Source organism: Dactylosporangium sp. NPDC000555 (genome assembly GCF_040300025.1).
Lineage (GTDB): Bacteria > Actinomycetota > Actinomycetes > Mycobacteriales > Micromonosporaceae > Dactylosporangium.
The window spans coordinates 85,166-128,806 of sequence record NZ_JBEPDB010000016.1; the positions used below are offsets into that span (position 1 = coordinate 85,166).

40 protein-coding genes, 2 tRNA genes and 2 pseudogenes are annotated in these 43,641 nt (G+C 72.2%); 27 read left to right on the plus strand and 17 right to left on the minus strand.

Annotated elements, in window-relative coordinates; translation table 11 throughout:
• Window positions 1–257: pseudogene (locus ABT297_RS13370) on the minus strand (hypothetical protein); the annotation flags it as partial.
• Window positions 258–447: 190 nt separating this feature from the next.
• On the minus strand, window positions 448–978 hold the full coding sequence (gene ahpD, locus ABT297_RS13375; protein WP_350548424.1) for an alkylhydroperoxidase, AhpD family: 531 nt from the start codon (window positions 976–978) through the stop codon (window positions 448–450).
• Window positions 979–1,324: 346 nt separating this feature from the next.
• Here ahpD and cimA point away from each other — a divergent pair, with 346 nt between their 5' ends.
• Window positions 1,325–2,926 (plus strand): citramalate synthase, encoded by a 1,602-nt coding sequence (gene cimA, locus ABT297_RS13380; RefSeq protein ID WP_350548426.1) that lies wholly within the window; start codon window positions 1,325–1,327, stop codon window positions 2,924–2,926.
• Window positions 2,927–2,984: 58 nt separating this feature from the next.
• On the opposite strand, the gene ABT297_RS13385 is transcribed toward cimA, so the two are convergent.
• Together ABT297_RS13385 and ABT297_RS13390 are read right to left on the minus strand one after the other, a co-directional pair.
• Complete coding sequence (locus tag ABT297_RS13385; RefSeq protein WP_350548428.1) at window positions 2,985–3,473, minus strand: hypothetical protein; 489 nt, start codon at window positions 3,471–3,473, stop codon at window positions 2,985–2,987.
• 127 nt (window positions 3,474–3,600) lie between these two features.
• Entirely contained in the window at window positions 3,601–4,617 is a 1,017-nt protein-coding gene (locus tag ABT297_RS13390) for an endonuclease/exonuclease/phosphatase family protein (RefSeq protein ID WP_350548430.1), read from the minus strand.
• Between the two features lie 140 nt (window positions 4,618–4,757).
• Here ABT297_RS13390 and ABT297_RS13395 point away from each other — a divergent pair, with 140 nt between their 5' ends.
• From ABT297_RS13395 to ABT297_RS13420, 6 genes are all read left to right on the plus strand, one after another.
• Window positions 4,758–5,816: a prolipoprotein diacylglyceryl transferase gene (locus ABT297_RS13395; protein WP_350548432.1), complete on the plus strand. Its 1,059-nt coding sequence runs from the start codon at window positions 4,758–4,760 to the stop codon at window positions 5,814–5,816.
• On the plus strand, window positions 5,813–6,199 hold the full coding sequence (locus ABT297_RS13400) for a hypothetical protein (protein WP_350548434.1): 387 nt from the start codon (window positions 5,813–5,815) through the stop codon (window positions 6,197–6,199). Before ABT297_RS13395 ends, ABT297_RS13400 begins: the two co-directional genes overlap by 4 nt.
• Window positions 6,196–7,800, plus strand: a complete 1,605-nt coding sequence (locus ABT297_RS13405; protein ID WP_350548436.1) for a radical SAM protein — start codon at window positions 6,196–6,198, stop codon at window positions 7,798–7,800. The genes ABT297_RS13400 and ABT297_RS13405 overlap by 4 nt, the downstream gene beginning before the upstream one ends.
• A gap of 413 nt (window positions 7,801–8,213) precedes the next feature.
• On the plus strand, window positions 8,214–8,387 hold the full coding sequence (locus ABT297_RS13410; protein ID WP_350548438.1) for a hypothetical protein: 174 nt from the start codon (window positions 8,214–8,216) through the stop codon (window positions 8,385–8,387).
• Between the two features lie 120 nt (window positions 8,388–8,507).
• A complete protein-coding gene (locus ABT297_RS13415; protein ID WP_350548440.1) occupies window positions 8,508–9,239 on the plus strand; it encodes a hypothetical protein in 732 nt (243 codons plus the stop codon).
• A gap of 39 nt (window positions 9,240–9,278) precedes the next feature.
• Window positions 9,279–11,477 (plus strand): glycogen debranching N-terminal domain-containing protein, encoded by a 2,199-nt coding sequence (locus ABT297_RS13420; RefSeq protein ID WP_350548442.1) that lies wholly within the window; start codon window positions 9,279–9,281, stop codon window positions 11,475–11,477.
• Here the strand turns inward: ABT297_RS13420 and ABT297_RS13425 are convergent.
• Window positions 11,474–12,820, minus strand: coding sequence for a PQQ-dependent sugar dehydrogenase (locus tag ABT297_RS13425; RefSeq protein ID WP_350548444.1), 1,347 nt, complete (start codon window positions 12,818–12,820; stop codon window positions 11,474–11,476). The genes ABT297_RS13420 and ABT297_RS13425 overlap by 4 nt on opposite strands.
• A gap of 33 nt (window positions 12,821–12,853) precedes the next feature.
• On the opposite strand from ABT297_RS13425, the gene ABT297_RS13430 reads away from it, so the two are divergent.
• From ABT297_RS13430 to ABT297_RS13445, 4 genes are all read left to right on the plus strand, one after another.
• Window positions 12,854–13,681 carry a 3-methyladenine DNA glycosylase gene (locus tag ABT297_RS13430; RefSeq protein WP_350548446.1) on the plus strand — a complete coding sequence of 276 codons (828 nt, stop codon included), beginning with the start codon at window positions 12,854–12,856 and terminating at the stop codon, window positions 13,679–13,681.
• An 83-nt stretch (window positions 13,682–13,764) separates the two neighbouring features.
• Entirely contained in the window at window positions 13,765–14,220 is a 456-nt protein-coding gene (locus ABT297_RS13435; RefSeq protein ID WP_350548448.1) for a hypothetical protein, read from the plus strand.
• 106 nt (window positions 14,221–14,326) lie between these two features.
• On the plus strand, window positions 14,327–15,247 hold the full coding sequence (locus ABT297_RS13440; protein ID WP_350548450.1) for an ABC transporter ATP-binding protein: 921 nt from the start codon (window positions 14,327–14,329) through the stop codon (window positions 15,245–15,247).
• Between the two features lie 35 nt (window positions 15,248–15,282).
• Window positions 15,283–16,050 (plus strand): ABC transporter permease, encoded by a 768-nt coding sequence (locus ABT297_RS13445; protein ID WP_350548452.1) that lies wholly within the window; start codon window positions 15,283–15,285, stop codon window positions 16,048–16,050.
• 186 nt (window positions 16,051–16,236) lie between these two features.
• On the opposite strand, the gene ABT297_RS13450 is transcribed toward ABT297_RS13445, so the two are convergent.
• Complete coding sequence (locus ABT297_RS13450; RefSeq protein WP_350548454.1) at window positions 16,237–17,163, minus strand: FAD-dependent oxidoreductase; 927 nt, start codon at window positions 17,161–17,163, stop codon at window positions 16,237–16,239.
• Between the two features lie 80 nt (window positions 17,164–17,243).
• On the opposite strand from ABT297_RS13450, the gene ABT297_RS13455 reads away from it, so the two are divergent.
• Window positions 17,244–18,119, plus strand: a complete 876-nt coding sequence (locus ABT297_RS13455; protein ID WP_350548456.1) for a LysR family transcriptional regulator — start codon at window positions 17,244–17,246, stop codon at window positions 18,117–18,119.
• Window positions 18,120–18,196: 77 nt separating this feature from the next.
• Here the strand turns inward: ABT297_RS13455 and ABT297_RS13460 are convergent, their stop codons facing one another.
• A complete protein-coding gene (locus ABT297_RS13460) occupies window positions 18,197–19,018 on the minus strand; it encodes an alpha/beta fold hydrolase (RefSeq protein WP_350548458.1) in 822 nt (273 codons plus the stop codon).
• 572 nt (window positions 19,019–19,590) lie between these two features.
• Here ABT297_RS13460 and ABT297_RS13465 point away from each other — a divergent pair.
• The 6 genes from ABT297_RS13465 (at window position 19,591) to ABT297_RS13490 (ending at window position 23,685) form a co-directional block, all read left to right on the plus strand.
• A complete protein-coding gene (locus ABT297_RS13465; RefSeq protein ID WP_350548460.1) occupies window positions 19,591–20,340 on the plus strand; it encodes a lytic polysaccharide monooxygenase in 750 nt (249 codons plus the stop codon).
• Between the two features lie 73 nt (window positions 20,341–20,413).
• Window positions 20,414–20,971: a DUF305 domain-containing protein gene (locus tag ABT297_RS13470; RefSeq protein ID WP_350548462.1), complete on the plus strand. Its 558-nt coding sequence runs from the start codon at window positions 20,414–20,416 to the stop codon at window positions 20,969–20,971.
• 401 nt (window positions 20,972–21,372) lie between these two features.
• Window positions 21,373–22,611 carry an FAD-binding protein gene (locus ABT297_RS13475; protein WP_350548464.1) on the plus strand — a complete coding sequence of 413 codons (1,239 nt, stop codon included), beginning with the start codon at window positions 21,373–21,375 and terminating at the stop codon, window positions 22,609–22,611.
• 10 nt (window positions 22,612–22,621) lie between these two features.
• On the plus strand, window positions 22,622–23,410 hold the full coding sequence (locus ABT297_RS13480; RefSeq protein ID WP_350548466.1) for a fumarylacetoacetate hydrolase family protein: 789 nt from the start codon (window positions 22,622–22,624) through the stop codon (window positions 23,408–23,410).
• Between the two features lie 74 nt (window positions 23,411–23,484).
• Window positions 23,485–23,556 (plus strand) — tRNA-Gln (locus ABT297_RS13485).
• A gap of 56 nt (window positions 23,557–23,612) precedes the next feature.
• A tRNA-Glu gene (locus tag ABT297_RS13490) sits at window positions 23,613–23,685 on the plus strand.
• Between the two features lie 1,190 nt (window positions 23,686–24,875).
• On the opposite strand, the gene ABT297_RS13495 is transcribed toward ABT297_RS13490, so the two are convergent.
• Entirely contained in the window at window positions 24,876–25,148 is a 273-nt protein-coding gene (locus tag ABT297_RS13495; RefSeq protein ID WP_350548468.1) for a hypothetical protein, read from the minus strand.
• A 466-nt stretch (window positions 25,149–25,614) separates the two neighbouring features.
• Window positions 25,615–26,301, minus strand: coding sequence for an IclR family transcriptional regulator (locus tag ABT297_RS13500; protein WP_350548470.1), 687 nt, complete (start codon window positions 26,299–26,301; stop codon window positions 25,615–25,617).
• A gap of 49 nt (window positions 26,302–26,350) precedes the next feature.
• Here ABT297_RS13500 and leuC point away from each other — a divergent pair, with 49 nt between their 5' ends.
• From leuC to ABT297_RS13515, 3 genes are all read left to right on the plus strand, one after another.
• The gene (leuC, locus tag ABT297_RS13505) at window positions 26,351–27,769 is read left to right on the plus strand and encodes a 3-isopropylmalate dehydratase large subunit (protein WP_350548472.1); all 1,419 of its coding nucleotides are present in this window, start codon (window positions 26,351–26,353) and stop codon (window positions 27,767–27,769) included.
• Between the two features lie 13 nt (window positions 27,770–27,782).
• Complete coding sequence (leuD, locus tag ABT297_RS13510; protein WP_350548474.1) at window positions 27,783–28,370, plus strand: 3-isopropylmalate dehydratase small subunit; 588 nt, start codon at window positions 27,783–27,785, stop codon at window positions 28,368–28,370.
• 137 nt (window positions 28,371–28,507) lie between these two features.
• On the plus strand, window positions 28,508–29,116 hold the full coding sequence (locus ABT297_RS13515) for an HU family DNA-binding protein (RefSeq protein ID WP_350548476.1): 609 nt from the start codon (window positions 28,508–28,510) through the stop codon (window positions 29,114–29,116).
• A gap of 68 nt (window positions 29,117–29,184) precedes the next feature.
• On the opposite strand, the gene ABT297_RS13520 is transcribed toward ABT297_RS13515, so the two are convergent.
• From ABT297_RS13520 to ABT297_RS13540, 5 genes and pseudogenes are all read right to left on the minus strand, one after another.
• Window positions 29,185–30,060, minus strand: a complete 876-nt coding sequence (locus tag ABT297_RS13520; RefSeq protein ID WP_350548478.1) for an NUDIX hydrolase — start codon at window positions 30,058–30,060, stop codon at window positions 29,185–29,187.
• The gene (locus ABT297_RS13525; RefSeq protein ID WP_350548480.1) at window positions 30,048–31,568 is read right to left on the minus strand and encodes a CYTH and CHAD domain-containing protein; all 1,521 of its coding nucleotides are present in this window, start codon (window positions 31,566–31,568) and stop codon (window positions 30,048–30,050) included. The genes ABT297_RS13520 and ABT297_RS13525 overlap by 13 nt, the downstream gene beginning before the upstream one ends.
• Window positions 31,569–31,594: 26 nt before the next feature.
• The gene (locus ABT297_RS13530) at window positions 31,595–33,796 is read right to left on the minus strand and encodes an RNA degradosome polyphosphate kinase (RefSeq protein WP_502885567.1); all 2,202 of its coding nucleotides are present in this window, start codon (window positions 33,794–33,796) and stop codon (window positions 31,595–31,597) included.
• A 1,210-nt stretch (window positions 33,797–35,006) separates the two neighbouring features.
• A complete protein-coding gene (locus ABT297_RS13535; protein ID WP_350548484.1) occupies window positions 35,007–35,204 on the minus strand; it encodes a cold-shock protein in 198 nt (65 codons plus the stop codon).
• Window positions 35,205–35,209: 5 nt separating this feature from the next.
• A pseudogene (locus tag ABT297_RS13540) lies at window positions 35,210–35,557 on the minus strand (2-phospho-L-lactate guanylyltransferase); the annotation flags it as partial.
• 826 nt (window positions 35,558–36,383) lie between these two features.
• On the opposite strand from ABT297_RS13540, the gene ABT297_RS13545 reads away from it, so the two are divergent.
• From ABT297_RS13545 to ABT297_RS13555, 3 genes are read left to right on the plus strand one after another with little or no spacing between them, the layout of a single operon-like run.
• A complete protein-coding gene (locus ABT297_RS13545) occupies window positions 36,384–37,112 on the plus strand; it encodes a lysophospholipid acyltransferase family protein (RefSeq protein ID WP_350548486.1) in 729 nt (242 codons plus the stop codon).
• Complete coding sequence (locus tag ABT297_RS13550; protein ID WP_350548488.1) at window positions 37,109–38,140, plus strand: NAD(P)H-dependent glycerol-3-phosphate dehydrogenase; 1,032 nt, start codon at window positions 37,109–37,111, stop codon at window positions 38,138–38,140. The genes ABT297_RS13545 and ABT297_RS13550 overlap by 4 nt, the downstream gene beginning before the upstream one ends.
• On the plus strand, window positions 38,137–39,267 hold the full coding sequence (locus tag ABT297_RS13555; protein WP_350548490.1) for a cystathionine gamma-lyase: 1,131 nt from the start codon (window positions 38,137–38,139) through the stop codon (window positions 39,265–39,267). Before ABT297_RS13550 ends, ABT297_RS13555 begins: the two co-directional genes overlap by 4 nt.
• A gap of 316 nt (window positions 39,268–39,583) precedes the next feature.
• Here ABT297_RS13555 and ABT297_RS13560 read toward each other — a convergent pair whose 3' ends face one another.
• Window positions 39,584–40,123: a DUF3515 domain-containing protein gene (locus tag ABT297_RS13560; protein WP_350548492.1), complete on the minus strand. Its 540-nt coding sequence runs from the start codon at window positions 40,121–40,123 to the stop codon at window positions 39,584–39,586.
• On the minus strand, window positions 40,120–40,356 hold the full coding sequence (locus ABT297_RS13565; protein ID WP_350548494.1) for an Lrp/AsnC ligand binding domain-containing protein: 237 nt from the start codon (window positions 40,354–40,356) through the stop codon (window positions 40,120–40,122). The genes ABT297_RS13560 and ABT297_RS13565 overlap by 4 nt, the downstream gene beginning before the upstream one ends.
• 96 nt (window positions 40,357–40,452) lie before the next feature.
• On the opposite strand from ABT297_RS13565, the gene ABT297_RS13570 reads away from it, so the two are divergent.
• Both ABT297_RS13570 and ABT297_RS13575 read left to right on the plus strand, forming a co-directional pair.
• Entirely contained in the window at window positions 40,453–41,463 is a 1,011-nt protein-coding gene (locus tag ABT297_RS13570; RefSeq protein WP_502885564.1) for a thiamine-phosphate kinase, read from the plus strand.
• Window positions 41,464–41,515: 52 nt separating this feature from the next.
• Window positions 41,516–41,983: a GNAT family N-acetyltransferase gene (locus ABT297_RS13575; protein ID WP_502885565.1), complete on the plus strand. Its 468-nt coding sequence runs from the start codon at window positions 41,516–41,518 to the stop codon at window positions 41,981–41,983.
• A gap of 78 nt (window positions 41,984–42,061) precedes the next feature.
• Here ABT297_RS13575 and rpmB read toward each other — a convergent pair whose 3' ends face one another.
• A complete protein-coding gene (gene rpmB, locus ABT297_RS13580; protein WP_190249618.1) occupies window positions 42,062–42,253 on the minus strand; it encodes a 50S ribosomal protein L28 in 192 nt (63 codons plus the stop codon).
• Between the two features lie 194 nt (window positions 42,254–42,447).
• Between rpmB and ABT297_RS13585 the strand changes: the two genes are divergently transcribed.
• Window positions 42,448–43,641 (plus strand): DAK2 domain-containing protein (locus tag ABT297_RS13585; RefSeq protein ID WP_350548497.1); only part of this gene is annotated, 1,194 nt, incomplete at its 3' end.

The following is a 43,641-nucleotide window of genomic DNA, read 5'->3' on the forward strand; positions in this document are numbered from 1 at the left end:
CGACCCAGGTTGGAGCCGCGGCCCGTCCCCGGCTTGACCGTCCGCGGCGCCGGCCGGTCGTATGCCAGCAGCAGCGCCTCCTCCGCCAGCCGCGCGTCCGGGCACGGCCAGAACGCCTTGCATTCGCAGAAGTTGTCCGTGCGCGGGCGGTGCGCGTCGTGCAGGGCCCGGGCCACGCGCCACAGCATCGGGTCGACGCAGCCCAGCGGCGGCTCGACCGGCGGCTCGATCGGCTCCAGCGGAAGTCCGTCGATCATCTTGCCCCCAAGGTGCGCGCGATGCTGCAGATCGCCAACGGTAGCCGCTGCGGCACCGCCTCACGGACACGCTGTGCGCAACTTGCACGACCGGATTACCGCATCCCGTACGAGCGGGTTGCCCGAAGGGTCCGAAAATGCGTACGGGTGCCGGAGCCGCCACTCCGACACCCGTACAAGAGGAAAGCTCCTAGTCGAGAGCCGCCTCTGCATCGAGGGTTACCGCCAACGCGTGAACCACCGCGGCGACACGCAACACCTCGTCGACCACTTCGTGGGACACCCCTGCACCGCGAAGTGATCTTTCGTGCGATTCCAGGCACACCCCGCACCCAGTGATCGCGGATACTGCCACTGACCACGCCTCGATGTCGGCGGCGCCGACGCCGGGCGTGGAGCTCACCTGGCGGCGCAGCCGCGCCGGCAGGTGCTGATACGCCTCGTCACCGATGAGGTGCTTGGCGCGGAAGTAGATGTTGTGGATCGCCATCCGCGACGCGACCGCCTTGGCCGCCTCGACGGCCTCCGGCTTCAAGCGCCCGCCGGCCTCGGCCGCGATGTTGCGGATCACGAAGGCGCTGCGGGTCGTCATCGCGCACGCCAGCACGGCGCCCCACAGTCGCTGCTCGTCCAGCAGATCCCCGGCGAGCACCGAGTCGAGGTTCAGCTCGAGATCCCGCGCATACGGCGGCAGGGCCGCCCGCAGCGTCGCGATGGACATCGAACCAACCTCCTCACTCGCCAACAGTACTCACCAACTGTGATCAAGCCCCGCCCGCGCGGCGCTCACCGGACCGGGTTCAACATTGCCGGGTCCTCGTTACGGGGACGTGACGAACAGGGTGAATCGTGAAGCAGATCACCCCAGATCTCAAAATCCGGAATCACGTGCAACTGGAGGCCGGTGCGTGGCAAGCTACCGAACGTGACTCGGCTCATTATTGGCCCTTAGCGCGTCCAGCATCCTCCAGCTGGCCGCGCAGACCTCTCGCATCCGCGAGGGGTCTTTTTGTTGGTCCCGACCCGAGTGGCGCACCAGGCCCCCTCTTCCCGCCAAAGGAGCAATCATGCAGGTGTACGACACGACGCTTCGCGACGGGGCCCAGCGTGAGGCGATCAGTTACTCCGTCGTCGACAAGCTCGCCGTCGCGCGGCTGCTCGACGAGTTCGGCGTCGGGTTCATCGAAGGCGGCTGGCCCGGGGCCATGCCGAAGGACACCGAGTTCTTCAGCAGAGCGCGCACCGAGCTCAACCTCAAACATGCCGTCTTCGTCGCGTTCGGCTCGACCCGCAAGGCCGGGGTGCGGGTCCAGGACGACCCGCAGGTGCGCGCCCTGCTCGACGCCGAGACCCCCGTCGTGACGCTCGTGGCCAAGTCGGACCTGCGCCACGTCGAGCGCGCCCTGCGTACCACCGCGGAGGAGAACCTCGCGATGGTCCGCGACACCGTCGCGTACTTCGTCTCCGAGGGTCGCCGGGTCTTCCTCGACTGCGAGCACTTCTTCGACGGCTACCGCTTCGACCCCGACTACACCGCCAGCGTCGCCGCCGCCGCCCTCGCCGCCGGCGCGGAGACCGCCGTCATGTGCGACACCAACGGCGGCATGCTGCCGTCGCTGATCACCCGCACGATCGACGAGGTACGGCAGCGGCTCGCCGCCGCGCTCGGCGTCACCCCCGAGCAGGCCGTCGCCCGCCTCGGCATCCACTGCCAGAACGACACCGCGTGCGCGGTCGCGAACACCGTCGCCGCCGTCGAGGCCGGCGTGCCGCACTTCCAGTGCACCGCCAACGGCTACGGCGAGCGGCCCGGCAACGCCGACCTCTTCGCCGTCGTCGGCAACCTGCAGCTCAAGCTCGGCATGCCCGTCCTACCGGACGGATGCATCGAGCAGATGGTGCGCGTCTCGCACTCCATCGCCGAGATCGCCAACATCGCACCCGACACCCACCAGGCCTACGTCGGGTCGTCAGCGTTCGCTCACAAGGCGGGCCTGCACGCGAGCGCGATCAAAGTGGATCCCGTGCTGTACAACCACATCGACCCCGTCGTCGTGGGCAACGACATGCGGATCCTGGTCACCGAGATGGCCGGCCGGGCCAGCATCGAGCTCAAGGCGCGTGAGCTCGGCGTCGACCTGGCCGGCAATCCGGAGGCCCTGTCCCGGGTGACCAACCGGGTCAAGGAGCTCGAGGCCCAGGGCTGGTCGTTCGAGGCCGCCGACGCCTCGTTCGAGCTGCTGGCCCGCGCGGAGCTGGCCGAGGGCGCCCTGCCGCGGCCGTTCGCCCTGGAGTCGTACCGTGTCCTGGTCGAGCACCGCGAGGACGGCTCCGTGGTCTCCGAGGCGACGGTCAAGGTCCGCGTCCGCGGCGAGCGGGTCATCGCCACCGCCGAGGGCAACGGCCCCGTCAACGCCCTTGACGAGGCGCTGCGTGTGGCCCTCACGAGGCACTACCCGGAGCTGGCCGGCTTCCAGCTCGCCGACTACAAGGTCCGCATCCTCGAGGGCAGCCACGGCACCGGCGCGGTTACCCGCGTCCTCGTGGAGACCCACGCGACCGGGGAGGACTGGACGACCGTCGGCGTTCACGAGAACGTCGTGGAGGCCAGCTGGCAGGCCCTCGTCGACGCGCTCAACTACGGCCTCACCCGCCAGGTGCGCGTCTAGACATGCGGCGGGGGCCGACATCAGCCGACCCCCGCCATACCGCTTCCTTTTGTCGCCCCTACGGGCATTTGTTCTGTTTATACGCGGCCAGCGCCGCCGGGTCGGGCTCGAACCTCCAGGCCCCGTTCTGGTACTTCACCGTGTTCGTCCCGGTCTGGTTCGCCGAGCCGGCGGCCGGGGCGTGCGCCCACTTGATCGTCGCCGTCGAGTCGTCGACCGGGGTCACACCCGTCACCTGGTATTTCCCCTGCTGCCCGGTGCACGTCGACACCAGGTCGATGTACGCATCCTTGCCGATCGCCGCCTTGGCGCTGTCGGTCCACAGGTCGTAGGCCCCGGCCCAGTCGCCCTCCGACAGGTTGTCGAACACCTGCTCGGCCGCCACCTGCGCCGACTGTGCGTCTTGCGGCTGCGCGGTCACCTCCACCGTGGGCCGGTCGGACGCCGACTCCGATTTGTCGCCCTGCTCGTCCGAGCAGGCAGCCGCCGCGCCCAGGAGAAGCGGCACGGCGCAGGCGAGCGCGAGGCCGCGGAACGTTCGTGTCACCCATCTGCTCCAACGTGGTTCCCGTTCGGGCGGGGGCCCGATTCGTAGGTGAAGGTACTCCCGGCCAACGACCCGTGTGTAGCCGGAGGTACGCCTTCGATCTCTGCGCCGGTCGCGCCCTGCCGGCTCAGGCCGCGCCCTTCGGGAGCACCAGCTCCGCGAACACCGCCTTGTGGTCGCTGTTCGGCATCCGGTGCACCGTTACCGTGCGCACGCCGACCCGCTTGTCGGCCACCACATGATCCAGCGTCACGCCCGGGACGAACCACCGCTCGTCGAACGGCCACGACGCCTCGAAGCCGGCCCCCACCACGTCCGCGGCGTCCCGGTAGCCCTTGGCGAGCATCGAGCGGAACCCCTCGTGGTCCAGCGTCGCGTTGAAGTCCCCGATCAGCAGGCTCACCGGCCCGTCCGGCGTGGCCGCCGGCTCCTGCGCGATGTCCCGCTCCCAGCACCCGCTCCGCGCCGCGTCCGACGGCGCGCACGTGTGCACCGACTCGACCCGCACATCCGCCGCGCCCGGCACCAGCACCCCCGCCCGCGCCTGACCGAACCCGGACTCGAAGCGCCGATACCCGAGGTCCGCCACCGGAAAGCGGCTGTACACCGCCGAGCCCGTCACACCCGGCCGCGGGTACGACACCGCGTTCGGCAGCATTTCCTCCAGCCCCGCGGAGCGCAGCGCGTCCCTCGCCTCGGGCGTGTACTCCTGCAACGCCACCAGATCCACGCCGTACTTTTTGATCAGCCCCACGATCGTCGCCGGGTCCGCCCCGCCGAACAGCATGTTCACGCTCAGCACCCGGATCGCCGGCCCCCCGTCCGGCTCCGGCGAGCTGTCGGCCACCCAGCGCGGCAGCACACAGGCCGCGAGCGCGATTGTGGCCAGCGCCGCGGCCAGCGCGGGCCAGAGCCGCTTGGTGAGCACCGCGACCAGCAACGGCAGCAGCGAGGCGGCCGCGACATATGGTGTGAAGGCGATGAGTTGTACGGCGGGAAACCCACTGTCCAGCCCGAGCGTCCGCGTCGCCGCCCAGATCGCGAAAGGCATCACCGTCAGCCAGACCACCACGGTCCACCAGCGCCGCCGCGGCTTGACCGGCTTCTCCGGCAGCAACGGCAGGGTGTCCTCCGTGGTGACCATCCCGCCAGGGTAAGCGAGCCGCGCAACCCGTCCGCGGCGCGCCTTGGTCTTCGCGCCCTGGTCTTCGTGGGGCGCGGTGGCCGTTCGGCCAGCATGGAAGAGCCGCACGACGCGTCGCTGTGGCAGTAGGCTCGGCATCCGTGTACCCGGTGATCGCGCGGATCGGCCCGGTGGCGATCCTGTCCCACGACGTGTTCGTAGCGCTCGGCATCGGGGTCGCCGCGCTCGTGCTGCTGTGGGAGATCCGCCGCCGCGGCGCCCAGGACGAGCGCCTCTGGTACGTGCTGGCCGGCGCCCTCGTCGGCGGGGCCCTCCTGGCCCGCCTGGGCACGTGGGCGCAGCACCTCGACCTGAGGGACAACGCGTCGCTGCTGGAGCAGTGGGCGCACGGCAATCGCAGCATCCTCTCCGGGCTCCTCGGCGCCTACCTGGGCGCCCTGCTCGGCAAGCGGATCGGCGGGTACCCGTACAAGACCGGCAACCTCTTCGCACCCGCCGTCGCCGCGGGCATGGCGGTCGGCCGCGTCGGTTGCCTGCTGGCCGAGCCGCCGGGCACCCCGACGCGCCTGCCGTGGGGCATCACCCTCGACGATGCGCACGCCGCGGCGATGCATGTGCCGACCGGCGTGCCGCTGCACCCGTCGTTCGCGTACGAGATCCTGTTCCACCTGGCGGCCCTCGCGGCCCTGCTCGCGCTGCGCGGCCGCATCACCGCGCCGGGGCGGCTCTTCACCCTGTACCTCGCCACCTACGCCGCGTTCCGCTTCGGCGTCGAGTTCGTGCGCGGCAACGAGGTCGTCTGGGCCGGCCTGACCCGCTCGCAACTGTTTCTGCTGGCCCTGCTGCCCCTGGCCACAGCGCGTTTCGCCTGGCGGCACGCGCGCGGACGCGCACACGGCCGCGAGGTCCGAACCGACGCGGAGGACACTGACGTGAGCCCCCCACCGCGCGGGCGCGCACATGGCCGTGAGGTCTCGACCAGAGCGGGGGACACTGACGTGAGTTCCCGACCGCGCGGACGCGGACACGGCCGTGAGGTTCCGGCCGGAGCGGGGGACACTGACGTGAGTTCCCGACCGCGCGGGCGCGGACACGGCCGTGAGGTTCCGGCCGGAGCGGGGGACACTGACGTGAGTTCCCGACCGCGCGGCCGCGCGCGCGGCCGTGAGGTCCCGACCGAATCGGAGGCACTGCCGTGAGTTTTCCGCCCCAGCACGGCTGGTCCGTGCCGCCGCCTCCGCCGCCGCCCGGTCCCGATCGCCCCATCCGCACGAGGCGCGTCTTCGGCGGCATCGGCCTGGCCTTCCTCGGCCAGGTCATCGCGATCCTGCTCGGCGTCGCCGCCATCGTCATCGGCGGCAACAGCGCCAACTCTGAGAACGCCCTCATCGGCGTCTACATCGAGATCCTGCTGCAGATCCTGCTGTTTGTCGCCTGCCTCGTCGTCGGCATCGTGTGGATCGCCCGCAAGGACCGCGGCATCGGCCTGGGCCTGCTCATCGGCTGGAGCATCAGCGTGGCCGTCTTCCCCATCGCCGGCATCGGCGTGTGCCTCGCCATCGTCAACCAGGGAACGTCATGAACTCCGGAATGCAACTGCGCGGCGACCGCATCCACCGCTACGTCAACGCGTTCTGCCCCGCCTGCGCGGCCGACGATCCGGACCGTCCACTGGAGACCGTCCAGCGGCTCTCCGGCCTCCTCGCCGAACGGGACGGGCGGATCTGGCTCGAGCGCGGCTGCCCGAGCCACGGCCTCGTCCGCACCCTCTACGACGAGTCGCCGGAGATCCTGCGGTACCTCGAGCAGTGGACCGCGCCCACGAAGGCTCACATCCCCGACGTGGCCGGCAACTTCGCCCCCGTCCCGTCCGCGTACCTGGCCGGCCTGCCGGAGATGCAGACCCAGCACACGTGCATCCTGCTCGCCGACCTCACCGACAGCTGCAACCTCCGCTGCCCCACGTGTTTCACGGACTCCTCGCCCGCCGTCGAGGGCGTGGTGCCCCTCGCCGACGTCCTCGCGAGCGTCGACACCCGGCTGTCGCGCGAGAACGGCCGCATCGACGTGCTGATGCTCTCCGGCGGCGAGCCCACCCTGTACCCGTGGCTCGAGGAACTGCTCGACGAGGTCTCCGCGCGCAACGTCGTTCGGATCCTCATCAACTCCAACGGCGTGCGCATCGCGCGCGACGACGCGTTGCTGGACCTCCTCACCCGCCACCGCGAGCGGGTCGAGGTCTACCTGCAGTACGACGGCGTTTCCGAGCGTGCCGCCCGCCACCACCGCGGCGCCGACCTGCGCCGCCTCAAGGACCAGGCGGTCGACCGCCTCTCCGCGCGTGGCGTCTTCACCACCCTCACCATGACGTGTGCCCTGGGCGTCAACGACGACGAGATCGGCGCCGTCGTCAAGCGCGCCCTGGACACCCCGTACGTCGGCGGCGTCTCCCTGCAGCCCCAGTTCGGCTCCGGCCGTTCGGGCCCGATCGACCCCATGAATCGTCTCACCCACACGGGCGTCCTGGCGCGCCTCGGCCCGCAGACCGGCGACCTGGTCACCTGGCGCGACCTCACGGCCCTGCCGTGCTCGCACCCGCACTGCTGCTCGGTCGGCTACATGCTGCGCGACGACGCGGGCCGCTGGCAGTCGATGACCACTCTCATCGGCCACGAGCGCCTCCTGTCGTTCCTGGACCTGGCCCCCGACATGGTCGCCAACCGCATCGCCGACGTACAGCTGCCCGCCGCCCTGCGTACCGCCGTCAAGGACTCCCTGCTGGGCCTGCTGTCCGAGCAGTCCTCCCTGTCCCACCCCGACGTAGGCTCCCTGTGGCGCGACATCTGCGAGAACTGCGACCTGGGCATCTCCACCCTGACAACCCTCGTGTCATCCTCGCTACCGGGCGGGCGCAACCGTCTGCGCAAAATGCTCGGCGAGCGCGTCAAGCGCATCACCGTCAAGCCCTTCATGGACCTGCACACCATGATCGAGGAGCGCCTCCTGCAGTGCTGCGTCCACGTGGCCACCCGCCGCACGGACGAGACCGGCACGCAGGACCAGTGCGCCCCGTTCTGCGCCGTACAGGCCTGGCCCGCCCTGTCGGCCCAGCGCCTCCCACGCGCGACAAGCCCACTGCTGCCGTTGTCTCCCCGCCCGGCCGCGACCGAGGCGGCCTCATGACAGGCCGGCTGCCGACCTCGCCGCCCCCACCCACGACCTCGGCCGCACCCGCGCCGTCGCTTCTCTCCTCGCCTTCGACGCCGCTCCCGACGTCGGCCTCACCCGTGACTTCGGCCGCGCCCGCGCAGTCGGTTTCCTCGTCGTCGTCGACACCGCCTCCGACGCCCGCCGCGTCCACAACATCGGCCGCGTCCACAACATCGGCCGCGTCCACAACATCGGCCTCGTCCGCGACGCCGGCTTCGTCCGCGTCCTCGGCTCTGCCCGCAAACTTGGCGAGGCCTTCGCGCTCGGGCGCGCAGCCGCCCTTATCGCCTTCCCCGGCGCCTGGCGGATCCGCGCCGTACGATCCGCTCCGTCTCTGCATCTACGCCACCATCGCGGCCCTGGCCTGGCTCCTGGGCCCGGTAGCGGTGGTCGGCTTCGCCCTGCTGGGCTTCGCCGGCTACGCCCGAGCCCGCCGCCGCGGCCTCACTCGCTCGAAGTGCATTCTGCGCGACACGCGGCTGGTCCTGACGTACCTGGCCGTCCTCGCCCTGGCCGGCCTCACGGCCATCGCCTGGCAGCTCTACCACCTGTTCACCTGAGCCGACGCCTGCGCTTCCGCGCGTGTCCAGGCCGCGCTTGTGCGCGTCCGCGCGCAGGTCGTTCAGCCGTGCGGAGGTTCTGCTGGCCCGGGAGCGACGGCAGGTCTACGGTTGGCTGCCGTGAGTGACCTGCCACCCGCGCTGGACCGCGGCCCCAACGGCTCGCCGAAGCCGGAGCGGCCAACGCCGCTGCCCGGCTGGCTGCGACGCACGGAGGCGGAGCAGCGCTGGCCCGCCGCGCTCGCCATCGCGGTCGCCATCGTCATCCACCTGGTCCTGCCGCCCGACCTGGCGCCGCGCCCGCGCTGGCTGCTCCCGGGCCTGGAGAGCGCCCTGCTGATCAGCATCGTCGCGGTCAACCCGCTGCGGATCAATCGCGAGACCCGCATCCTCCGGCCGCTGTCCATCGGCCTCACCGCCCTGCTGACGGTCGTCACCGCCTGGTCGGTCTGGCTGCTCGTACGCGCCCTCTTCGACCAGGCCCGTGCCGACCTGCCGCCGGCGCACCTGTTGCTGTGGGCCGCCGCGATCTGGCTGACCAACGTCATTGTGTTCGCCCTGTGGTACTGGGAGGCCGACCGCGGCGGGCCCGCGGCGCGCGCGGACGCGGACACCCCGCACCCCGACTTCCTCTTCCCCCAGATGCAGGTGCCCGAGCTGGTCCACCGCGACTGGGAGCCGGGCTTCTTCGACTACTTCTACCTGGCCTTCACCAACGCCACCGCGTTCAGCCCGACCGACACCATGCCCATGTCCAAATGGGCGAAGATGCTGATGGCCGCCGAGTCGGTGATCTCCCTGGTTACCGTGCTGCTGGTGGTGGCCCGCGCGGTCAACGTCATCGGCGGCTGAGAGCCGAGCAGGCCGAGCAGAAGGAACGAGATAGCCGAGATGGCACAGCCCTACCTGCACGACCACGTCACCTGCGTGGCCGCCCCGGCGACCTGGCTCTCGGGCCCCTCCGGGCGGCTCGCCGGCGGCGCCGACGGCCTCTACGTCGAGGACCGCCGCGTCCTGTCCCGACTCGTCGTCACCGTCGACGCCGCGGAGCCGGTTCCGATCGCCGTCCGCCGCACGGGCGCGGCCTCGGCCCATTTCTCGTCGGTACCGCAAGGGCCCACCCCCGCCGCCGACGCCCCCACGCTGACGCTGTCGCGTCGCCGGCTGGCCGAGCCGTCGGGCGGCACCGAGACCCTCACCCTGGCCAACGCCTCCCACGCGCCGATCACGGTCGACGTTGCGGTGCACGCGGCCACCGACTTCGCGGGGATGGGCGAGGTCCGGGCGGGGCGTGCCGCGAATGCCGGCCCCGCCGCCGGTCGGCCCCGGGCCGTGGCGGACTCTCAGGAGTACCTCGACTGGCACGCCGCCGACGGCATGTCTATTCGCATCCAAACAACCCCGCCCGCGCACATCGCCGCCGCGGACGCCCTCGACGACCCGCGCGCGGAGGCGCGCCCGTCCCTCGGGTCCGCGGCGACGCTGCGCTGGCACGCCACCGTGCCCGCGCGCGGAACCTGGTCCGCCGAGCTGCGCATCACCCGCACGGATGTGCCCCCGGTCGCCCGGCCCAAGCGGTTCAGCACCCTGCGCGTCGCCGCGGACGACCGGCGGCTCGACGCGCTCGTGCGGGCGAGCGTCCAGGACCTCGACGCGCTGCGCCGGACCGAGGGCGCGGACGCGTACTACGCCGCGGGCAGCCCCTGGTACCTGACCTTGTTCGGCCGCGACGCCCTCTGGGCCGCCCGCCTCGCGCTGCCGCTGGGCCACGACGCCGCCGCGGGCACGCTGCGCCTCCTCGCGGCCCGCCAGGGCGTCCGCCACCACCCGGAGACGGAGGAGGAACCGGGCCGGATCCTGCACGAGGTGCGTCGCGCCGGCACCGGCCACACACTGCCCCCGGTGTACTACGGCACAGTCGACGCGACGCCGCTGTTCGTGAGCGTCCTCGCCGACGCGTACCGGTGGGGCATGCCCCCGGCCGCCGTCCGCGCGCTCCTGCCCGCCGTACGCCGCGCCGTCGGCTGGCTGATGCGGCACGACGGCTTCGTGCGCTATGACACCGGCGGCACCGGCCTGACGAACCAGGGCTGGAAGGACTCCGCCGACGCCGTGCAGCACGCAGATGGCCGCCCGGCCCGCGGCCCGATCGCGCTGAGCGAGGTGCAGGCCTACGCCTACCGCGCCGCCCTGGATGGCGCCTGGCTCCTCGAGCAGTTCCCCGACGTCACCCCGGACGATGACGCGATCGGGGAGACCGGCGGCGACGCCCACGAGACAGCGGCGACCGGCAGTACCTTCCGCGACGCCACGGCGGCGTACGAGGCCGGCGACGGAGGCTACGACGCGGCGGGGGAGGCGAAGCGATGGCGCGATTGGGCACACGACCTCGCTGAGCGCTTCCGCGCGCGGTTCTGGTGCCCCGGCGGGCACCCCGCGACGGCCCTGGACGGCGCCGGTGAGCAGGTCGACCTCGTCGCCTCCAACATGGGCCACCTGCTAGGCACCGGCCTGCTCACCCCGCCGGAGAGCACCGCCGTGGCCGAGCGCCTCGCCACGCTGCGCTCGCCGTTCGGCATCCGCACGGCCGCGCCGGCGTCAGCGGGGTACAACTTCCTCTCCTATCACCTCGGCTCCGTCTGGCCGCACGACAACGCCGTGACGCTGCTGGGCCTGGCGCGTGACGGCCACCGCGCGGAGGCGTCGGCGGTCATCGCGGCCCTCCTGGACGCGGCCGAGCGCTTCGATTTCCGCTTCCCCGAGTTGTACGGCGGGGACGACCTGCCTACCCCGTACCCGACCGCGTGCCGCCCCCAGGCGTGGGCCGCGGCGGCCGGGCCGGCGATCCTGACCGCGCTGCTCGGGCTCGACGTCGACGTGCCGGCAGGGCGGATCACGTTCGCGCCGATCGCCCCGTCGCCGGTCGGCGCTTACCGCGTCCGCGGCCTGAAGGTGGCCGACGGGGAGCTCGACGTGAGCGTCACCGCCGCGGGCGAGCTCACGATCCACAATGGACCCATCGGCGTGACGTTCCACAACGCCGACGGCACGCCCGCCCGGATCGGCCGGCCGGGCCAGGCCGTTTTCTAGGCGCCCGCGCGCGGAGGCGTCAGCCGCAGCACCGTGCCGCTGCCGTCGTCGCTGATCAGCAGCGTCCCGTCGGTGTCGACCGCGGCGTCGACGGGACGGCCCCACCACTTGCCAGCGTCGTCGACGAACCCGGTCGCCAGGTCCACCGGTTCGCCGGGCCCGGCCGCGGTCCACGGGATGTACAGCACCTTGTACCCCGCGGGCTTCGTGCGGTTCCACGAGCCGTGCAGCGGCACGATCGCCGCCCCGTTGTAGAACGTCAGGCCCAGCGGGGCGCTGTGCGGCGGCAGGCCCAGGTCGATCGGGTCCGCCTTGGCGCAGTCGGCGTTCTGCCCGTCCCGGTTGAGCTCGTAGTCGCGCAGGAACGGCATATTGCGCAACCCGCGGTCGCTGTCAGGATTACAGAAGGGCCAGCCGTAGAAGCCGCCGTCGCGGACCTTGATGAACTCCTCGGGCGGGTAGTCGTCGACGAACTGCGCCATCCGCTTGCCCTTGTCCGACACACCGTCGCCGTCCACGTCGCGGTCGTCCGGCACCAGTGTGTTGTCGCGGTTGTTCACGACGATCCACAGCTCGTCGGTGCCCGGGCGGAACGCCAGCCCCTCGGCGTTGCGGATGCCGCGCGCCAGGAGGTGCCTGGACGCGTTGGTGCCGGCCGCGGCGTACGTGTAGATGGCAGCCCGCTGCGGGTCGCTCACGGTGTCCTGGACGCATGCGTTGCACGTGGAGGCGATCGACACGTACAGCGTCTCACCGTGCACCGCGATGTTCTTGAGCACGTGCGCGTACGCGCCGCGCAGCTCCGGGGTGCTGGTGTCGGGCAGCCCGTCGACCACGACCTGCCCGTCGTGCGCCTGGAGGTCGCCGTTGTCGTACGGGTAGCGCACGACGCGGTTCGACTCGGCGATGAACAGGTACATCTTTCCGTTCAGCGGCGCGAACACCATGTCGTGCGGCTGCCGCAGCCCCGAGGCGAACTCCGAGACCGCGCCCGCGCGTATGAGCTGCACCTTCCCGGCGCCCGGCTGCGACACCAGCAGGTCGCCGCTCGGCGTCAGCGCCATGAACCGTGCCTTGTCGACGCGCGCGTAGACCGACGCCGTCCAGCCGGCCGGCAACTGGAGGTACCGATCCCGATCGAACGGCGCGGTCGCGAGCGCGGGCGGCACCGCGACCTTGATCCGGGTCGGGCGTCCGAGCCCAGGGCCAGCGGGGGACGGCGAGCCGGCCGGGCCAGAACGATCCGGCCGCGCGGACGCGGACTCGGGCGAGTCCTTCGGCGCGTCCGAGCATGCGACAAGGGACAGCGAGCAGGCGAGTAGCAAGGTCCAGAGCTTGCGCATGGTGCCGACGCTACCGCTCCGTAAGCTTGAACGGTGCAGCTCATCGTTCTGGACCGGTCGACCTGGGAGGCCCGCCGCGCCGCCCACGAGGCGCGCGTGGACGCCTGGATCGAGCCGCATCTGGCCCGCCGCCGGCGCGGGCGGAAGCATCCGGTCGAGGACTTCCTCTTCACCTACTACTCGTACCGGCCCGCGCAGCTGCGCCGCTGGCACCCGGGCGCGGGCGTCGTCCTCGACGGGTCGGGCGAGGACGCGGCGACGGTGCCGGCCCGCCGTGCGGACGCGATCGCGTGGATCCGCGACCTGCTCGCCGCCACGGCCGCGCGGACGCCGTACCTGGCCTGCTTCGGCCTGCACGAGTGGGCGATGGTGTACCAGCAGACGCAGGACGAGCTGCGGCACAACGCGTGGCCCCTGCGCCTGGGCGCGCGGGGCACGGACACGGTCGTGGCGGCCGGGCGGATCCGGTGCAGCCACTTCGACGCGTTCCGCTTCTACACCGCGCCCGCGCGGCCGCTGAATCTGCTGCAGCCGACCCGGGAGACCCAGGCCGCCAACGAGCAGCCGGGCTGCCTGCACGCGAACATGGACCTCTACAAGCACGCGTACAAGCTCGCCCCGCTGGTGCCGGCCGAGCTCATCGCCGACTGTTTCGAGCTCGCCCGCGACGTCCGCACCCTCGACATGCGGGCCTCGCCGTACGACCTCGCCGACCTCGGCTACGAGCCGGTGCGGATCGAGACCGTGGAGGGAAGGACGCGGTACGTCGAGGAGCAGCGCTCCTTCGCCGAGCGCGCCGCCCCGCTGCGCGGCCGCCTCATCGCCGAGTGCGACAGGCTCCTGGAGGCCGTCGGTAACTGACCGCAGGGCGGAACCCGAACGCGCCCGCTTGGTGTATAAGTCGGATTCATGTTACGGCGGGAACTTGGGTCCGGGGAGTGGCGATGAGCGAGGTACGGCGGCGGCTAGGGCCCTTGCTGGGCATGTGGGACATGACCGCCACCGTGAACGGAAAGGTCACCATGCGCGGCTGGACGAGCTTCGCGTGGGCGGACGAGGGGGAGTTCCTCGTCCAACGCGCGGACGCGGACCCGCCGGGCGACGACGTGCCAAAGGAGTGGATCCTCAATTCGCCGTTCCCGACCACGTCGATCATCGGCTACGACGACGGCAGCAGGACCTTCACCATGCTGTACTCCGACGCCCGCGGCGTCCTGCGCGCCTACGGCATGGACCTCGACGGCGGCACCTGGCGGATCTGGCGCGCGGCCGAGGGCTTGAACCAGCGCTTCACCGGCGTCATCGACGCCGATGGCAAGCGCATCACGGCCCAGTGGGAGATGTCGAAGGACGGTCTCAGCTGGGCGAAGGACTTCGACATGACGTACACCCGTGGCTGAGGGCCATCACAGCATCTCTTAGCCTCGCCACAGCAACACACCCCTACCTTTCGTTGAGACGGCGCGCCCGCGCGGGGGCCGGCCGAGCCAGCGGAAGGAAGCCACCATGATCGAGGCTGTCGGCCTCACGAAACGTTACGGCGAGCGCGTCGCCGTCGACCGGCTGTCGTTCACGGTCCGCCCCGGCCAGGTCACCGGGTTTCTCGGTCCCAACGGGGCGGGCAAGTCGACCACGATGCGCATGATCCTGGGCCTGGACGCGCCCACGGACGGCACCGTCACGGTCAACGGGCGCCCATTCGCCACCCTGGACAACCCGATGCGCGAGGTCGGCGCGCTGCTGGACGCCAAGGCCATCCACGGCGGGCGTAGCGCGTACCACCACCTGCTGTGCCTCGCGCAGAGCAACAACCTGCCGCGCCGCCGCGTCGACGAGGTCCTCGACATCGTCGGCCTCACCAGCGTCGCGCGGAAGCACTCCAAGGGATTCTCGCTCGGCATGGGCCAGCGGCTCGGCATCGCGACCGCGCTGCTCGGCGATCCGAAGGTGCTCATGTTCGACGAGCCGGTCAACGGCCTCGATCCCGAGGGCATCCTGTGGATCCGCAACCTGATGCGCTCCCTGGCCGCCGAGGGCCGCACCGTGCTCGTCTCCAGCCACCTCATGTCGGAGATGGAGCACACCGCCGACCACCTGCTCGTGATCGGACGGGGCCGCATGATTGCGGACTGCACGGTGCGCGAGTTCATCGACCGCAACTCGGCGCTCGCCGTCCGCGCGCGGACGCCCGACGCCGCGCGCCTCGCCGGCCTCGTCACCGCCGCCGGCGGCAACGCCGCGCCCGAGCCCGATGGCGCGCTGCTCATCACGGAGCTGCCGCTCCCGCGCGTCGGCGACCTGGCGTTCGACAACGGTGTCCGGCTGCACGAACTCTCGCCGCTGCAGGCGTCCCTGGAGCAGGCGTTCATGGAACTGACCAAGGATAGCGTCGAGTACCACGCGGCAATTCCGGGAGAAAAGCAATGACCGATGTCGTACTTCCACGAGCAGGCCTATCCGGCATGCTGCGCTCCGAGTGGACGAAGCTGCGCACCGTGCGCTCCACGGTGTGGTCCATCGTCGCCATGGCCGGCATCGCGATCGGCCTGATGTCGATCATCTCCTGGGCGGTGATGCGCCAGTGGGAGGACACCGACCCGTCGAGCCAGAGCTACCTGCGCCAGCACCCGCTCGACATCGTCATCGCCCGCCCCGTGTTGATCGCCCAGCTCGTGATCGCGGTCCTCGGTGTGATGGTCATCTCGGCGGAGTACACCACCGGCATGATCCGCTCCACCCTCCAGGCGCAGCCGCGCCGCCTCACCGTCCTCGCCGCGAAGATCCTGGTATTCGCCGCCCTGATGCTCGTCGTCGGCGAATTGCTCTCCTTCGGCGCGTTCTTCCTGGGCCGCGCCATCATCGCCGACCACATCCCGGTCTCGCTGGGCGACCCGGGTGTGGCCCGCTCGGTCGTCGGCGCCGGCCTCTTCATGGCCATGCTGGGGCTGTTCTCGCTGGCATTCGGGGCCATCATCCGCCACACCGCGGGCGCCATGACCACCGTGCTGGGCCTGATCCTGATCGTGTCGCAGCTGACCGGTTTCCTGCCCGGCAGCTGGGGCGCGCACATCCACGCGTGGATGCCCACGAACGCCGGCGAGCGTATCTTCGAGCCCACCCTGCCCCCGGACGCGCTGCTGACCCAGTGGCAGGGCTTCGCGGTCTTCAGCGGCTGGACGGTGCTGCTACTGGCCGTGGCCGCGTACCTGTTCAAGACCCGCGACGCCTGATCCGCCCTTCTCGTCCGGCTGGTCTCGTCCTCCTCTCCTCGTTTCTCCCGTCTTGCCCCAGTGACCGCGCATCGTTCCCGCCGACGGCCCGGGAGCGACGCGCGGTCACGGTCTTCATGCCTCCGGGCTGGGTGGGCTGGGTGAACCTGGCCACCGCGCGGGCGCGGTGTGGTTGTGCCGGGCCGATCAGGACGACGCGAGCCGGACGACCTCATCGGCGCAGCCCCACGACAGCGTGACGCCCGCGCCGCCGTGCCCGTAGCTGTGGACGAGGCGGGTGCCGCCCGGCAGTGGCGTCGAATCCGGCTCCACCCGCGGGCCTCCATGCCGCGCCGGGCGCAGCCCCACCGCCTCCCACAGCGGCCGCGCCCCGGTCAGCTCCGGGACCAGGTCGGTGCACCGGCGCAGGATCGCCTCGGTCGTTGGCGGGTCGACGGTCTCGGACCAGTCGCCGGGCTGGAACGTCCCGCCGAGGACGACGTCACCTGAGCGCGGGTGGACATACGTCATGCCGTCCGGGTGGTCCTCGTCCCGGACCGACGTCACCAGGCCCGGGTTGGCCACGCCGACGATCTGCCCCCGGGCCGGGAACACGGCCGGGTCCTCCGCGAGGACGCGCGCCGCCAGGCCGGTCGCGTTGACCACGGTCCCCGCCTGCCCCGTGAGGTCGGCCAGCCGCTCGACGCGCCCGCGCGTGAGCGTGCCGCCGGACTGCCGCACCCGGTCGGCGAGCCATCCGAGGTACGGCTCCATCTCGACCGAGGGCACGGTGAAGCGCCATTCGCCCGGATGCGCCGCGAAGTCCGGCACCGCGGCCGACCACCATGGCGTGCCGGCCGGGCGGCGTAGCAGCATACGCGTCGGACGCGGGGCGACGCCGGGGACGCCGGCGGCGGCCTGGGCCATGAGCTCGTCGTACGTTCGGTGCGCCCACGCGAGGACGCGCGGGTCGCCTTCGGTGTGCGTCGGGTACCACACCGCCGCTGCCAGCCGGGAAACCGTCCGGGTGGGCTCGTCCGCCGTCACCACGCGCACCCGCGCGCCGCTCTCGAGCAGCCGCACCGCACAGGTCAGGCCGATCACGCCGGCGCCGAGCACGATCACATCTTCCATGTCTCCAGGCAAACAGCGTCCGGACGCGATGTCCAAGTCGCATACGGTACCGCGCGATAAGCCGCGCTTATGCTCTGGCGATGGAGCTGCGACGGCTGCGGTACTTCGTAGTGCTGGCCGAGGAACTGCACTTCACCCGCGCGGCCGCGCGCCTGCACATCGCGCAGCCGGCGCTGAGCCAGCAGGTTCGTGCGCTCGAGCGTGAGTTCGGCGCCCGGCTCATCGACCGCGGCGCGGGGGCGTGCACGCTGACCCAGGTGGGCGCCGTCGTTGCCGCCGAGGCGGCGGTGCTGCTCGCCCAGGCTGACGCCGCGCGGGAGCGCATCGCGGCGGCCGCGCGCGGGCAGGGTGGCCAGATCCGTCTCGCGTACACCCGATCGGCCCGCGGCGGACGCGTCGACGCCCTCGTGGAGCGCTTCCGCGCGCAGAATCCGCTCGTCGAGGTCCTCCCCGAGACCGGCTGGCACGCCCCGAACGTCGCGGGCCTGCTCGCCGGGCGGTACGACGCGGCCTTCGTCCGGCCGCCGTTGGACGACCCCGGCATCGGCTGGCGCCTGGTCGACATCGAGGAGCTGCGCCTCGCGCTGCCGGTGGGTCACCCGCTGGCCCGTCTTCGCCGCATCTCGCGGGAGGCGGTGGCCGGCGAACCGGCGGTCATGTGGCCGCGGGAGAACGGCCCCGGCATGTTCGATCGCATCGTCGCGCAGGTGTGGCCGTCCGGCGGCTTCAACCTGATCCGCTACGAGCCCGACGACGAGCAGCTCCTGCGCGCGGTCGCGGCGGGCGGCGTCCTCGCGGCGGTACCGGAGGGCCGCGCGAAGGCGTTGCGCCTGCGCGGCGTGGTGCTGCGCCGCTTCACGCCGCCGGTCCCGACCGTCGACATCGGCCTCGCGTGGAACGAGCGGACTGTCACCCCGGTGGTGCGCCGCCTCCTCGCGACCCTGGAGGAGCTCTGAGCCACCACGCGGGCGTGTCGTGTGATCGCAGTCGGTCGGGGCGGCGCGTCCGGGTACGCCGCCCCTGGCCGTGGCGGTCAGGCCCGGATGAACGCGAGCAGGTCGGCGTTGAGCGCAGCCTCGTAGGCGCCGACGATGCCGTGTGACGCGCCGGGGTACACCTTGAGCGTCGCGTCCTTCAGCAGTTGCACCGTCTTGGGCGCGGCCGCTTGGATGGGCACGATCTGGTCGTCGTCGCCGTGCGCGACGAAGACGGGGATGTCGATCCGCTTGAGGTCCTCGGTGAAGTCGGTCTCCGAGAACTCCTTGACGCAGTCGTACGCGGCCTTGAGTCCCACCTGCATGCTCAGCAGCCAGAACTGGTCACGCATGCCCTGCGACACGGTGCTGCCCGGACGGTTGGCGCCGTAGAACGGCGCGCTCAGGCCGCGGTAGAACTGCGAGCGGTCGGCCGCCAGCTCTGTCCGGATGGCGTCGAATGCCTCCAGCGGCGTGCCCTCCGGGTTGGCGTCGGTCTTGAGCATCAGCGGCGGCACCGCACCGACCAGGACGGCCTTCGCCACGCGCGACGTACCGTGGCGCCCGAGGTACCGTGTGACCTCGCCGCCGCCGGTGGAGTGACCGACCACGATCGCGTCGGTGAGGCCGAGCTGGTCGATGACTTCGGCGAGGTCGTCGGCGTACTGGTCCATGGTGTTGCCGTTCCATGTCTGCGTGGATCGGCCGTGGCCCCGGCGGTCGTGGGCGATCGCGCGGAAGCCGTTGGAGGCCAGCAGCATCAGCTGGTTGTCCCAGGCGTCGGCGTTGAGTGGCCAGCCGTGGCTCAACACGACGGGTCGGCCCGCACCCCAGTCCTTGTAGAAGATCTGAGCGCCGTCGGACGTGGCGATGTAGGGCATGGCATCTCCTCGCGACTGGGTGCGAGCCGGGTGTGGGCGGGCTCGTGCAGCCCTGCTGACCACGATGGAGCCGGATAAACCCGCACCAGCCGGCAACGTTCACGGCCACGTGACGGTCCGGCCGACCCCGATGACTCGAGGGGTGACCTCATGGGTGAGGCGCGGGTGCGTGGCGTGAGTCCGGCGGCGGCCGCGTCCGCGCACCGGGACGCCCGCGTCGGGCGTGTGCCGCGACCGCGCCTCGGAGGTGCCCGCGTCGGCGTTCGCGGGTGGCGCGGAGCACCACGAAGCGGTAGCAGTCGCTGCGGGTCGCGTCCGCGCGGGGGTGTGGTCCGGCTGGGAGCCGTGTCCACTCGCGTCCGCGCGGAGGCATCCAGGTCACTCGTGCGTGCGGGCGCCTGCGAAGGGCCGAGCGCCGTTGGGCGGATCGATCCTCGTGGGCACCTCAAAGGGTGATGAACCCTACCTTAAGAGTGGTGTTTCATTGAGCTACATTCATAAAGGTTATTTACTGTTAACAATCCTTCCATTACATTGACGGGACCACCCCCACCGCTGGAAGGAGCGATTGGATGCGTAAAGCGATCGCTGCGGTACTCATGACACTGGCCACCGCGGCCGCCGCACTGCTGGTGACGGTGTCCCCGGCATCGGCGCATGGGTACATCTCCTCACCGCCCAGCCGCCAGGCGATGTGCGCGCAAGGGCGCGTCGCCAACTGCGGCGCCATCGTGTACGAGCCGCAGAGCGTCGAGGGTCCGAAGGGCCTGACGAGCTGCAGCGGCGGCAATAGCCGTTTCGCCCAACTCGACAACCCGAACATGGGTTGGCCGGCGACGTCGGTCGGCAACACTGTCACCTTCAACTGGGTGTTCACCGCCCGCCACGCCACGGCGAACTTCGAGTACTTCGTCGGCGGCACCCGCATCGCGCTCATTGATGGCGGCGGCAGGCAGCCCGACGCGACCGCGTCGCACACGGTGAACCTCGGCGGGCGGACCGGCCGGATCCTCGTGCTGGCCCGCTGGAACGTCGCCGACACCGTCAACGCGTTCTACTCGTGCATCGACCTGCAGGTCGGTGGCGGCGGCAGCAACCCGACGCCGACGCCCACGCAGCCCACGACGTCCCCGTCGACCTCACCCACCTCCTCGCCGACCTCGCAGCCGCCGGCGGGCACGACCACCTGGGCCGCCGGCACCGCGTACAAGGTCGGCGACCGCGTCACGTACAACGGTGTGACCTACCAGTGCCTCCAGGCGCACACCGCGATCCCGGGCTGGGAGCCGCCCAACGTCCAGGCCCTGTGGAAGCGCGTCTGAACCTCGGTACCGCTCGAAAGCGGTGGCGTCCCGAGCATCGGGACGCCACCCCCGCGCAAGGAGACCCCGAAACATGAAACGCTTCGCGCTCCTTCTCGCGGCGTTCCTGCTGGCGGGCTGCGCCGCCGCCCCGGCGCAGCCCGCCCCCGCAGGCACCGAGCAACGCGTCTTCAACGACACCGACGTCATGTTCAGCCAGATGATGGTCGCGCATCACAGCCAGGCGCTGGAGATGGTCCGCCTGGCCCGGACGAACGCGGTGCGTGAGGACATACGCACCCTCGCGGCCGCGATCGAAGTCACCGAGACCGACGAGCTCAAGACCATGCAGGTGTGGCTCCGCACCTGGGGCCAGCCGCCGGCCGCGGACCCGTCCGCGCACGACGCCCACGGCGGGGCGCACGGCACCAACCCCGACGACATCAAGGCGCTCGGAGCCGCCAGCGGCGCAGAGTTCGAGACCAAGTTCCTCAACATGCTCATCGCGCACCAGCACAATGCGATCGAGATGGCCCGGATGGAGACCGGCACCGGCGTGAACCCCGGCGCCCTCGACCTGGCCCGGCGCATCGACGAGTCGAGGACCGCCGAAATTCAGCAGATGCTGCGGTACCTCAACCAGCCATCCTGACGCCACGCCCCGCACCCGGCGTCGTCGTAGCCGCCCGCGCCCGTATTTCGGCCGCTGTCGTTCGGCTCCGTCGGCGCCGGGTATAGGCGTCTTCGCGCCCGCGTCTTCGCGCCCGCGCGCAAACGTGGGCGCACCAGGCCCGCGTTGCGAGTCATGGCCAACGCGTTCGTGCCTGTGCGGCGTGGTTGGAAAGCCGTTCTGCCCGTCCGCGCGGGCGTGTCCGGATCACGCCGCGCACGGGCGTGCCCGGTTCATGCGGCGTCCGGGCGGGTTCGACATCGAGGCCCTCGCTGCCGTGGCGGGGCGCGGGGTCCATGATGGCGGCTGTATCCCGGGTGGCGGGCAGCATGGCTTTGGAAACGGGGCTTCGGGATTGGCCCCATCGTGGCGAGGAGGCGCGGATGGCCGGGCGGCTGAGGAACTGGGCCGGAAACATCGAGTTCGGGGCGGCTCGGGTGCACCGGCCCGAGACGGTCGAGCAGGTGCAGCACATCGTGGCCGGCGCCGAGCGGGTGCGCGTGCTCGGTACCGGGCACTCGTTCAATCCGATCGCGGACACGCCCGGGGACCTCATCAGCGTCGCCGGGCTGCCGGCCGACATCCGGATCGACGCGGAGCGGGGCACGGTCAGCGTCGCCGGCGGGGTGCGGTACGGCGAGCTGGCCGAGCGGCTGGACGCCGCCGGGTACGCGTTGCACAACCTCGGGTCGCTACCGCACATCTCGGTCGCGGGCGCGGTCGCGACCGGCACGCACGGGTCCGGGGTCGGGCTGGGCAACCTGGCGACCGCCGTCGCCGCGATCGAGCTCGTCACCGCGGACGGCGAGCTGGTGTCGCTGCGGCGCGGGGACGCCGACTTCCCGGGCAGTGTCGTCGCGCTCGGGGCGCTCGGCGTGGTCGTGCGGGTGACGCTGGACGTCGTTCCGGCGTACCAGGTGAGCCAGCACGTCTTCGAGCACCTGCCCCGCGCGCGGCTGGACGCGCACTGGGAGGAGATCGCGGCCGCGGGGTACAGCGTGAGCCTGTTCACCGGCTGGACCGGCGACACCGTCGACCAGGTGTGGGTCAAGCGGCGCGACGGTGACGCACCCGCGCCCGCGGAGTTGTTCGGGGCCAAAGCGGCCGGCGGGCCGCGGCATCCGATCGCGGCCATGTCGCCAGTGCACTGCACCGAGCAGGGCGGCGTGCCCGGGCCATGGCACACGCGGCTGCCGCACTTCAAGCTGGAGTTCACCCCGAGCAGCGGCGAGGAGCTGCAAACGGAGTACTTCGTGGCGCGCGCGGAAGCGGTCGCCGCGTTCGCGGCAGTGGACCGCGTGCGGCATCTGGTCGCGCCCGCGCTGCAGATCTCCGAGATCCGCACGGTCGCGGCGGACGACCTGTGGCTCAGCCCGCACTACGAGCGCGACAGCGTGGCGCTGCACTTCACCTGGGTACCGAATAATGATCTTGTGCTTCGGGCGGTTGAGGCGCTGGAGGAGCAACTCGCGCCGCTGGGGGCGCGGCCGCACTGGGGCAAGGTCTTCCGGCGCGCGCCGCGCTACCCGCGCTCGGCGGACTTCGCCGCCCTTGCCGCGCGGCTGGACCCGCGAGGCGCCTTCCGCAACGCGTTCGTGCGGCGCCACTTGCTCGGGGAGTAGATTTCCACCCGTGCGTATCGCTCGTTTCGCCCACAGCAGTGGCATGTCGTTCGGGGTCGTCGAGGGTGAGCCCGCGGCCGGCGTCTCCGGCCTGACCGTCGCCGAGATCGACGGTCACCCGTTCGGGGACGTCCGGTTCACCGGACAGCGCTGGGCCGTTGCCGACGTGCGGCTCCTCTCGCCCATTCTGCCCAGCAAGGTGGTGTGCGTCGGGCGCAACTACGCCGACCACGCGGCCGAGCTGGGCAATGACGTGCCGAAGGAGCCGCTGCTCTTCCTCAAGCCGTCCACCTCCATCATTGGCCCCAACGACGCGATCCGGCTGCCTCCGCAGTCGCAGCGGGTCGAGCACGAGGCCGAGCTCGCCGTCGTGATCGGCGTCACCGGCGCACGCCGCGTCGACCGCGCGGGCGCCGTCGCGGCGATCTTCGGGTACACCTGCGCGAACGACGTGACCGCGCGCGACCTGCAGCGCAAGGACGTGCAGTTCACGCGCGCGAAGGGCTTCGACTCGTTCTGCCCGATCGGCCCATGGATCGTCACCGGCACGGACGTCGGCGACGTCGAGGTGCGTTGCGAGGTCAACGAGGAGGTCCGCCAGCTCGGCCGCACCAAGGACATGATCTTCGACGTACCGACGCTTGTGTCATATGTGTCACACGTGATGACACTGCTGCCCGGCGACGTGATCCTCACCGGCACCCCGGCCGGCGTCTCCCCGATCGTGGCCGGCGACGAGGTCGTGGTCTCGATCGAGGGCATCGGCGCGCTCAGCAACAGGGTCCTGACCTTGGAATAAGCGCGTTGCAGATAACCGATTTGGCGTGGAAGGGGACCTCCGGTAAAGTTCTCTTCCGGCGCGGTAAGCGCCGATGGGGTATGGGGTAATTGGCAGCCCGACTGATTCTGGCTCAGTTAGTCTAGGTTCGAGTCCTGGTACCCCAGCGCCGCAGCAAGATCGCGGTGCTGGTAGTGTTTCACCGCACGTCAGCACGCACTGGGGCCCCGTCGTCTAGCGGCCCAGGACGCCGCCCTCTCAAGGCGGTAGCGCCGGTTCGAATCCGGTCGGGGCTACACGGAGATCCGCGTTTCCTTCGGGAGGCGCGGTTTTTCGTTTGGTACCCGCATTCGCGCCCGACGCCGCCCGAGCGCTCGACTAGGGCCGGGCTCGGCGTCGCCCGTGCTGTACGTCACTCCGCCACATTCGGACCTCCCTCCGCGTGTCCGCGCCCTGCACGCCTGGCCCTGCTGTCCCCTCGTGTGCGTGGCCGCACGGTCGGACGCTGGGCGCCTCGGACGCCAGGGCGCGCTGGCCCCGGGTCGGGCCCACACGCGCGGGCGCGGCCTGAGCGCGGCGGGTCAACCCCATGACGATCCGGACATGCGGCGCTGCGTCCCGGCCGTCTTGGCCAACGCCTTCACCCAATCGTCGGCGGAACCTCACCGTCCGCGATCGCCAATGCCGCGAGTCCGGGACGCCGAACGAGTGATCGGTGGGTAGCCGGCATCCGCCCAACGCCGCCGTCGGGTCGCCGATGGGCCGCGATGACCCTGGCGCCACCGGAGAGGGCGCCGAGCGCGCTCAGGATGCCCGATCCGGCGGCGGGGGTACGGGGGGAGAGTCCGCCTATCCCGACGAGTCGCACGCGGGCGTAGAGGCCGTTGTCGCCCGCCCGCCCGGCCCCGTGATGCCCTTGAGTTCGGCGCGGGCAGGTTCGGCAGCGTGCAACCCGGCTGCGCCGTCGTCGGCTGGCAGGTCGCCGCCCGGCGTCAGTCAGGCGAGGTATCCCGGAAACAGGGCTGGGGTGACCTTGCCAGCGGATCAGTCCAGCCGATCGCGGGCTGATCCGCTGACAAGGTCGCCATCTCAGCCGACCGGAACCAGGCACCTTCGGCCAGGGAAGCCCCGCGTTGCCTCCGTGCCTGAAGCGTCCCCGCCCAGAAGCCTCTGCGTTGCCTCCGCGCCCGGGGAAACCGTCTCGCCTCCGTGGGAGCGGCGTCCGTGGCCTGAGGGTCCCGTTCCGAGTGCCGGCAGCACGTGCTCGTCGGCGGCTACGAAGCCCACGCCGTCCGTCCCGCGCTTGCGCTGCACGGCGTCCGGCGCCGCTCGCACCGTGCCGCCGTCCGTCGCCGAGCACGCGCCCAGGCGACCGCCCGATCCGGATGCACGGGCGCGGCCCACGTCGCCACCCCGGCGAGCCCGGCCTGGAACCACGACGCCGCGCCCGCGCCCGTCAGCGGGCGTGGGCGCGGCGCCCATCCGTTCACAACTGGGTGGCGATCCCCAGGACGGCCGCGATGAACACGAACAGCCCGATCATCGCCGTCATACAGCCGCCCCGGCCGCTGCCGCCGTTGCCGTTCGGCTGCGCGGGCGGTGGCAGCTGCGGCTCCTGCGGTGCGGGAGGGGAGTCCGGTGCGTCGGGCCCGCTCGGGCCGTGGTCCGACGGGGAGGCCGGCGTCCCCGACGTCGGGGTGGAGTGGATGCCCGCCGAGCCGTCCGGCTCGGGGCTGGCAGGTGTGGTGGAGTCGGGCACTGGCGTTCCTTCCAGCTGATGCGCTCCGGGACCGCGCCCCGGATCCGCGGATGCAGGACGCGGCCACGCCCGGCGCTCCCGGACGCTCCGGACGGCACGTCTCGCCGATCGTAGGCGCGTCCGCGTGGCGCGCAACCCCGTGCGGCGCCATCGTGGCCGGGACCAGCGCATCGGCGCAGCGCCCGACCCGTCCGCGCGTGGTTCGCCGAGCCGGAGCTCCGTCTGGACACCCTCGGGTACCCGCACGGCCGCGGCGGCCATGCCCGAGGCGCCCATGGGGCGTCGAGACCCCAGACACTCAAGGCCGACCTCGAAGAGCCGCAGGCGAGCACCGAAGGACGCATGCCGCCAGGCATAGGAGTGGGACACGCAGGGAGCACAAACGCCCGGCCGGAAGCTGACCGGCCGGGCGGAGGACGTGCGAATCGCGCGCGTGCGGTAGCGAGGCAGGGGAGGAGCGAACCGGCTACAGGCCGGACAGACGCTGCCCGGCCCGAACGACGGCCATCGCGTGGCGATCGCCCGGGCGCCGGCCCAGGCGCTCGATCGGCCCGGAAATGCTGATCGCCGCGATGACCCGGCCCGTGCGGTCCCGGATCGGCGCGGAAACGCTCGCCACGCCGACCTCGCGCTCCGCCACGCTCTGGGCCCAGCCGCGCCGCCGCACCTCCGCGAGGGTGCGCCCGGTGAACTTGCAGCGCGGCAGCAGCGGCATCACGGCCTCGGGCGGCTCCCACGCCAGGAGGACCTGTGCGGCAGAGCCGGCAGTCATCGGCAGCACGGCGCCGATCGGCACCGTGTCACGCAGCCCGCTGGCCCGCTCGGCCGCGGCGACGCACAGGCGTTCGTCGGCGCGGCGCAGGTACAGCTGCGCGCTCTCGCCAGTCGCGTCGCGCAGCGCGGTCAGCATCGGCTCGGCGGCGGTGAGCAGGACGTCCGGTGCGGCGTTGGCCAGCTCGCCGAGCCGCGGGCCCGGGCGCCAGCGGCCCTGGGCGTCGCGCACGAGCAAGCGGTGGATCTCCAACGCCTGCGCCAGGCGATGCGCGGTGGCGCGCGGAAGCTTGGTCCGCTCCACCAATTCCGCCAGGCTGGCGCCGTCGACGCAGGCGGCAAGGATGACAACCGCCTTGTCGAGCACGCCCACACCGCTCATACTGTGTCCCACAGACCGAAACATACCTCCCAAATTTTAGGATGTCCAGATGGTGGGAGAAGCCCGACAGCAGCCGCGTACGCTGGCGGAGAAGGTGTGGGACGCGCACGTCGTACGCACCGCCGCCGGTGAGCCCGATCTGCTCTACATCGACCTGCACCTGCTGCACGAGGTCACCAGCCCGCAGGCATTCGACGGCCTGCGCATGTCCGGCCGCCCCGTGCGGCGCCGCGACCTGACGATCGCGACCGAAGACCACAACACGCCTACCGACAACCTGCTGACGATCAGCGATCCGGTGTCACGCACCCAGATCGAGACGCTGCGTCGCAACTGCGCCGAGTTCGGCATCCGGCTGCACTCGCTCGGCGACGAGCAGCAGGGCGTGGTCCACGTCATGGGACCGCAGCTCGGCCTCACCCAGCCCGGCATGACCATCGTGTGCGGCGACTCGCACACCTCCACGCACGGTGCATTCGGCGCCCTCGCGTTCGGCATCGGTACGTCCGAGGTGGAGCACGTCCTGGCGACGCAGACGCTGTCGCAGGCGCGCCCGCGCACCATGGCGGTCAACGTCGTCGGCGAACTCGGCCCCGACGTCACCGCCAAGGACCTGGTGCTGGCGCTCATCACCCAGGTGGGCACGGGCGGCGGCCGCGGGCACGTCGTGGAGTACCGCGGCCCGGCGATCGAGAAGCTGTCCATGGAGGGTCGGATGACCATCTCCAACATGTCGATCGAGTGGGGCGCCAAGGCCGGCATGATCGCGCCGGACGAGACGACCTTCGCCTACATCGAGGGCCGGCAGTACGCGCCGAAGGGCGAGGAGTGGGAGCGCGCCAAGGAGTACTGGCGCAGCCTTCGCACCGACGACGGCGCCAAGTTCGACACCGAGGTGACGCTGGACGTCTCGCAGCTCACCCCGTTCGTCACCTGGGGCACCAACCCGGGCCAGGGCGCGCCGCTGGGCGGCTTCGTCCCCAGCCCGGACGACTTCGCCGAGAGCGCGGAGCGCGTCGCCGCGCAGAAGGCGCTGGAGTACATGGCGCTCACCCCCGGCACGGCGATGCGCGAGATCCCGGTGGACGTGGTGTTCCTCGGCTCGTGCACCAACGGCCGGCTCGAGGACCTGCGCGCCGCCGCCGAGGTGCTGCGCGGGCGCAAGGTCGCCGACGGCGTTCGGATGCTCGTGGTGCCCGGCTCGGCCTCCGTGCGCGCGGCCGCGGAGCAGGAGGGCCTCGATCAGGTCTTCACCGCCTCCGGGGCCGAGTGGCGCTTCGCCGGCTGCTCCATGTGCCTGGGCATGAACCCGGACACGCTGAAGCCGGGCGAGCGCTCCGCCTCGACCTCCAACCGCAATTTCGAGGGGCGTCAGGGTCGCGGTGGTCGCACCCACCTGGTCTCGCCCCCGGTCGCCGCGGCGACCGCCGTTGCCGGTCGCCTCGCAGCCCCCGCCGACCTGAACTAAAAGGGACACGAACATGGAGAAGTTCACCGTCCACACCGGCACCGCGGTACCGCTGCGCCGGTCCAACGTGGACACCGACCAGATCATCCCCGCCGTCTACCTCAAGCGCGTCACCCGCACCGGGTTCGCCGACGGGCTGTTCAACGCCTGGCGTTCCGACCCGGAATTCGTGCTCAACAATCCGGCTTACGAGGGCGCCTCGATCCTCGTCGCCGGACCCGAGTTCGGCACCGGATCCTCGCGTGAGCATGCCGTTTGGGCGCTGCAGGACTACGGATTCCGGGCCGTCGTCGCCCCCCGTTTCGGTGACATCTTCCGCGGCAACGCGCTCAAGGCCGGGCTGCTGCCCGTCGAACTCGGCCTCGAAAACGTCGAGACCCTGTGGGCCGCGATCGAGGCCGACCCGAAGCTCGCGGTAACGGTCGACCTGGAGTCGCGCCAGTTGCGCGCGGGCGCCCACGAATGGGCCTTCCCACTGGACGATTTCAGTCGTTGGCGGCTGCTGGAAGGCCTCGACGACATCGGCCTCACCCTTCGCCACGAGGACGCTATCACCGCCTTCGAACAAGGCCGTCCGGAGTGGACACCCGTCGTTCACTAGCCCCCGCAGGGCGTCTCGATGAGCCACCGGTCAAAATCCGTTACTCCACAACGATTTCTTTTCCGTCATATGTTTGTATCCTGTGTGCGTTGGGATACCTTGCCCACAGGGACTTCAATTCTGGTACGGGAGGAAACGTGAACAAGGCCGAGCTCATCGAGGCGCTCAGCGCTCGCCTGGGCGACAAGAAGTCGGCGAACGCGGCGCTGGACGCGGTGCTGGCCGAGATCCAGGCCGCGGTGACCAAGGGCGACAAGGTCGCCATCACCGGTTTCGGCGTGTTCGAGAAGCGCATTCGTGGTGCGAGAACCGCCCGCAACCCGCGCACCGGTGAAGCGGTGAAGGTGAAGAAGACGTCGGTACCCGCGTTCCGCGCCGGCGCCAGCTTCCGCGAGATGGTCGCCAGCGGCAAGGTGCCGAAGGTCGCCGCGGCAAAGAAGGCCGTCGCGACCAAGGCCGCCGCGAAGGCGACGACCGCCAAAGCGACGACCGCCAAGGCCACCACGGCGAAGGCGACGACGGCCAAGGCCGCTCCGGCCAAGGCTGCCGCCACCAAGGCCGCCGCCAAGGCCGCTCCGGCCAAGGCTGCCGCCGCCAAGGCGGCGCCGGCGAAGAAGGCCGCCGCCAAGACGACCCGCGCCGCGGCGTCCACGGCGGCGCGTAAGACGACGACGGCCACCACGGCCGCCGCCAAGACCACCACGGCCGCCAAGAAGGCGCCGGCCAAGAAGGCCGCCGCCAAGTAAGGAAGCAAGCAACGGAAAAGGGCGGCGCCGCGAATCGCGGCGCCGCCCTTTCGCCTTTCCGCTTTCGACTACCGCAGCGTCACCGGCGTCAGCCTGTCCCGCCCGACGATGCGCCCGGCCGAGAAGCACAGCACCCATCCGGCGCCCTTGCGGGTGTGGAAATTGACGTCGCTGCGCTTCGTCAGCGCCGTGAGCAGCGGCGGCATCAGCTTGCCCTGGCTGCACACCACGGTCGTGCCGCCGCGTTCGGCCAACTCGGCCAGCGCCGCGGCGGCCGGCTCAGGCTCCCGCAGCTCGTCGAACGTCGCGTCGACCTCCACCGGCATCCCCAACGGCTCCAAGGTCTGGCGGCACCGCAGGGGGGTGGCCGACACCACCCGGTCCGGCCGTAGCAGCGCCAGCAGCCCGCTCAGGGCCCGGGCGTCGCGTTCCCCGACGGGCTCCAGGGGCCGCTCGGCGTCCGGGCCGGTCCATTCCTGCCGCCGACCGGCCTTCGCGTGACGTACCAGCGCTACCACCCCGGTGACCGGCGGCAGGCCAAGGAACGCGCGCACCACGCCCCGGTCGTGCGCGTAGCTCAGCGCCGACTGCGCGTCGGCGACCGACACCCACCGGGCCTCCTCGATCTCGTCGTCGGCCGGCCGCGGCGCCCACGCGGCCGCGCGCATCGACCAGAAGTCGACGAGCTTCTCCACGCCCGGCTCGCCGGTGAGGTACCTGATCGACGGCAGCCGCACCTGCGGTACCGCCTCCACCGACGTCTCCTCGAACACCTCGCGGACCGCGGCGGTCAGCTCATGCTCGCCCGGGTCGAGCTTGCCCTTGGGCAGCGACCAGTCGTTGTACCGGGGCCGGTGCACGAGCACGATCTCCGGCGCGCCGGCGCTGGTGTGCCGCCACACGACGCCGCCCGCGGCGCGAACCACCGAATTCACTTCAGCCATGCGATGTTCTTATCCTCCAGCACCGACTCCCACACGGACGGGAACTTCGCGCGGGCGCGCGTGACCGAGGCCCGCTCGCGTTCGAACAGCCGCCCCGCCGTGACCGCGAGGGCGTGGTCGCCGGGCGCGGCCGCGGCCGCGGCCAGCCACGCGTCCGCGGCGATCGCGGCGTCCTGATGCTCGCCGATCACTCCCTGCGCCCGCGCGATGGCCTTCGCCAGCAGTACCGCGTCGGGCCCGACGACCGCCGAGACCGCGTCGGCGGCATAGCGGGCCCGCTTCGCCCGCTTGCGGACCTCGTGCCAGTCGTCGTCGGGCAGGTCCGGGGTCAGCTCGCCGGCGCCGGGCACACCGCCCCCGCCGGACACCAGCCGCCGCCACGGCTTCCGCGCGATGCCCGGCAGCACCTCGTCGGCACGCTCCCGGGCCAGCTCCGACAGCCGCGGCGCCTGGACGGCCTCGACGAGCGCGTCGAGCAACCGCACGTACCGCCGCGAGTGCAGCGCCGCGTCCAGCACCGCCAGCGCCTGCTCCTGCCGTGCCGCCAGCGCCGCGTCGATGCTCTCCACCGCCTCCGGATCCGGCGGTACGAGCGGGTCGGCGGCGGCCGTGCGGTGCAGCCTCGCCCGCAGCACCTCGACGTCGCGCGCGCCCCCGAGCGCGGTGGCCAGCCATGCCAACTCCGCCCGCAGCGGCGCCGTCCACGACGGGTCCAGCAGCGCCTGGAACGTCTGCAGGTCGCTGCGCAGACGGCGGGTACCGACCCGCATCTGGTGCACCGGAGTATCGCCGTTGGGCATGATCGCGCGCAGCCGCGCGAACGGGTCGTGCTTGAAGATGCGCGCGATGTCGCGGCGGATCGCCTCGGTCACCACGTCGCCGGCGCGGGGCCGGCGTCGCAGCGGCGCGGGCACGACCAGCACCGGCGCCTCCAGCCGGCCCATCGCCCGCACGTGTTTGGGCACGAAGTCGCCCGCCTCCGCGCCCGCGCGCAGCAACAGCCGTTCGATCTTGTCCAGCAGCTTCGGCCCGCCGTCGACCCGCTCGACCTCGATCTCGCGGAACCGGTGCGCGACCTTACGCCCGTCGAGGACGCTCACGACGTCGTCGGCCACCTCGGCCAGGACCGCGCCGTCGCGGTCGGCGACCTCGTAGACGGTCCGTACCGTGCGCAGCACCGCCGCCGGCCGCAGGGTGCGCCCGCGCCGGTACGCCGTCACCAGGTCCAGCAGGTCCGGCGGTACCACGCCCGCGCCCGCGGCCGGGCGGGAGTGCTCATGGCGCACCCCCACCGTCGAGGACGGCAGCTTGACCGTCCAGACCTTCGCCGGGGCGTCGTTCTTGCGGTACCGCAGCGAAACCCCGTGCCGGGCGAGCAGCCGTTCGGCGGTGTCGTAGTAGGTTGCCCGCAGCGTCACCGGCTCCCGCGCGCTCACCCGTCCGGCGGCGCTGAGGTTCGGCATCCTGAACCCGTCGTCGACCTGGTACTTGCGCTCTTCCTCCAGCATCCAGTCACCCTAAAGGTTGAACCGGCTCACTCCACCCGGTCGACGATGCGGCGCAGCAGGGCCTCCTGCGGGTTCCTGCCCGGCCGCCGGTGCCACTCGCCGTTGCCCGACAGCTCGAAGGCCCCCGTCTCGTCGGTCATCATCAGGCTCAGCACCCGGTGCAGCTCCTCGGTCGATGCCGGGTCGGTCACCTGCACCAGGGCCTCCACGCGGCGGTCCAGGTTGCGGTGCATGAGATCCGCCGAGCCGATCCAGTACTCCGCGCGGGCACCGTGGCCGAACCGGAACACCCGCGAGTGCTCCAGGAACCGGCCCAGGACCGAACGGACCCGGATGTTCTCCGACAGGTCCGGCACGCCCGGGCGCAGCGCGCAGATGCCGCGCACGATCAGGTCGACCCGCGTCCCCGCGCGGCTGGCCCGATACAGCGAGTCGATGACCTCCTCGTCGACCAGCGAGTTCACCTTGATCTGCACGAGGCCGCCGGCGCCGAACGCGACCTCGCGCTCGACCCGCTCGATGATGCCGCGGCGCACACCGTGCGGCGCGACCAGCAGCCGGCGGTACGACGTCTGGCGGCTGTAGCCGGTGAGCACGTTGAACAGGTCGGTCAGGTCCGCGCCCACCTCCGGGTCGGCGGTCAGCAGCCCGTAGTCCTCGTAGAGCCGCGCCGTCTTCGGGTGGTAGTTGCCGGTACCGATGTGGCAGTAGCGGCGGATGTGGTTGCCCTCCTGCCGCACCACGAGGGCCGTCTTCGTGTGCGTCTTGAGCCCGACCAGGCCGTATACCACGTGGCAGCCCGCCCGCTCCAGCGTCCGCGCCCAGCCGATGTTGGCCTTCTCGTCGAAGCGCGCCTTCACCTCGACGAGCACCACCACCTGCTTGCCCGCCTCGGCCGCGTCGACGAGCGCGTCGACGATCGGCGAGTCGCCGCTGGTGCGGTACAGCGTCAGCTTGATCGCCAGCACGTTCGGGTCCGCGGCGGCCTGCTCGATGAAGCGCTGCACGCTCGTGGAGAACGAGTGATATGGGTGGTGCACCAGGATGTCGTGGTCGCGCAGCCGCGCGAAGACGCTGCGCGGCGTCTCACCTTCGGCGAAGTGCGGGTGCGTCGCCGGTACAAAAGGCGGGTCCTTCAGGCCCGGACGATCTACGCCGTTGTACACCTCCCACAGCGCCGTCAGGTCCAGCAGACCCGGCACCCGCAGCACGTCGTGCGAGTCCATGTCGAGCTCGCGCACGAGCAGTTCCAGCACGTGGTCGGAGATCGACGCGGCGACCTCCAGCCGAACCGGTGGCCCGAAGCGCCTCCGCGCGAGCTCCCGCTCCAGCGCCTGCAGCAGATCCTCGTCGCGGTCCTCGTCGAGCTCGACCTCGGCGTTGCGGGTCACCCGGAACAGGTGATGCTCGACGACCTGCATGCCGGAGAACAGCTGCCCGAGGTGCGCCGCGATCAGCTCCTCGACGGGCAGGAAGCGCATCACCCGGGCGCCGTCGCGCGCGGCGTGCAGCGCGAAGAACCGCGGCACGTTGTTGGGCACCTTGATCCGCGCGAACAGCTCCGGCCCGCCGTCCTTCTCCCGCACCACCACGGCCATGTTCAGCGACAGGCCCGAGATGTACGGGAACGGGTGCGCCGGGTCGACCGCCAGCGGGGTCAGCACCGGGAAGATCTGCTCGCGGAACGACGCGCGCATCCGCTCCCGCTCCGCCGGGTCCAGCTCCGTCCAGCGAACGATGTGGATGTTCTCCTCGGCCATCGCCGGCGCGATCTCCTCGGCGAAGACCCGCGACTGGCGCGACATCAGCGCGGACGTGCGCTCGGCGATCTGCTCCAGCTGCTCCGTCGGCGGCAGGAACCCGGGCCGCCGCACCGGCAGCCCGGTCTGCAGGCGCCGCTTCAGCCCCGCGACGCGCACCATGTAGAACTCGTCGAGGTTGCTGGCGAAGATCGCGAGGAACTTGGCCCGCTCCAGCAGCGGCGTGGCCGGGTCCTCGGCCAGCGTCAGGACACGCGCGTTGAAGTCGAGCCAGGACAGCTCACGGTTGAGATAGCGGTCCTCCGGCAGCGGCTTCTCTTCCTCCTGTACCCGCGGTGCCTCCCCTTCGGCCGCGAACGACCCGGCGCCGAGGTCCCCGCGGACGGGCTCCGGCTCTTCGGCAGGGGCGTCCGCGCGGTCGGCGGTGTGCCCGGTGCCGCCCGCACCCTCGACGGCCTCGTCCCCGATCGCGGCCGCACCCTCGACGGCTACGACGCCCCCGAGCGTGGCTCCCGCGTTCTTGCCTGGTACCGCTACAGCCGCGTCGGCTGGTGCCACAGCAACGCCCTCCAGGTCCGTCTCGCGTTCCGCCGGCGCCACGGCGTCCGCACCCGCTGCCGGAACCGCCGCCTCGGCGCCTCCCGCCGGTGCTGCGGCGTCCGTGCCTTCCGCCGGGATCGCGATGTCTGTGGCGCCCGCCGGGGCTGAGGCGGCCGGTGCGGACGCGACGGACGCGGTCCCCGCGACTGCCGCGCCGTTGGTGTCCGACCGGTCCACGGCGGCCGGCTGGATCGCCGGCTGCTTTGTGGCGTCCGTTGCTTTGACGCCGCCGGTCCGCGTCGCCGACTTCGTGGCAGCCACCTGCGTCGCCGATTTCGCGCCGACTGCGCCTGCCGCGGACTTGGCGACCTCCGTTCGTGCCGCCGGCTTCGTGGCAGCCGGCCGCGTCGCCGGTTTCGCGCCGGCTGCGTCTGTCGCGGATCTGGCGGCGGACGTCCGTGCCGTCGGCTTCGTGGTCGTCGCCTGTGCCGCCGGCTTCGTGGCAGCCGGTTTCGCGCCGACCGCGTCTGTCGCGGATCTGGCGGCGGACGTCCGTGCCGCCGGCTTCGTGGTCGTCGCCTGTGCCGCCGGCTTCGTGGCAGCCGGTTTCGCGCCGGCCGCATCTGTCGCGGATTTGGTGGCAGCCGGCTTCCCGGCGGCCGCCTCGGTCGCCGGCCTCGCGGCGGCCGCCCTCGGCGCGGGCTTCGTGGCGTCCGGCCGCCTGCCGGGCTTCGTCTCGGGCGCTCCTGGGGCGGTCTCTGCGCCGCCGACCGGCGGATTCGGCTCCGTGGACTGCGCCGGGTTGTTGCCGGCGCGCGCGGGCGCGGACGACTTCGCCGGGGCCTTCTGCGCCGGCACCCGCTCGGACGCCTTCGTCGTCTCTGTCGTGGCCTCGTTCACCGTGACCTCGCTCACCGTGGCTTCGTCGGCCGCTGCCGGCCATGCGACCTTCGTGGCTCGACGATCCCGTGCTGGGGCCCCGCTCCCGCTGGGTCTCGTCGTCTCGGGTGGTGCACTCGCCGGATCGGGCCGCTGGGCGGCATTGCGCGGGCGACTTCGACCGGTCGTGCTCTCGTCCACCGGATCATCATGGCCTGTTTGTGCCGGTCTCAACATGAACTTCCCGCTGCTCGGCGAATCACGGCAGGGTCGGGATGGTGACCTTCGTGATCGTGCCCACATCGTCGTGGTCGAGCCGCACCCGCTGACCGAGTCGCAGGTGCCGCAGCCCGGAAGCGTCGAACGCCGCGGCCGGGAACGTCACCTCGACCCCGTCGTCGAGCAGCACCGTGCCACTGCGGCTCTCGTCGTCGAACGTCGCCACTGTGCCCTGCATGCCGATCACGCTACCGTGCAGAGGACTTGTCCGGTATGTGTGCCGAGTCCCAGCCGCGCCGCCGCATCGAGATCGGCCGCTGTGTCCACGTCGCGACGAAGGCTCGGCCACGCCCCGTCGAGCCGCACCGCGCCCGAGCGTAGGTGTGCCGCCGCCGATCCCGGCCCGAACTGCGGCGCCAACGCCTCCCCGGCCGGCGCCGCCAGCAGCACGGTGCCGGTGCCCTCGAGGTCCGGCACGAACGCCCGCCGCCCCGCCCGCGCGGCCGCGACCAGGGCGGACTCGAGATCCTCGGGCCGCATGGCCGGCAGATCCGCCGTCAGCGCGACCACCGCGATCCCGCCCGCATCCGCGCGCACCACGTCGACGTGCGCCGCGTCCGCGCCTCCGACACCCATGTGCGCCGCGTCCGCGCCTCCCGTTCCGATGTACGCCGCGTCCGTACGTCCGACGCCCATGTGCGCCGCGCCGGTGCGTTCCGCGCCGAGGTGCGCCGCGTCCGCGCCGTGTGCGCCCGTGCGCGCCGCGTCCGCGCCGCCGCGTGCGCCCATGCGCGCCCCGTCCACACGTCCGACGCCGATGTGGAGCTCCTCCAGGCGGTCTACGCTGATGTGCGCGATGTCGACGCGACCTGCGCCGATGTGCGCGACGTCAGTGCGCGTCGCATCCGTGGGCCCGGTGTCGTGGACGGGACTGGCGTCCGGGCGTGCCGCGTCGGTGACGCCCCGGCCGTCGGGTGAGGACCCGTCCGACCGGTGGCGGGGCGTGGTCGCGCGTTGAGCGGCCTCGGCGCCGTACGCCAAGGCTGCGTTGAGGCCGGCGGCCGGGGCATCGGGCAGGCACAGCGCGCCCAGGGCGGTCAGCTCGGCGCAGACCGTGGGGTCGTCACAGATCACCACGACGTGCGCCACCGCGCGGCAGGCGAGCGCGGCGGCTACCGTGTCGCGTGCCATGGCCAGCACAAGATCCGGGTGTACGGCTTCGGGCACGGCGCCGCGCAGCCGCGTCTTGGCCGCTCGCAGGGGTTTGACCGGCACCACGGCCACCCAGGCGGGCGCTCGGTCGGGAGCCGTCGGCTGGGTGGACGACTGGCCGTGGCAGCGCATGAACCATCCTGACACGGCCACCCGGCGCCCGGCAGTGGCATGATTCGCAGCAGAACCGTGAGGGGAGGGTGAGATGGTGCGCCGGAGGCTGGGCTTCTGGCGGCGTTTCGCCGTCATGACCGTCAAGCCCGCGATCCAGGTGCTGACCCGTCGCACCTGGCGAGGAATGGAGCACATCCCGGCCGAGGGTGGGGTGATCATCGTGGTCAACCACATCTCCCACGCGGACCCGCTGGCCGTCGGGCACTACATTTACGACGTGGGCCGGTGGCCGTCCTTCTTGGCCAAGGCCAGCCTGTTCGAGGTGCCCGTGCTCGGATACCTGATGAAGTCCGTGCACCAGATACCGGTGCGTCGCGGCACCACCGACGCGGTCAAGGCGCTCGAGGCCGCCCGGGCGGGCGTGCGCGCGGGCGAGGCCGTGGTCATCTACCCGGAGGGCACCACGACCCGCGAGCCCGACCTGTGGCCGATGCGCGGCAAGACCGGTGCCGCCCGGCTGTGGCTGGACACCGGGGCACCCGTTATCCCGATCGTCATGTGGGGGCCGCAGCGGATCTACGACCCGCGCACGAAGAAGCTCAAGCTGCTCCCGCGCGCGAAGGTGACCATCGTGACGGGAGAACCCATCGACCTGTCCGCCTGGGCGGACGCGCAGCCGACGGCGCAGATCCTCACCGAGATCACCGACCACATCATGCTGCACCTGCGCGACATGCTGGTGGAGATCCGGGGCGGCACCCCGCCACCGCTGTGGACCCCGAAGCGCACCGCGCAGCGACCCGAAGAGCAGGCGGCATGAGCATTCAACGCGCGGCGGTCCTGGGCGCCGGCTCGTGGGGCACGGCTTTCGCCAAGATTCTGGCCGACGCCGGAACGCCTCAGGTCACCATCTGGTCGCGCCGCCCCGCGCTTGCCGCCTCGATTCGGGAGCAGCACCACAACCCGGACTATCTGCCCACGATGTGGCTGCCGGACGCGGTCACCGCGACGTCCGACGCGTTCGAGGCGATCGAGGGGGCCGACCTCGTCGTGCTCGCCGTGCCGTCGCAGACGCTCCGCCACAACCTCACCGCCTGGCGCGAGGCGATCGGCGCGGACGCGACGCTCGTCAGCCTCATGAAGGGCATCGAGCTCGGCACGCTCAAGCGGATGAGCGAGGTGATCGTCGAGGTCGCCGACGTCGAACCGGAGCGGGTCGTCGTGGTCACCGGCCCGAACCTGGCGCCCGAGATCGCCGCCGAGCAGATCGCGGGCACCGTCGTCGCCTGCCGTGACATCCGCCGCGCGGAGCTCGTCCAGCGCGCGATCAGCACGCGGTACCTCCGGCCGTACACCAACGACGACGTCGTCGGCTGCGAGCTCGGCGGCGCCGTGAAGAACGCCATCGCGCTCGCCTACGGGATGGCTTCCGCGCTCGGGTTCGGCGACAACACCAAGGCCACGCTGATCACGCGCGGCCTGGCGGAGACCGCCCGCCTGGGCGCGGCCCTCGGCGCCAACCCGATGACGTTCGCCGGCCTCGCCGGCCTGGGCGACCTCATCGCGACGTGCTCCTCGCCGCTGTCGCGCAACCGTACGTTCGGCGAGCGGCTCGGGCGCGGCGAGACCCTGGAACAGGCGCAGCTGGCGACCCGCCAGACCGCCGAGGGCGTCAAGAGCTGCTTGTCGATCCGTGATCTCGCGCACAGCGTCGGCGTCGAAATGCCGATCACGGAACAGGTCGAGCAGGTCTGCCACGAGGGCGTCGACCCGCTCAAGGCCATTGCCGCGCTGATGGCGAGGGGGACGAAGCCGGAGCGCCCGGGCGTCCCCTCGACCGGCCAGTGACCGGCGAACGCGCGGACGCGCGCGGTGACGGCACGCGCGTCGTCCACGCCGGAGTGCCGGCGCCGGTGGCGGGGGAGCCGTTCCTGCCCTCGCCGGTGTTCGGGGCGCCCTACCACCTCGATCCGGTCGCCGGGCCACAGCCGGGCGTGGACGGGTACGGGCGGACGGACAACCGGACGTACCGCCTTCTGGAGCAGGCAATCGGCGAGCTGGAGGGCGGCGAGTGCGTCGTGTTCGCCTCCGGCATGGCGGCGATCACCGCGGTCCTGCTGGCCACGCTGCGCGGGGGCGACACTGTCGTGCTGCCCGGCGACGGGTACTACCTCACCCGCGCCTTCGCCGCCGAGCACCTGCCCGGGCGCGGGATCGAGGTGCGCACGATGCCGACCGCGGGGCCGTATCCGGCGTTGGACGGCGTCCGCCTTCTGCTGCTGGAGACGCCGTCCAACCCGGGCCTGGACGTGTGCGACGTGGCCGGCCTGGCCGCGCGGGCGCACGCGTGCGGAGGCCTGGTCGCCGTGGACAACACCACGCCGACGCCGCTCGGGCAGCGGCCGCTCGACCTGGGCGCGGACTTCTCGGTCGCCTCGGCCACCAAGGCGCTGACCGGCCACTCCGACATGCTGCTGGGCTACGTCTGCGCACGCGACCCGGAGTTGATCGCGACGATCCGCACATGGCGCGCGCGGACGGGTGGCATCCCGGGTGCGTTCGAGGCCTGGCTCGCCCACCGGTCGCTCGGGACGCTCGACCTGCGCCTGGCGCGCCAGACCGCGAACGCGGCTGCCGTGAGCGAGCTGCTGGCCGGCCATCCGGCGGTCGCGTCCGTGCGGTGGCCCGGGCGCCCGGGCGATCCGGCGTTCGAGGCGGCGGCCCGCCAGATGCGCCGCGTGCCGGGCGTGGTGACGTTCACGCTGGCCGACAAGGCGGCCGTGGACCGCTTCCTGGCCGCGTCCGAGCTGGTGTTCGCCGCCACGTCGTTCGGGGGGCTGCACACCACGGCGGACAGGCGGGCGCAATGGGGCGATGATGCCCCCGAGGGCCTCGTCCGCTTCTCGTGTGGCGTGGAGGACACCGCCGACCTGGTCGCGGACGTCCGCCGCGCCCTGGACGCGGCGCTGGGCTGACGCGGACCAAGTGCACGGCGGCGCCGCCGTAACCGCGATCGCCGCGACCAGCGCTCGGAGGCGGCGATCACATCAGCCCGCGGGCCGGCGGTCAGCGCGCGATGGGGCGAATCAGCGCGAGGCGGCGGTCAGCGCGCGGAGGTCGTCAGCCGCGGAGCCGGCGGTCAGCGCGCGGAGGCGGCGGAGTCGGCGCGCCGAAGCGGCGATCCGGGCGCGGGCGCGGCCGTCGCGCGGACGCCAGTGCTGCGCGGACGGCGAACGAAGTGGCGGCTGCGCCGCTAGACTAATGGTTGCGAGCCCGAACCGAGGTGAGGGTTCAGCAGCTCACCGGGCCGGGGTCCGTGGCACGCACGGTGGCGACGATCGGCGCCGAAAGATTCACCAACCAGGATCCGTCGGCGGACTTCGGCACCACGACGCGGAGGGCCACCTCGCGGTCCACGCTCTGCCAGAGAGTCTCGTCGCGCCGCTCCTCCGGGAACCAACACACGCCCGACAGGCCGATCAGCTGCGCGGTGCGCGGAACCGTCGGCTTCGACACGCCGCAGGACAGCACGATCGGCGGGTTGCCGAACGCGGCGTTCTGCTCGCCGCCGGCGGTCACCGCGCGGCGCGGGAGGCCGCCGAGCGAGTCGGGCAGCTGCGAAACCAGCGCACGGCACACCGTGGCCGGGCTCGGAGCGAGTTCGGGCGCCTCAGCGGGTACGGCCGCCAGGTTTTGCGGATTTTCCGCACGGCCCGGGAAGCCGCCCAGGCCCCAGAAGGCGAGCAGACCGGCCACCAGCGCGATGGGCAGTGCCGCGAGGGCCGCGATCCTGGCCGGGCCCGCTGCGGGGCGCGTCGTGTCCGCGGTCACTGCAAGTGCACCACCGAGCAGGTGACAGTGCGGGTGATTCCGGGCACCAGCTGAACCTTCGAGACGATGAGCTGCCCCAGCTCGTCGATGTTGCGCGCCTCCGTGAGGACGACGACGTCGTAGGGGCCGGTGACGGCGTCGACGCGGACCACGCCGTTGAGGCCGTGGATGGCCGAGGCCACGTCGCGTGCCTTGCCGACTTCTGTTTGGATCAGGATGTATGCCTGTACCACGACACGACTCCCTCCCTGCGCCACACGAGCGCTGATCAGGCGTCAACCTACCGCAAGAATGGAATCGGCAAATCAACCGCCGTGCGTGATCATGCCATGACACGCGGCGTCGGCGACACTATCGAGCATCACGTTGGAGGACGGGTGACCCTAGCAACCGCCGGGGAGTTCGGGCTGATCTCGCGGGTGACGGCCCGGCTCGGGGCGGCGTCGCCCTTTGTTCTGCTCGGGCCCGGGGACGACGCGGCGCTCGTCGCGGCCCCGGACGCGCGCGTCGTCGCGAGCACGGACGTGCTGGTCGACGGGCGGCATTTCCGCCGCGACTGGTGCAGTGCGCGTGACGTCGGCCACCGCGCCGCCGCGGCCAACCTTGCCGACATCGCAGCCATGGGCGCGCGCCCCACCGCGCTCCTGGTGGCTCTTTGCGCCCCCGCCAACCTGCAGGTCTCGTGGGCCGAGGGGCTCGCCGACGGGCTGGCCGCGGAAGCGGCCAAGACGGGCGCCGTCGTTGTGGGCGGGGACACGTCGGCGAGCCCGACGCTGACCATCGCGGTGACCGCCCTCGGGGACTTGGAGGGGCACGCGCCGGTGGTGCGCTCGGGCGCGCGCCCGGGCGACGTGGTGGCCGTGGCCGGGCGGATCGGGCACGCGGCGGCCGGGTACACGGTCCTGTCGCGCGGGTTCCGCTCGCCGAAGCTGCTCGTCGACGCCTACCGGCGGCCCGAGGTGCCGTACCACCTGGGCCCGGTCGCCGCGCGGATGGGCGCGACGTCGATGATCGACGTGTCCGACGGGCTGCTCTCCGATCTCGGCCACATCGCGGCCGCCAGCGGTGTCGGCATCGACCTGCGCCGCGACGCGTTCAGCGTGCCCGAGCCCATGCGCGACGCCGCGACGGCGCTGAGTGTCGACCCGCACGGCTGGCTCCTCGCCGGCGGCGACGACCACGCCCTCGCCGCCACCTTCCCGCCCGACCTCGAGCTGCCGGCCGAGTGGCTCATCGTGGGCACCGTCGTTCCGTCCGGTCAGTTCACAGTGGGTGACGGTGTGACCGTCGACGGGCGCAGGTACACCGGGGGAGCGCCCGGCTGGGATCACTTCCGGTGACGGAATCCCGCCGAAGCAGTAAGGGCTGTCGCGGCCCGTACCCTTTACCATCGTGATCGAGATCGACATCCGACTGACCCGCTACGGCTCGCGGGTCGCCACCGAACTCACCACCGCCGCGCTCGCCGACCTGAGCGAGCGGTATGGCGGCGAGGGGGACACCACCCCGATCGGGCCGGGCGAGTTCGACCCACCGGAGGGGGCGTTCCTCATCGCCTACCTGGACCACACCCCGGCCGGCTGCGTCGGCTTCCGCACGTTCGCCGACGACGAGACGACGGCGGAGCTCAAGCGGCTCTACGTGGCGCCGCAGTTCCGCGGGCGCGGCGTGGCGAAGGCGCTCCTGACCGCCGTGCAGGACGCGGCGCGGCAGGCCGGTCGGCAGCGGATCTGGCTGGAGACGGGGACTGCTCAGCCCGAGGCGATCTCGCTGTACGAGCGGAGCGGATATGCCCGAATCGAGGATTTCGGGCACTACAAGGGGTATCCGGACGTGCGGTCGTTCGGTCGCGAGCTCTGACGCCGCGATCCGAGTACGACAATCCGAGCACTACAAAAGGCCCCGTGACCGCGTCACGGGGCCTTTTGCCAGGCTGAGTCAGCCGCGGACGACCTTGCCGGCCTTGAGGCAGGAGGTGCAGACCTGCACCTTCCGCGTGGTGCCGCCACCGGCCGGGGTGCGCACCGTCTGAATGTTGGGGTTCCAACGGCGGTTGGTCCGCCGGTGCGAGTGGGACACGTTGTGGCCGAAGCCCGGTCCCTTGCCGCAGACGTCGCACACGCTAGCCACGGGGATCTCCTGGGATTGATTTGCAGTCTCGGGTTGGAACGGGCCCGCGTCGCGGGTCTCGTTCCAGGCGCCACCGGCCGGGTGAGCGGCGGGCAACCCGGCAAGGTTACCTGATCCCCGCCCGCGACACCCAATCGGCCCTGTCGGCGGCGCATCGGTGGGGAATGACGCCACCCACCGTTAGGCTCTGGCGCGTGCCAGACAGCGTGGACGCCGCGACCGTCCGCCGGTGGTGTGCCGCCGGCCTCGACGCGCTGCGGCGCCATAGGGCCGAGATCGACGCGCTCAACGTATACCCGGTCCCGGACGGCGACACCGGCACCAACCTCGCGCTGACCATGGCCGCCGCCGCGGAGGCCGCGGACGGCGCCACGGCGGGCGAAGTCCTGCGCGCCGCGGCGCGCGGCGCCCTGCTGGGCGCCCGGGGCAACTCCGGGATCATCCTGGCCCAGCTGTTCAAGGGGCTCGCCGACGCCCTGGACGGTGTGGCCGCCGCGGACGCGGGGCAGCTCGCCCGGGCGCTGGACGAGGCCGCCCGCGGCGCCTACCGCGCGGTCGCGGCGCCGGTGGAGGGCACGGTGCTCTCCGTCGGCGCGGCCGCCGCCCGGGCCGCGCTGGCCGCGGCGGACGGCATCGGCGCGCGGCCCGGGGGCGTCGCCGCCGTGGCGAGGGCGGCCGCCGACGGGGCACGTGTCGCGCTCGCGCGGACGCCCGAGCAGCTGCCCGCGCTCGCCCAGGCCGGCGTCGTCGATGCCGGCGGGCGGGGCCTCGTGGTGCTGCTCGACGCGCTGGTGCGGACGCTGACCGGCGAGGCGCCGCCGCCCGGTGACGCGCCGGGGCCGGCGACGCTGCCGGGCCCCCGGCCGGGCGGGACGATGGCGCGCGAGGCGGGCTCGGACGAGTACGCGTACGAGGTGCAGTACCTCCTGGAGGCCAGCGCGGCGGCGGTCGAGGCCCTGCGCGGTGTCCTCGCGGGGCTCGGCGACTCCCTCGTGGTGATCGGCGACGAGCCGACCTGGCACGTCCACGTGCACGTCAACGACATCGGTGCGGCCATCGAGGCGGGCGTCGAGGCCGGGCGGCCGAGCCGGATCTCGGTGACCCGGTTCGCCGACCAGATCGCTGCCCGCGCGGAGGCCCGGCGACCCCGGGCCGCCGCGGTCGTGCCATCGCCGAGCGCCCCACCCGAGCCGCGCACAGGGGTGGACGTCGTGGCCGAGGTGCACGCGAGAGCCGGCGTGCGCGCGGGGGCGGGCGAGACGGGCACCGCCGCCGGGGCGGGGCGCCGGGAGCGCGGGGACGCCGAGCACGGGGACCGTGCCGGGGCGGGGCGCCGGGAGCGCGGGGACGCCGAGCACGGGGACCGTGCCGGGGCGGGGCGCCGGGAG

What these genes read in the sequence shown, in the direction of transcription:
- ABT297_RS13455 (WP_350548456.1), top strand. Translation starts at nt 17,244, where the DNA reads ATGGAGCTGCGACGGCTGCGGTACTTCGTAGTGCTGGCCGAGGAACTG.
- ABT297_RS13550 (WP_350548488.1), top strand. Translation starts at nt 37,109, where the DNA reads ATGAGCATTCAACGCGCGGCGGTCCTGGGCGCCGGCTCGTGGGGCACG.
- ABT297_RS13475 (WP_350548464.1), top strand. Translation starts at nt 21,373, where the DNA reads ATGGCCGGGCGGCTGAGGAACTGGGCCGGAAACATCGAGTTCGGGGCG.
- ABT297_RS13520 (WP_350548478.1), bottom strand. Translation starts at nt 30,060, where the DNA reads ATGGCTGAAGTGAATTCGGTGGTTCGCGCCGCGGGCGGCGTCGTGTGG.
- leuD (WP_350548474.1), top strand. Translation starts at nt 27,783, where the DNA reads ATGGAGAAGTTCACCGTCCACACCGGCACCGCGGTACCGCTGCGCCGG.
- ABT297_RS13525 (WP_350548480.1), bottom strand. Translation starts at nt 31,568, where the DNA reads ATGCTGGAGGAAGAGCGCAAGTACCAGGTCGACGACGGGTTCAGGATG.
- ABT297_RS13445 (WP_350548452.1), top strand. Translation starts at nt 15,283, where the DNA reads ATGCTGCGCTCCGAGTGGACGAAGCTGCGCACCGTGCGCTCCACGGTG.
- cimA (WP_350548426.1), top strand. Translation starts at nt 1,325, where the DNA reads ATGCAGGTGTACGACACGACGCTTCGCGACGGGGCCCAGCGTGAGGCG.
- ABT297_RS13450 (WP_350548454.1), bottom strand. Translation starts at nt 17,163, where the DNA reads ATGGAAGATGTGATCGTGCTCGGCGCCGGCGTGATCGGCCTGACCTGT.
- ABT297_RS13465 (WP_350548460.1), top strand. Translation starts at nt 19,591, where the DNA reads ATGCGTAAAGCGATCGCTGCGGTACTCATGACACTGGCCACCGCGGCC.
- ABT297_RS13420 (WP_350548442.1), top strand. Translation starts at nt 9,279, where the DNA reads ATGGCACAGCCCTACCTGCACGACCACGTCACCTGCGTGGCCGCCCCG.
- ABT297_RS13460 (WP_350548458.1), bottom strand. Translation starts at nt 19,018, where the DNA reads ATGCCCTACATCGCCACGTCCGACGGCGCTCAGATCTTCTACAAGGAC.
- ABT297_RS13435 (WP_350548448.1), top strand. Translation starts at nt 13,765, where the DNA reads ATGAGCGAGGTACGGCGGCGGCTAGGGCCCTTGCTGGGCATGTGGGAC.
- ABT297_RS13425 (WP_350548444.1), bottom strand. Translation starts at nt 12,820, where the DNA reads ATGCGCAAGCTCTGGACCTTGCTACTCGCCTGCTCGCTGTCCCTTGTC.
- ABT297_RS13440 (WP_350548450.1), top strand. Translation starts at nt 14,327, where the DNA reads ATGATCGAGGCTGTCGGCCTCACGAAACGTTACGGCGAGCGCGTCGCC.
- ABT297_RS13570 (WP_502885564.1), top strand. Translation starts at nt 40,453, where the DNA reads ATGACACGCGGCGTCGGCGACACTATCGAGCATCACGTTGGAGGACGG.
- ABT297_RS13390 (WP_350548430.1), bottom strand. Translation starts at nt 4,617, where the DNA reads ATGGTCACCACGGAGGACACCCTGCCGTTGCTGCCGGAGAAGCCGGTC.
- ABT297_RS13500 (WP_350548470.1), bottom strand. Translation starts at nt 26,301, where the DNA reads ATGAGCGGTGTGGGCGTGCTCGACAAGGCGGTTGTCATCCTTGCCGCC.
- ABT297_RS13545 (WP_350548486.1), top strand. Translation starts at nt 36,384, where the DNA reads ATGGTGCGCCGGAGGCTGGGCTTCTGGCGGCGTTTCGCCGTCATGACC.
- ABT297_RS13470 (WP_350548462.1), top strand. Translation starts at nt 20,414, where the DNA reads ATGAAACGCTTCGCGCTCCTTCTCGCGGCGTTCCTGCTGGCGGGCTGC.
- ahpD (WP_350548424.1), bottom strand. Translation starts at nt 978, where the DNA reads ATGTCCATCGCGACGCTGCGGGCGGCCCTGCCGCCGTATGCGCGGGAT.
- ABT297_RS13405 (WP_350548436.1), top strand. Translation starts at nt 6,196, where the DNA reads ATGAACTCCGGAATGCAACTGCGCGGCGACCGCATCCACCGCTACGTC.
- ABT297_RS13535 (WP_350548484.1), bottom strand. Translation starts at nt 35,204, where the DNA reads ATGCAGGGCACAGTGGCGACGTTCGACGACGAGAGCCGCAGTGGCACG.
- leuC (WP_350548472.1), top strand. Translation starts at nt 26,351, where the DNA reads ATGGTGGGAGAAGCCCGACAGCAGCCGCGTACGCTGGCGGAGAAGGTG.